At 47.8% G+C, this 57,671-nt stretch carries 45 protein-coding genes and 15 tRNA genes (1 of these 60 running past the window's edge); 20 read left to right on the top strand and 40 right to left on the bottom strand.

Annotated elements, in window-relative coordinates; translation table 11 throughout:
- The 7 genes from C161_RS23035 to C161_RS23005 form a co-directional block, all read left to right on the top strand.
- Positions 1–1,527, top strand: partial view of an AraC family transcriptional regulator gene (locus C161_RS23035; RefSeq protein WP_036673067.1) — the 3' portion only. It extends 84 nt beyond the left edge of the window; 1,527 of the gene's 1,611 nt are visible here — the last part of the coding sequence; its start codon lies off the left edge, out of view; its stop codon occupies positions 1,525–1,527.
- Positions 1,528–1,644: 117 nt separating this feature from the next.
- Entirely contained in the window at positions 1,645–2,643 is a 999-nt protein-coding gene (locus tag C161_RS23030; RefSeq protein ID WP_036673066.1) for an ABC transporter substrate-binding protein, read from the top strand.
- Between the two features lie 121 nt (positions 2,644–2,764).
- Positions 2,765–3,415: a response regulator gene (locus C161_RS23025; protein WP_017691068.1), complete on the top strand. Its 651-nt coding sequence runs from the start codon at positions 2,765–2,767 to the stop codon at positions 3,413–3,415.
- Complete coding sequence (locus tag C161_RS23020) at positions 3,408–4,523, top strand: PAS domain-containing sensor histidine kinase (protein ID WP_036673065.1); 1,116 nt, start codon at positions 3,408–3,410, stop codon at positions 4,521–4,523. The genes C161_RS23025 and C161_RS23020 overlap by 8 nt, the downstream gene beginning before the upstream one ends.
- Before the next feature lie 271 nt (positions 4,524–4,794).
- Entirely contained in the window at positions 4,795–5,289 is a 495-nt protein-coding gene (locus C161_RS23015; RefSeq protein WP_036616550.1) for an Lrp/AsnC family transcriptional regulator, read from the top strand.
- 12 nt (positions 5,290–5,301) lie between these two features.
- Positions 5,302–5,889 carry a chromate transporter gene (locus C161_RS23010; RefSeq protein WP_017691071.1) on the top strand — a complete coding sequence of 196 codons (588 nt, stop codon included), beginning with the start codon at positions 5,302–5,304 and terminating at the stop codon, positions 5,887–5,889.
- A gap of 2 nt (positions 5,890–5,891) precedes the next feature.
- Positions 5,892–6,437, top strand: coding sequence for a chromate transporter (locus C161_RS23005; RefSeq protein ID WP_017691072.1), 546 nt, complete (start codon positions 5,892–5,894; stop codon positions 6,435–6,437).
- A 404-nt stretch (positions 6,438–6,841) separates the two neighbouring features.
- Here C161_RS23005 and C161_RS23000 read toward each other — a convergent pair whose 3' ends face one another.
- Positions 6,842–9,214 carry an Ig-like domain-containing protein gene (locus C161_RS23000; protein WP_051449898.1) on the bottom strand — a complete coding sequence of 791 codons (2,373 nt, stop codon included), beginning with the start codon at positions 9,212–9,214 and terminating at the stop codon, positions 6,842–6,844.
- A 211-nt stretch (positions 9,215–9,425) separates the two neighbouring features.
- Between C161_RS23000 and C161_RS22995 the strand changes: the two genes are divergently transcribed.
- Positions 9,426–10,031, top strand: coding sequence for a methyltransferase domain-containing protein (locus tag C161_RS22995; RefSeq protein WP_036673060.1), 606 nt, complete (start codon positions 9,426–9,428; stop codon positions 10,029–10,031).
- A gap of 384 nt (positions 10,032–10,415) precedes the next feature.
- On the opposite strand, the gene C161_RS22990 is transcribed toward C161_RS22995, so the two are convergent.
- The 6 genes from C161_RS22990 to C161_RS22965 form a co-directional block, all read right to left on the bottom strand.
- Positions 10,416–11,552 carry a glycoside hydrolase family 88 protein gene (locus tag C161_RS22990; protein ID WP_036673058.1) on the bottom strand — a complete coding sequence of 379 codons (1,137 nt, stop codon included), beginning with the start codon at positions 11,550–11,552 and terminating at the stop codon, positions 10,416–10,418.
- 200 nt (positions 11,553–11,752) lie between these two features.
- The gene (locus C161_RS22985) at positions 11,753–13,705 is read right to left on the bottom strand and encodes a hypothetical protein (protein ID WP_036673056.1); all 1,953 of its coding nucleotides are present in this window, start codon (positions 13,703–13,705) and stop codon (positions 11,753–11,755) included.
- A complete protein-coding gene (locus C161_RS22980) occupies positions 13,698–15,689 on the bottom strand; it encodes a heparinase II/III domain-containing protein (RefSeq protein WP_051449897.1) in 1,992 nt (663 codons plus the stop codon). The genes C161_RS22985 and C161_RS22980 overlap by 8 nt, the downstream gene beginning before the upstream one ends.
- Positions 15,690–15,987: 298 nt before the next feature.
- A complete protein-coding gene (locus tag C161_RS22975; protein WP_051449896.1) occupies positions 15,988–16,644 on the bottom strand; it encodes an SGNH/GDSL hydrolase family protein in 657 nt (218 codons plus the stop codon).
- Between the two features lie 133 nt (positions 16,645–16,777).
- Complete coding sequence (locus C161_RS22970) at positions 16,778–17,107, bottom strand: AzlD domain-containing protein (protein ID WP_036673050.1); 330 nt, start codon at positions 17,105–17,107, stop codon at positions 16,778–16,780.
- Positions 17,098–17,802, bottom strand: coding sequence for an AzlC family ABC transporter permease (locus C161_RS22965; RefSeq protein ID WP_036673217.1), 705 nt, complete (start codon positions 17,800–17,802; stop codon positions 17,098–17,100). The genes C161_RS22970 and C161_RS22965 overlap by 10 nt, the downstream gene beginning before the upstream one ends.
- Positions 17,803–18,248: 446 nt before the next feature.
- Between C161_RS22965 and C161_RS22960 the strand changes: the two genes are divergently transcribed.
- Positions 18,249–20,249 carry a methyl-accepting chemotaxis protein gene (locus tag C161_RS22960; RefSeq protein ID WP_036673048.1) on the top strand — a complete coding sequence of 667 codons (2,001 nt, stop codon included), beginning with the start codon at positions 18,249–18,251 and terminating at the stop codon, positions 20,247–20,249.
- Between the two features lie 475 nt (positions 20,250–20,724).
- On the opposite strand, the gene C161_RS22955 is transcribed toward C161_RS22960, so the two are convergent.
- The gene (locus tag C161_RS22955) at positions 20,725–21,204 is read right to left on the bottom strand and encodes a MarR family transcriptional regulator (protein WP_235193904.1); all 480 of its coding nucleotides are present in this window, start codon (positions 21,202–21,204) and stop codon (positions 20,725–20,727) included.
- A gap of 287 nt (positions 21,205–21,491) precedes the next feature.
- Between C161_RS22955 and C161_RS22950 the strand changes: the two genes are divergently transcribed.
- Together C161_RS22950 and C161_RS22945 are read left to right on the top strand one after the other, a co-directional pair.
- Positions 21,492–21,893: a RidA family protein gene (locus C161_RS22950; protein ID WP_036673047.1), complete on the top strand. Its 402-nt coding sequence runs from the start codon at positions 21,492–21,494 to the stop codon at positions 21,891–21,893.
- Positions 21,894–21,917: 24 nt separating this feature from the next.
- Positions 21,918–23,414 (top strand): monooxygenase, encoded by a 1,497-nt coding sequence (locus C161_RS22945; protein WP_036673046.1) that lies wholly within the window; start codon positions 21,918–21,920, stop codon positions 23,412–23,414.
- A gap of 188 nt (positions 23,415–23,602) precedes the next feature.
- Here C161_RS22945 and C161_RS32445 read toward each other — a convergent pair whose 3' ends face one another.
- The 3 genes from C161_RS32445 to C161_RS22930 all read right to left on the bottom strand — a co-directional run bounded on the left by C161_RS32445 (position 23,603) and on the right by C161_RS22930 (position 27,260).
- On the bottom strand, positions 23,603–23,776 hold the full coding sequence (locus C161_RS32445) for a hypothetical protein (protein WP_176873052.1): 174 nt from the start codon (positions 23,774–23,776) through the stop codon (positions 23,603–23,605).
- Between the two features lie 98 nt (positions 23,777–23,874).
- On the bottom strand, positions 23,875–25,068 hold the full coding sequence (locus C161_RS22935) for a DUF2087 domain-containing protein (protein ID WP_036673040.1): 1,194 nt from the start codon (positions 25,066–25,068) through the stop codon (positions 23,875–23,877).
- 218 nt (positions 25,069–25,286) lie between these two features.
- Positions 25,287–27,260 (bottom strand): methyl-accepting chemotaxis protein, encoded by a 1,974-nt coding sequence (locus C161_RS22930; RefSeq protein WP_162163209.1) that lies wholly within the window; start codon positions 27,258–27,260, stop codon positions 25,287–25,289.
- A gap of 266 nt (positions 27,261–27,526) precedes the next feature.
- Here C161_RS22930 and C161_RS22925 point away from each other — a divergent pair, with 266 nt between their 5' ends.
- Positions 27,527–28,927, top strand: a complete 1,401-nt coding sequence (locus tag C161_RS22925; protein WP_036673027.1) for a serine hydrolase — start codon at positions 27,527–27,529, stop codon at positions 28,925–28,927.
- A 168-nt stretch (positions 28,928–29,095) separates the two neighbouring features.
- Here the strand turns inward: C161_RS22925 and nagZ are convergent, their stop codons facing one another.
- From nagZ to C161_RS22890, 7 genes are all read right to left on the bottom strand, one after another.
- Entirely contained in the window at positions 29,096–30,814 is a 1,719-nt protein-coding gene (gene nagZ, locus C161_RS22920; protein ID WP_051449895.1) for a beta-N-acetylhexosaminidase, read from the bottom strand.
- Between the two features lie 31 nt (positions 30,815–30,845).
- Positions 30,846–32,042, bottom strand: coding sequence for an exo-beta-N-acetylmuramidase NamZ family protein (locus C161_RS22915; RefSeq protein ID WP_036673023.1), 1,197 nt, complete (start codon positions 32,040–32,042; stop codon positions 30,846–30,848).
- Positions 32,042–32,752, bottom strand: coding sequence for a hypothetical protein (locus C161_RS22910; RefSeq protein WP_036673022.1), 711 nt, complete (start codon positions 32,750–32,752; stop codon positions 32,042–32,044). The genes C161_RS22915 and C161_RS22910 overlap by 1 nt, the downstream gene beginning before the upstream one ends.
- Before the next feature lie 48 nt (positions 32,753–32,800).
- A complete protein-coding gene (locus C161_RS22905; protein ID WP_036673014.1) occupies positions 32,801–33,910 on the bottom strand; it encodes an ABC transporter ATP-binding protein in 1,110 nt (369 codons plus the stop codon).
- A gap of 139 nt (positions 33,911–34,049) precedes the next feature.
- Positions 34,050–34,883 (bottom strand): carbohydrate ABC transporter permease, encoded by an 834-nt coding sequence (locus C161_RS22900; protein WP_036673012.1) that lies wholly within the window; start codon positions 34,881–34,883, stop codon positions 34,050–34,052.
- A 64-nt stretch (positions 34,884–34,947) separates the two neighbouring features.
- The gene (locus tag C161_RS22895; RefSeq protein ID WP_017691097.1) at positions 34,948–35,871 is read right to left on the bottom strand and encodes a carbohydrate ABC transporter permease; all 924 of its coding nucleotides are present in this window, start codon (positions 35,869–35,871) and stop codon (positions 34,948–34,950) included.
- A gap of 55 nt (positions 35,872–35,926) precedes the next feature.
- Positions 35,927–37,279, bottom strand: a complete 1,353-nt coding sequence (locus tag C161_RS22890) for an ABC transporter substrate-binding protein (RefSeq protein WP_036673010.1) — start codon at positions 37,277–37,279, stop codon at positions 35,927–35,929.
- A gap of 356 nt (positions 37,280–37,635) precedes the next feature.
- Between C161_RS22890 and C161_RS22885 the strand changes: the two genes are divergently transcribed.
- Positions 37,636–38,598: an N-acetylglucosamine kinase gene (locus tag C161_RS22885; RefSeq protein ID WP_036673007.1), complete on the top strand. Its 963-nt coding sequence runs from the start codon at positions 37,636–37,638 to the stop codon at positions 38,596–38,598.
- 22 nt (positions 38,599–38,620) lie between these two features.
- Positions 38,621–39,526: an N-acetylmuramic acid 6-phosphate etherase gene (gene murQ, locus C161_RS22880; protein WP_036673004.1), complete on the top strand. Its 906-nt coding sequence runs from the start codon at positions 38,621–38,623 to the stop codon at positions 39,524–39,526.
- A gap of 139 nt (positions 39,527–39,665) precedes the next feature.
- On the opposite strand, the gene C161_RS22875 is transcribed toward murQ, so the two are convergent.
- A complete protein-coding gene (locus tag C161_RS22875) occupies positions 39,666–40,505 on the bottom strand; it encodes a MurR/RpiR family transcriptional regulator (protein ID WP_036616797.1) in 840 nt (279 codons plus the stop codon).
- Positions 40,506–40,630: 125 nt separating this feature from the next.
- Positions 40,631–41,860 carry an anhydro-N-acetylmuramic acid kinase gene (locus C161_RS22870; RefSeq protein ID WP_051449894.1) on the bottom strand — a complete coding sequence of 410 codons (1,230 nt, stop codon included), beginning with the start codon at positions 41,858–41,860 and terminating at the stop codon, positions 40,631–40,633.
- A 282-nt stretch (positions 41,861–42,142) separates the two neighbouring features.
- Between C161_RS22870 and C161_RS22865 the strand changes: the two genes are divergently transcribed.
- Together C161_RS22865 and C161_RS22860 are read left to right on the top strand one after the other, a co-directional pair.
- Positions 42,143–43,555, top strand: a complete 1,413-nt coding sequence (locus C161_RS22865) for an N-acetylmuramoyl-L-alanine amidase family protein (RefSeq protein WP_036673003.1) — start codon at positions 42,143–42,145, stop codon at positions 43,553–43,555.
- A gap of 109 nt (positions 43,556–43,664) precedes the next feature.
- Positions 43,665–44,150 carry a GerMN domain-containing protein gene (locus C161_RS22860; protein WP_235193903.1) on the top strand — a complete coding sequence of 162 codons (486 nt, stop codon included), beginning with the start codon at positions 43,665–43,667 and terminating at the stop codon, positions 44,148–44,150.
- Positions 44,151–44,226: 76 nt separating this feature from the next.
- On the opposite strand, the gene C161_RS22855 is transcribed toward C161_RS22860, so the two are convergent.
- The 4 genes from C161_RS22855 to C161_RS22840 all read right to left on the bottom strand — a co-directional run bounded on the left by C161_RS22855 (position 44,227) and on the right by C161_RS22840 (position 49,720).
- Positions 44,227–45,804 carry an MBL fold metallo-hydrolase gene (locus C161_RS22855; protein ID WP_036673001.1) on the bottom strand — a complete coding sequence of 526 codons (1,578 nt, stop codon included), beginning with the start codon at positions 45,802–45,804 and terminating at the stop codon, positions 44,227–44,229.
- Positions 45,801–47,486, bottom strand: coding sequence for an ABC transporter permease (locus tag C161_RS22850; RefSeq protein WP_051449893.1), 1,686 nt, complete (start codon positions 47,484–47,486; stop codon positions 45,801–45,803). The genes C161_RS22855 and C161_RS22850 overlap by 4 nt, the downstream gene beginning before the upstream one ends.
- Before the next feature lie 73 nt (positions 47,487–47,559).
- Entirely contained in the window at positions 47,560–48,633 is a 1,074-nt protein-coding gene (locus C161_RS22845) for an ABC transporter substrate-binding protein (RefSeq protein WP_036673000.1), read from the bottom strand.
- Between the two features lie 70 nt (positions 48,634–48,703).
- Positions 48,704–49,720: an ABC transporter ATP-binding protein gene (locus C161_RS22840; RefSeq protein ID WP_036673209.1), complete on the bottom strand. Its 1,017-nt coding sequence runs from the start codon at positions 49,718–49,720 to the stop codon at positions 48,704–48,706.
- A gap of 407 nt (positions 49,721–50,127) precedes the next feature.
- Here C161_RS22840 and C161_RS22835 point away from each other — a divergent pair, with 407 nt between their 5' ends.
- The 4 genes from C161_RS22835 to C161_RS22820 all read left to right on the top strand — a co-directional run bounded on the left by C161_RS22835 (position 50,128) and on the right by C161_RS22820 (position 55,244).
- A complete protein-coding gene (locus C161_RS22835) occupies positions 50,128–51,036 on the top strand; it encodes a LysR family transcriptional regulator (protein WP_036672999.1) in 909 nt (302 codons plus the stop codon).
- 146 nt (positions 51,037–51,182) lie between these two features.
- Positions 51,183–52,043 carry a hypothetical protein gene (locus C161_RS22830; RefSeq protein ID WP_036672998.1) on the top strand — a complete coding sequence of 287 codons (861 nt, stop codon included), beginning with the start codon at positions 51,183–51,185 and terminating at the stop codon, positions 52,041–52,043.
- A gap of 374 nt (positions 52,044–52,417) precedes the next feature.
- Complete coding sequence (locus C161_RS22825; protein ID WP_036672996.1) at positions 52,418–54,100, top strand: helix-turn-helix domain-containing protein; 1,683 nt, start codon at positions 52,418–52,420, stop codon at positions 54,098–54,100.
- Positions 54,101–54,194: 94 nt separating this feature from the next.
- A complete protein-coding gene (locus C161_RS22820) occupies positions 54,195–55,244 on the top strand; it encodes an ABC transporter substrate-binding protein (RefSeq protein WP_084650454.1) in 1,050 nt (349 codons plus the stop codon).
- 223 nt (positions 55,245–55,467) lie between these two features.
- On the opposite strand, the gene C161_RS22815 is transcribed toward C161_RS22820, so the two are convergent.
- The 16 genes from C161_RS22815 to C161_RS22740 all read right to left on the bottom strand — a co-directional run bounded on the left by C161_RS22815 (position 55,468) and on the right by C161_RS22740 (position 57,670).
- Positions 55,468–56,073, bottom strand: a complete 606-nt coding sequence (locus C161_RS22815; protein ID WP_036672991.1) for a short chain dehydrogenase — start codon at positions 56,071–56,073, stop codon at positions 55,468–55,470.
- Positions 56,074–56,257: 184 nt separating this feature from the next.
- Positions 56,258–56,328 (bottom strand) — tRNA-Gly (locus C161_RS22810).
- Between the two features lie 12 nt (positions 56,329–56,340).
- Positions 56,341–56,414, bottom strand: a tRNA-Pro gene (locus tag C161_RS22805).
- Between the two features lie 16 nt (positions 56,415–56,430).
- Positions 56,431–56,507, bottom strand: a tRNA-Arg gene (locus C161_RS22800).
- Between the two features lie 6 nt (positions 56,508–56,513).
- Positions 56,514–56,588, bottom strand: a tRNA-Gly gene (locus tag C161_RS22795).
- Between the two features lie 8 nt (positions 56,589–56,596).
- Positions 56,597–56,683: transfer RNA gene (locus tag C161_RS22790), tRNA-Leu, on the bottom strand.
- Between the two features lie 9 nt (positions 56,684–56,692).
- Positions 56,693–56,768, bottom strand: a tRNA-Lys gene (locus C161_RS22785).
- Positions 56,769–56,777: 9 nt separating this feature from the next.
- Positions 56,778–56,852: transfer RNA gene (locus C161_RS22780), tRNA-Gln, on the bottom strand.
- 11 nt (positions 56,853–56,863) lie between these two features.
- A tRNA-His gene (locus C161_RS22775) sits at positions 56,864–56,939 on the bottom strand.
- A gap of 97 nt (positions 56,940–57,036) precedes the next feature.
- Positions 57,037–57,112: transfer RNA gene (locus C161_RS22770), tRNA-Thr, on the bottom strand.
- A 23-nt stretch (positions 57,113–57,135) separates the two neighbouring features.
- A tRNA-Asp gene (locus C161_RS22765) sits at positions 57,136–57,213 on the bottom strand.
- 27 nt (positions 57,214–57,240) lie between these two features.
- Positions 57,241–57,314: transfer RNA gene (locus C161_RS22760), tRNA-Met, on the bottom strand.
- 16 nt (positions 57,315–57,330) lie between these two features.
- A tRNA-Val gene (locus C161_RS22755) sits at positions 57,331–57,406 on the bottom strand.
- A 6-nt stretch (positions 57,407–57,412) separates the two neighbouring features.
- Positions 57,413–57,484, bottom strand: a tRNA-Glu gene (locus C161_RS22750).
- 15 nt (positions 57,485–57,499) lie between these two features.
- Positions 57,500–57,591 (bottom strand) — tRNA-Ser (locus C161_RS22745).
- A gap of 3 nt (positions 57,592–57,594) precedes the next feature.
- Positions 57,595–57,670 (bottom strand) — tRNA-Asn (locus C161_RS22740).
- Between the last annotated feature and the right edge of the window lies 1 nt (position 57,671).

Here is a 57,671-nt window from a genome sequence, read left to right as displayed (position 1 = left end):
GTTACCTGCACAGCGACGGTGGACTATAGATATGGTAATGAGCACGGTGTTTTACATAAAGGACAGTTACTTTTTCTACATCCCCAATGCTCCCTGGAGCTGATACATATCCCACCTTCTGCCTTCACCCTGTATCATATCGGTTTTCAGGATTATGCATTAACGGAAGAGAGTCCTGACAAACGTGTTTATGAGCTAACAACAGTGAACTTGCCCTCACATGGTTCGAAGACCGGAGCAAGTCCACAGGTTCTGCGAATGCTGGCAATCATCCAGGATCTTTCCGAAAAAAGGACAGGAAGTGTCCAGACCGAAGAAGCCAGGTCCCATTATCTGCTGAGTGAATTGCTTGAATTATTCAAGCTGGCGATTAAACCTTCTACAGAAATGGTAGACAGTATAATTCGTGAAGCACTTCGCTACATGAATCATCACTATGACAGTCATCTCACCCGTGAAGAACTCGCCAGATTAACCGGGTTTAATGCGAGCTACTTCTCCAGGTTCTTTCAAAAACAGGTTGGACGAAGCTTTCAAGCTCACTTGACCCGAGTTCGTATGGACAAGACAAAGCAATACCTGTTGTCCACGCATGCCACCTTAAATGAAATTGCGCTGCTTGTGGGATACTCCGATGGTTTATACTTAAGTCGAAAATTTAAGCAGTTTACTGGGATTAGTCCAAGTGAATACCGACTACAGCCCCGCGCAAGACGAATTGCTACCGTACAGTACACAGGAGATCTGTTAGCCTTAGGCGTTCAACCCATTGCCGCCTCATTCCTACCCTGGGCTATGTCACCGCTGATCCAAGACGAGTTGCATGATGTACTGGATTTGGATCAATATGGTGTGGAAGAAATCCTCCGAACTGAACCACCTGATCTGATCATCGCGCCAGATTATCTATACTATTTGCCCCATAAGCTCGAACAACTGGAACAGATTGCTCCGGTTATGGTCCTGCCATGGGACAAGTTAAATCGATTGGAGACCGTTCAACTTATCGGACGAATCATAGGTCGAGAGCAGGATGCCGAAGACTGGATAAGGCATTACACCGCACTGGTCAGCAGTGAAGCTGAACGGCTTGGGGCAGCAATCCAGCCTGATGAAACCGTTGGGTTATATGAACTCTGGGAAGATGGCACGATCTGTATCTGGAATGTAACCGCCAGAGCGGCATACAACGTCTATTATGGACTCAATCTTACACCTCCTCCCAGTATTCTGCGTGACATTCTGGAACCTAATAATCATCAGTTCATTCAGGAAGATCAATTGACGGAATATGCAGCAAACCATATGTTTCTCGTGCTTTCCTCACATGAAGGCGGTCTCTATCATGATGCAGAAGTTAAACTCAGGGAACGACCACACTGGGACAAGATTATGAATAACGGAAATAGCCGGATATATCCTCTCAAGTTGGAACAATTCTGGTGTAATGATGCGCTGGCTCTGGAAAAGCAACTTCAGCTTATGGTAGATATCCTGATTCGGGAGAATGGCGAAAAGAACAGGTAACCATTGTCCATGCTCAAGAGGTCACATTTTGAGATGGACGATACTTGTATCCAAAAGCTACGATATTAAGGAGGTTTTATTGAGAAAGATAATCATTATTGATTGGGGAGAAGCAGAATGACAGGGGTTAAATCAAAATGGTGGACTGGGCTTATGTTCCTGGTACTGGTGATTGGAATTATTGGCTGCTCAAGCCAAGTGGAAGAAACCACAGTAAATAAACCTTCCTCACCTGTTGCTACAGAAGAACAACCGGCAGACAGCGCCGCAAAAACGCAGGTCATATCCACCGTTAATGGAGACGTTGAAATACCCGCGAACCCACAGCGGATTGTGACACAGGGCTACCTCGCTGATTTTCTCGCACTTGGTATCAAACCAGTAGGCGCACCGGATTATGAGCTGGAAAGCCCTTATGTGCTTGATCTGGTTGAAGGCGTAGCAGACATTGGTCGTATCGACGGCGGTTCAGTCGAAAAAATTCTTTCGCTTGAGCCCGACCTGATCGTCACTGTAGGTGGAGATGAGAAGCTGAATGAGCAATATCGCAAAATCGCACCAACCCTCATCATCCCTTATGGTACATACGACAATGTGCATGAGGAAATCACTGCTTTTGGAGAAATCTTAAACAAACAAAAGGAAGCCGCAGACTGGTTGTCCCAATTCGAAGTAAAAGTGAAGTCAGCCAAGGACTCCATTCAAGGGTTGGTTCAGGAAGGTACGACTTTCTCCAACTTCAGTCTTTTTGGTAAGGATTGGTATATCAACGGAGATGGTGTCAACCGCGGTGGGCAAGCCATCTACCAACAACTCGGACTGAAAGCACCAGACATTGTACAAAAGGAACTGATTGATCAGGATAAAGATACTGTAACTGTATCCGAGGAGAAACTGGCGGATTATGCCGGTGATTATATTTTCCTGGATTTATCCAATGGTGGTTCGCTGGATGAAACATCACCCGTCTGGTCATCCCTGGACGCCGTGAAGAACAATCGAGTGTTCAAGCTGGATGGGGAACGGTTCTGGCCATATGATCCTCTTGCCGTGGAGGCACAAGTCCAGGAAATTGCCAATATGATTCAGGAACGTTTCGGCCAAACAGAACATTAAGGTTCAATGTTTCTATCCCACACGTTGAGTGAGAGAAGCTATTCGGAGATTAAAGCTCTGAATGGCTTCTTTTTTTGTTATGATATAGATAGAACTAAGGAAGCGGACAGGGGGAAATCATGTGATTCAACTATTAGTTGTAGACGACCATGTTGTCGTGCGTTCCGGGCTGATCGCCTTACTTGAAGGAAAGAATGATATACATATCGTTGGAGATGCCGCAGATGGCGATGAAGCCATTGCCAAGGCTCAAGAGTTGAAACCAGATGTGGTCTTAATGGATTTCAGCATGCCGCCAGGCAAAGACGGTCTGACCGCTACCGCTGAATTGAAGAAATTGATGCCAGATGTCTCCATTTTGATACTAACCATGCATGACGATGAAGAATATCTGTTCCGCGCCATCCACGCGGGAGCATCCGGATATATACTCAAAAGTGCGCCGCATGAAGAATTGCTTGCTGCGATTCGTTCCGTAGCAGAGGGTAGCGCCTATCTGTACCCCAGTGCGACCAAGCGGCTGATGAGTGAATACCTGGACAAAGCCAAACAGGAAAACGCCGGACCGTATGACACGTTATCCGAGCGGGAGAAAGAGATTTTGTCCTGGATTGCCAAAGGCTACGCCAACAAGGAAATCGCCGAACATCTGATCATCAGTGTCAAAACGGTCGAATCCCACAAAAGCAATCTGATGGAGAAGCTTGGCCTGCGTACACGACCGGAACTGGTGAAGTTCGCTATGAAAAAGGGGTTGCTGAACTTTGAGTAGTGCACGCAAGAACAGATTAAGTGGACTCGCAGACCAGCCCGTACGCCTCCTGCTGAACGAAATCGATAATCACATTACGGATAACGAATTTCGCAGCAGGCTGAAGGGTTCTCTGCATCAACTGAGTGATCTGAAATTTGCCTTGGATGAATCCTCCATTGTAGCCCTGACAGACCGCAAGGGTAAAATCCAGTATGTGAATGATAAATTCTGTGAAATCTCGCAGTATGAGCGCGAGGAACTGATCGGTAAGGATCATCGAATCATTAATTCTGGATACCATGGCAAAAGCTTTATGAAAAACCTGTGGGAGACGATATCCTCAGGTAAGGTATGGAACGGGGAAATTCTCAATCGTGCCAGAGATGGCAGTCATTATTGGGTCAACACCACCATCGTGCCTTTCCTTGATAACGACGGGGAGCCATATCAATACCTGGCTGTACGCAGTGAGGTCACCAAGCTGAAATCCGTCGAAGCCGAATTGCAAAAGATGATGTCCCAAGTGATGAACATTCAGGAAGAGGAACGACGCCGGATCTCGCGTGAACTGCATGACGGGATTGGACAGAGTCTCTTCTCTCTGGTGATTCAGATGGATCGCCTGCTGGCAGACCAGCCTCAACCGGGGGTTGAAGCACTTCGTAAACAGGTCACGGGTATCATGGAAGATGTACGCGGTATGGCATGGGAGCTGAGACCATCCGTTTTGGATGACCTGGGTGTTGTTCCGGCGATTCGTACGTATATCGAGAATTACACCCGTCACTACGGGATCGAAGTTGATCTGGAATGTAATTTGCGCAAACGACTGGAGATGAACCGGGAGATAGCCATCTACCGAATTATTCAGGAAGCATTAACCAATGTCGCAAAGTATGCCGATGTTGCCGAAGCACGTGTTACTATAGAAGACGCTGAGAACATGACGATGGTTATTATTGAAGACCAGGGTGCCGGATTTAGCGAAGCAACCGCTGGCAATGGCGTTGGATTGTTTAGTATGGAAGAGCGTGCCCGTGGTGCAGGAGGAACGTTGAGAGTTTCTTCCGAGCCTGGCGAAGGGACTACCGTTACCCTTTTACTGCCCAAGACAGCACAGGGATAACCCTACATGCTTCGTATCACACTTTGCGCTTCACTCCAGCTTATCTATTATTTAACGGCTGCTCGCTATTAGACTGTGCGAGTGGTCTTTTTATTTTCCGATTGGTCGAAATGACAAAATGAAGGCTCAAAATCGGTTAAATTCAATAATCATGATAAATAGATTGACTCCAGTTACGATTCGTCATTAAACTATGAATACCACATACACATTGTATGTTTAGTAAAATTTCATTGTTCATTTCATATAGCGAGAGAAAAGGATGGTCAACATGTCAGAGAAACGCTCCTCCAAAGGAGGAGAAATTCCACAAATGTACAATCTGGACGAGATGGATCGCAAAATCATCGCCGCGCTTCACCACAACAGCCGGATATCCTATACGGATCTGGGTACACAGATCGGGTTGTCACGTGTGGCTGTTCAGGCCCGCATTAATGCGTTATCCGAAAAAGGAATCATCGAACGCTTCACCGTTGTAATCAACCCTGGCAAGGTTGGGCTTCAGGTCTCGGCCTTTTTCAATGTCGATGTCGAACCGCCCTTCCTGGATGAAGTCGCTGAGAAACTGGATGAAGAGCCAGCCGTCACCAGCCTTTATCATATGACAGGCCCGAGTACCCTGCACATGCACGGTATTTTTGCGGATATGGAAGAGATGGAGCAGTTTTTGCTGGAGAAGCTCTATAAGATGCCGGGTATCGTCAAAGTGGAATCACAGCTATTGTTGAAACGTTATAAAAGCCGGATGGGCATGAGACTCTAGGAGGAAATCAGCATGGGTTGGAAAGATTACAACGGTCTCGTCATCGGAATGGTACGAACCGGAATTCTCGGATATGGCGGCGGCCCTTCGGTGATCCCGTTAATCCGTTACGAAGCCGTTACGCGTTACAAATGGGTCAGTGATGAGGAGTTCGGCGAGATTTTGGCTATCGCCAATGCCCTTCCGGGTCCCATCGCGACCAAAATGGCCGCATATCTCGGTTATAAAACCAAAGGTGTGCTGGGCGCGATCGTGTCTGTACTCGCTCATATTTTGCCGACAAGTATTGCCATTATTGCTCTGCTCGGTTCCATGTACGCGCTACGCGAGTCGAAAGTGGTAGCAGGCATGGTAGCCGCCGTAAGGCCAGTCATTTTTGTCATGCTGGGCATGATGGCTTATGAATTTGCCATGAAAGCCTGGAAGGGACTTGGTAAAGTTTTTGCCGCCCTATTCGGCGTAATTGCCTTTGTACTATTGCAGCTGCTGGATATCCATCCGGGGATTGTGATCGCGGTTTTCCTGGGATATGGTGTCTTCCATCTGGATCTGGTTCAGCGCTTCAAGTCCAAAGGCGAGTCCGATAAGGGGGTGTCCTAAGGATGCTCCAGACCTGGTGGGAATTATTTTGGGGATTTTTCGTAGCAAACATCTTGGGATATGGGGGCGGTCCGGCATCCATTCCGCTTATGCAGGAAGAGATTGTGAACCACTACCAATGGATGACCACCGAGCAATTCGGTGATGTACTAGCGATTGGTAACGCCCTTCCCGGCCCGATTGCAACCAAAATTGCTGCTTTTGTCGGGTACCACGTAGCAGGATGGTTTGGGGCATTTATCGCAAGTTTTGCCACAATCGTGCCTTCCGCAACCGCACTAATTATATTACTTCGTCTGTTGAACAAACATCGCACGTCACCAAAAGTCAAAGGTATGACTCTACTCGTACAGCCTGTTATCGCTGTACTCATGATTCTGCTCACATGGGAATTCGGGCAGCTGTCCACTGATTCCATCGGCATCTGGCAGACGTTGATCATTGCAGGCATCTCGCTCTGGGTCATGACCAAAACCAAGCTGCATCCGGCCATCCTGATCGTGATCGCTTTTGCCTATGGTGCGCTGGTACTGTCTCACACGATGTAGTTATAGAACATACAGGGAGCGTCACAGAATCTCTTGATACATCTGCAATGGGTGTATCAAGTGGTTCTGGGCGTTGGCGAATGGCTAGACTATTTTCATTTTCTAAGGAACTCAGGACGTCTTATTTGGTCTTTAGGTCCTCTTTATAAATTGTAAGGAATCTCAGACACGTTATATACCAAAATAACCTGACAAAAGCACTATAAAAGACTGTACTTTCCGATATAACGTGTCTCAGATTCCTTAGATTTCTGCAAACGCTCCAGACCCCTGAATAAGACGTTTCAGATTCGTTAGCGCTTGAAGACATGCCTAGTTTATAAACAAAAAACGGTGATACCAGCTATTAGCTGGCATCACCGTTTTTATTTCCACGTTTCACACTCACAGTTGAAAAATATCGTTTACTTTGCTTCAACCACTACCGTTACTTTGGTTTTCACACCTGCAAATGTCACCGTAATTGTTGCTTTACCTTTGCCGTTCGCCTGAATAATTCCATCTTTCACCGATGCTGTTGCAATACGGGAAGATTTCCAGAGAGCCGGTTTGGATACATTCGCTTCACTGCCATCAGCATACGTTGCAGTAGCCGCCACAGTTACCTTTTCACCAGGTTTCATGGTCAACGTTACTTTATCCGTCTGCAAATATTTCAGTGTATCCACATCTAGAGCAATCGTTACAGACTTGCTGCCGTATTTTGCTGTGATTTTGGCTTTACCTGAACCTGTAGCTTTGACTTTACCTTTGGTCACTTGAGCTACTTTGTAGCTGTTCGTTTTCCATTCAGCTTTGTCCGTAACATCACGCTCGCTACCGTCGCTCAAGAAGGCAGTTACCGTCAGATCAGCTGTATCGCCTGATTTCAGGGAAAGAACCGGCTCGGAAGCTTCAATACGTGTGATGACATCCACTTCAACTTGGATCGTCACTTTTTTGGAGCCGTATTCTGCTGTGATATTGGCTTTACCACTGCTGTTACCCGTAATCACGCCTTTTTTCACATCCGCTACACGTGCATTGCTGGATTTCCAGGTTGCTTCGGATGTAACATCCAACGTGTTGCCGTCCTCATCCGTACCTGTTAGAAGGATCGTCTGAGTTTCTTTGGCAGACAGAACAACGAAGTTCACATCTGCTTCCAGTCCACTAGCCATACCTACTTCAACAGGCAGAGTCAGTGTTTTGCCTTCAATCTTCGCGGTAATGGTTACTTTACCTGTAGCAACACCTGTGATAACCCCTTTGCTATCTACCTCAGCGATTTTGTCGCTGCTGCTGCTCCAAGTTGCATCTTCAGATACATCTTTGGATGTTTCACCATACAACGCCAGTACTTTGGCAGAAGTCGTTCCACCAACGGCTACCGATGCTTTCTTCTTGTCCATCTCATACTTGTCTGCTACGTCTACATTCACTGTGAATTTAACCGTTTTACCGCCATAAGCTACAGTGATCGTAGCCGTACCGGATTTGTATGCAATCAGATCGCCGTTTGATACATATACGACATCTGGATTGCTTGAAGTCCATGTTGCTTTGGAAGTTACATTTTCTGTACTGGCATCAATATATTCGGCATTGGCTATCAATGTCTTAGACTTGTTATCACCGGTAACACTCATGGCGAGCTTGTCATTTACATCTTTGATATCCAGATATCTTGCCGTATCTACATCTACAGCAATTTCTACAGTTTTTCCACTATAGGTTGCTTTGATCGTTGTTGAACCTGCGCTAATTGCTGTAATCTGCCCCTTGAATACCGTTGCAACTTTCTCGTTGCTGGATGTCCATGTCGCCTGATCCGTTACATTCACATCGCTGCTGGTTGGATAAGAAGCCGTTAATACGATATTGGCTGTATTCTTGTCCCCACCCAAACGGAAGAAAATACTTTGTTTCTCCACACTCAGCTTGCTGGTCAGATCCACATCCACGTCAACGGATACAGATTTCGTACCGTATTTGGCTGTGATCTTGGCAGAACCTGCCGAGTATCCTGTAATTTCGCCTTTGAGAACATCTGCGACCTTCTCATTGCTGGATGTCCACTCCGCCAGATCGGTTACATCTTTGGTTGTACCATCTGGATACGTAGCCGTCACTTTCACACTTTCACTTTTGTTCAACAGCAAGTTAACTTGCTGTTTATCTACATCTACACGTTTAACCACTTCAACGTTAACATCCACCGTCACGCTTTGGCTGCCAACTTTGGCTGTGATCACAGCTGTACCCGCGCTTTGTCCAGTTACTTTACCATTCACCACGGTAGCAACCTTCTCATCACTGGTAGACCATTCTGCAGTACTTGCTGCTTCATTATTTGTTTCATTGTCACTATACGTTGCTGTCAAAATAATTTCTTTTGTATCTCCCGTGCGTAAATCCAGACTTTGCACGTTTTTCGAAAGAGCTTTGACCTTCTTCGTTACTTTCACTTGAACAGTCTGACTCTGTCCCTGGTAAGCTGCCGTAATCGTCGCTTTACCTTCTTTTTTGGCCGTGATTGCACCATTATATACAGTTGCTATCGAAGTATCTTCGCTACTCCAGGTTGTACTAATCGTTACATTAGCCGAGGTATTGTCTGAATATACCCCTGTCACCGTAACAGACCCAGAATCACCAACTTCGAGCGACATCTCATTCTTGGAAACCACAATTTTGGACAGTTCTTTATCTGCCGCAGCGGCCAAGCCTACGTTGGAAATACTCAGCATCAACACCAGCATCATCACCATGTACTTGGTCAATCTTGGCTTTAACATCATTTCCCCCCGATTATCATCATTTTTTTCCTTATGTTTTATGTCGGCAAGTTCTTTGCAGATGTTTAGACTTTCAGGAAATTTTCAGGGAATTCTATGGAAATTAATTTATCTTCTATTCCTGTTTCAACCGATCATACCTGCGAATATTGCGCATACCTATGTATATTGGCAGTCTTGAACTTCTTTTAACAGGATTGGAGGAAACATAATGCATCAGCCTTTTGATTACATCGGGTATTGGGAGGAAACATATCGTTCGGGTGAAACTTCCGGGAGGGGTTCATACGGGGTTTTGGCTGAATTCAAGGCCGAGGTCGTGAACGGACTGATTCAACGTGAAGGGATTCATCGTGTCATTGAGTTTGGATGTGGGGATGGCAACCAGTTGCAATACATGAATTATGAGGACTACCTGGGCGTGGATGTAGCGGCTTCTTCCGTAAAGCGTTGTGCTTCCCAATTTGCCAAGGATTCGTCCAAGAGTTTCATGCTGTATACACCAGGCCTATGGATTAACCATGGTTTCCTGCAAGCCGATCTGACGGTCTGTCTCGATGTGTTATATCACATCACGGATGAAACGGATTTTCGTAATACCCTCTATGATATTCTGCACTCCTCAACAGCATGGGTGGTGCTTTACACCCGTTTGAAAGAAAACGGCAACCCGGGGATTGATACAATCCAGGATCGTAATCTGTTTGAATATCTCTTCGACTACCCTGATTTCAAAGTTCATGAGATTATTCCGCAGCGCTATCCAGATCAATCATCAGCCGACTTTGTCATCCTGAGACGTACACCTTCGAAGTGAAAATCGATTCTTTCAGTAGAGCTTAGCTAAGTCTGCACCCCAACTGGACCCGTAAGAATGAGTATTCATAGACCAGACATTCTTTTGTCTTCCTTCGATTACGTACACCATCCGCCTGTCCGCTCACCTTGATTTGTCTATTCAAAGCTCAAGCTTAGGTATACTCCTTCTCCAGTAGAGGGAATATCGTTCCTAATCCTGGAGACAGCCTTATGCGGACAGGTGATGATGGTTTGCTAATGATGCTACTGACAACTAAATACTGAATATATAACTGGTTAACTAGTTGAATCTAATGAAATAATTCGAAGGCTCACAACACTAATACCTTACTAATCCGTTCTCCCCTTCAGTTCTTCCAGCCCGTAGTTCTCAATTCTTCTTTTAAAATAACCCCGCATGTCCACGCAGCTTCGCCAGCGCTTCCATATAGAAATAATCGCCGTATATAATCGGCACATTCAGCCCTCGCCCTTCCGGGTAATGTACCGTTCCCTGCATGATCAGACCTTCTTCCGCTGCCGAGTCGCCAGAGCTATAGTGCTCATGCAACCCGCGGACGATACGTTCTCCCGCGGCAGCATAGGTCTCCCCGCGTGGCGACAGCTTCGCCAGCTCAATCAAGCCGCTCGCGGCAATCGCCGCAGCGGACGAGTCCCACGCCACCTGATGCTCCGCAGGTGCGCGGAAATCCCACATCGGCACGATCTCTTCGCCAAGCATGGCGAGGAAGAAATCGGCCGCACGCTCCGCTGTCTCCAGATATCGGGCTTCGCCCGTATACCGGAAAGACAGCGCAAACCCGTGCAACGCCCAGGCGGTGCCCCGCGCCCAAGCGGAACCTGGAGCATGGCCCTGTCCGCCATGCTCTCGCAGCTTCTGCCCCGTGTGTGGATCGAACTCCACCACGTGGCAGATGGACCCGTCCGCGCGGATGAATTCGCGCGCCACGGTGTCCGCGTGCGCTTCAGCCAGCCAACGGAAGCGCGGGTCGCCGCTCTGCTCGGATGCCCAGTAGAGCAGCGGCAGGTTCATCATGCTGTCAATGATGGCTACGCCGCGCGTATCCATTGCTGACGAGCTGAAGTTCCAGGCGCGGATGAACTCACCGCGCACGTGGAACCGGGCAGCGAGCAGGTTGGCGGCAAGCATGCCACGCCGCCGTCCATCCATGCTGCCCGTCTGGCGGTAGTTGGCTACGCCACTAAGCAGCCAGATGAACCCCAGATCGTGATCCACCGATTCGGGATCACGCAGACAACCCTCCAGTTGCCGCTCACAGCTTTCGGCAATGCGATGTAGCGAAGCCGCCGCTTCACTTTCAGGAGCATCCCCATAGACCAGCCATAACAATCCAGGCCAGAAACCTGCTGTCCACCATTCCGGATCATTCCGATCATACGTCCCTTGCGGGGCAATGTGCGGAAATGTATCCTTAATCCGCTTTGCATTCCGAATCGTCTTGGCAGCTCCCTGTTGCCACGCTTCCTCGAGCCATTTTACCGACGTTGATGTGTTCATGAACATATCCCTCCTCGATTCAATACCAGACATCTAAGCTTGATGCTCCAGCTCATCCTCAACTTATCTATAGCGTCGTATGCCGTAACTGCAATAGCTATCCGATAAATATCACTAATCATCCACGAATAACACTTTCAACTATGCTTCGAGCTGTTTTGAGATGTTTGAAGATCTAATGATCCTCAACCTGAACACCTTCAGTTAACCCCGCCCAATCGGATCGCAAATGACAACCTACGTGCTCCGTTCACTTCAATCCGGGCTTCCTTCAGTAAACCATTACGGGAGGCCACAGCCTGTTCCTCCAGATGAATTATGGCTCCCTGATCCAGCGCAGTGGATTCTACATACGCCCCTCGATACTCCGTTCGTACGCTATGATCCGTATGGGTAATCACCGCCTGTTCACGACCATCATGGAACATCAACGGAATGAGTGCCCCTGCTGCAGCGATCTCTCCTTCGAATTCATACGTTATAGTCAGCACATCCGCCTGTTGTACATAATGGGTAAGCAATGTTTTAATTCCGGGTAATGGACCGACCCATGTCACGGCAAAAGCATTCTCCAAGGCGTTCACGCCATCTTCTGCCGCTCTTTCCTCCAGATGCTGCTCCACTTGGTTCCGTGTATCATGGTCCACCTTCTCATACACAATGGAACCACCTCCCTGAGCAGGGTCTAATCCAACATCCCGATCATATGCACCACCGGATGGAATCCCCTCTGCAAGACTGTGCCATACCCCATCTGGTGTCTTCCAGGTAGGACAGTAACTGAGCGGACGAACCGCCCCTTCGGCAAATTCCGTAAACCCGGCCTGCACATGGCTGGCAGCGGACGGACCAATCAGACCAGGTAACCCCATCTGTTGAATCCGTACCAAACCAGGAATCGTATACGGATCATTCATCGCCGTGTGTAATACCAGTTGCTGACCAGGTATGGAAGCAATCACAGTTTCAAACCACCCATCGGTCTGCAAAACCCTGCTGCCTAACTCGGAAGGAAGGTATACTTCGCTCACATCGTCTCCCGGATCACTGAGACAAGCGTGAGCAAGCGCTGCTGCCGTCCACAGGTTGTAACAGGTGTGGTTGGTATAGATTTCATACCCGTGCCGATCTTCTGGCGCGTATTCATTGCGCACGATTTTCAAGCGTCCATCATCCATCTTCCAGCGCTCCACAGCAGCAAAACACCGATTGGCCGCACGTGCAAAAGCACCCGCCATCACCGGATCTCCCGCATCCAGAGCCTGCGTTCCATGTGTAGAACATACATAAGCTGCGGCAGCTTCATTCCACTGATGCTGGGAGCTGCGACCACGGGGTGGAATCTCACCTAGCGGCGAGAGCGAAAGTAACGAGCTGAAGGCACCATGGCGCAGCTGCTCACGTAACGTATCGGCAGTGGTTCCCTCGTAACCTGCTTCGAGCATCACCCCAAGGTGATAACGGGTGGCAATATCATAGGAAAATGGACAATTCGGGCGGTCCAGCGGTCCATCCTGATACAACCCAAGGGCTGTAAACCGGGGTAGATGATAGGCTTCCAGATATCGATCCATCCACGCAGTACCCTCATTCGCCAGCTGTTCATGCCACCGCAGATATTCGCCAGAGATCATAATGGCGTTCCAGTTAATCATGCGATTGGGATTGTTCATCTTGCTCATCGTAAATACATAATCTTGTTCAGGACTGATCGTCTTGAGTGCCTCAGCCCAGATCTGTGCTTGTTCAGGCAGGTGTGGTTTCAACAACATATAAGCTCTCATCATGAGCACCGGAAAAAAATCAGGGTGATTGTCTGGTGCGCTACCATTGACTACGGCATCAATGCTCTGTGACAGGGCTATTGCTGCCGATTGGAGCAAATCTGTACGCCCTGCATCAACCAGAACTGCCGCAGCCATCGCATAGGCCGGTGTAGAATAATATCTCTCCACACCCGAGAACGGGTCGATAATTGCACCCTGGCTGTCCTGATATGGTGTGTAAGCGCGAACAACACTTTCAACAAGTGCCAACTTGCGCTCCCTATTCCAGCCGTCTGCCGGAGGGCGGCCCGCTTGTTCTGCCAATGTACGGTAATGTTCGAGTTCATCTTTCCATGGATATGTGGACGCAGATGTATATTTACTCACGCATGCTCACCTCGGTTTCTTCCATTTTCGGTTCAATGATGAAGCGTACCTCACATACCGTTTCAAGCGAATTAGGGCGTTCTGTCCGAACATCTGTCTCATCAATTGCACCTGTCCATGATAGTGACGTCCGATAGAATGTGACTGGAACATTTCCATGATCAACTGTGTTCATAACCTCCGTAAAAACCTGCCACTGGTTCGCATCATACGTCATATGGACCGTTCCATGTATGCCTTGCCAGCGAAGGTTACCGCTCTTCACCACCTCAGGTTGTACTCTGCTCATCCAGCGCTCCACTACGCTCGAACATCCTGCATCTGAATCATCCACCGAAGAGAATCGTTCTGCCGAAGACACCACCCTGCTCTTCCATTGAAAACGGTCAATCAGACGCAATTCTGCTCGATCTCTACTACCGTCAGGAGAAATTTTCCAATGAAATTGGCGCGTATACCGAGCCAGTGAAGCAGCCCCAGGGTATGCGGATGTCAGATCTAAAGTAGTATCCAGCTCACCGCCACCCTCTGCCAGCTTTGCCTCTAACACATGGGCTTGCGCTTGCCGACCGGAGCATTGCTCCTGGCCTTCAATGAGCGGAACGTTATGACCGGATGACGAGATGTGGAACAGCTGCTCTCTGCCTGGCGCAAAATACGCTTGGGTATACAACCCTGCTCCTGGATCACACAGAATATTCTCACCACCGCAATGGATAATGAACTGCCCCAGATCATTATGGTTGTGAGGTTCATCGTTATGCCCGCCTTTAATGGAAATAGCCACATGAAGGGGTGCGCCGTTCGCATGTTTTGTATCCGGAGAATCGAACGATCCTTTTGCAATCATCCAGCACAGATTTTGAAAAATAAATCCCCGTTCAGCCTGCGCAGAGGCACCTTCATCACCATACACTGCCGGATCGCTCCACATCACGTTCCGCAACAGATGAGCCCAGCGATGACAGGGATCATCGGTAAGCAGTGGGATATGAAGCGGCAAATCCACCTGCAACCCAAATCGGGATGCGAGCAGGGAAAGCAATCCGGAAGGGATCTCTTCCTGCTCGGCACTGTCCGAATAATTTACGAATGTTCCACCTGACAAATGAACTCGCAGCGGGAAGGCTGAGATAGCTGTTATTTTGGAACCCGTCAGCAGATCTAGTTCGCCCTCACTGTACTCACGAAGCATCTCGGCATAATAGGTGAAATAACCAAATCCATATACCCAATATCCAATGCCTTCGGCACAGCCGCCATCCTCGCCATATCCGCTCAAGAATGCGTTCATACAGCTGACCGTATGGGAGATCGATTCCTGTAGTGTGGACTCATCCTCGAGCAGCAACAATGCGGCCATGCCACAGCACCCACCACAGACCGCCGACCAGTTGTGATCCGCTGTCTGCCAGTGCAACTTCCGTTGCTCCCGGTAAAGCGGAGTGAAGATTCGCCGTTCTGCTTCAGACCTGATCCGTTCTATGACAAGGCGATCCAGCCGCTCGGCGTAAATGTTCACAATCTCGGCCAGCATATGTACTGTCTCTGCGGCGAACAGATCGATGTTCCCATTCACCTGGTTGACCTCTCCCATACCCAGATGCGCGGGCAAACACCACGTATACTCACCACACACGTCCCACAATATTTCTTCCAGCGCCTGCAGTGCATCCGGCCTAGCTGTGTCTAATGCGAGCATCGCCACAGCAGCAAGTCTGCCCCTTCGATCGAAATAAGCCTCTTCATAGGCTTTTCGCTCACCCCTATCGCTGAACTGTCGATATAGACGGAACGACAAGGAAGGCATGGGTTCTTTCAAGGCACGTTCACCGTAAGCCTTCAAGTCTGTGTATAACGTAGCCAATTCAGGCCGGGATAACTTCTCCAAGAGTCTGTCGGCACTTAAGGAACTCAATGCTCTGCTCTCAGTACCACGTTGGTTTATATTTTCATTTTCGACTTCGTGAATGGAATCTTCCATTGGATTCACCACTCTTCGTTAATGGATTGTCATGCCCATATTATAATGTAATCGATTTCATTTTACCGGATATGATAGCATTTTTGAAGAATTATCCATTAGAACCCTTTCCACGACGTTACTTCCTTCTCCTTCCTAACCAAAAAAAACGAAGAACCTTCGTCAGGTTCTCCGTTGCATTCTGCCTGTCACCACAGGCTTTTTATGGTTATCTCATATTCTTAACTATCTTATATCCTCAACTGATCTTGAATACCTATAATGCCGCTGCCCATATCGCAACTGTCCGCTGTTGTTATTACACAATCGCAAGCGAAGAATTCTGTACAACAGACAACCATTGGCGTGCAATCAGCTCATGACCTGCTGCGGTTGGGTGTACGCCATCCCATAACCAGTACGCTGCATCCGCCTGTTTCAGAGCATCATTAAACGTCTGCTGCAATGGCACCCACACAGCTCCAAATTCTTCAGCAAGACCTTGAGCCAGTTTCTGATATTGACCGATATACTCTTCCCAGGCTTCCCATTTCTCCGCAGTTGCTCCGGTTCTCAGAATAAACGGCTCTATCAAAATCAGCCCCGTATCCGGCATCACTTCCCGAGTTTCTTCAAGCAAATGGCGATACGCCCGTCCGAAACGATCCGTTACCCCGCTAGGTTCACCATTCATCGTGCGCCAGGCATCATTAACCCCAATCAGGATGCTGATCAGATCCGGTTTTAGACTAATGGTATCCTCATTCCAGCGTGCGTACAGATCGGATGCCCGATCCCCGCTGATGCCTCTGTTATAGAAGGTCTTTTGCTTGCCCGCCAGTTCCATACCCAGTTTGCTGGAGATCAGATACGCATATCCGTGTCCGAGAAAATGATTTGGATCATCATTACGTGATCTTCCCCCATCTGTAATCGAGTCTCCCTGAAACAATATAACGGATGGACTTGTACTCATGATTGAAATCGTTCCTTCCTCTTGTGCAAAATGGAAACACTGAACACCTCAGTCTCCATTTTATCCCTTTCGGTCACAATAGAAAATAGCGTTTTCATCACTGAGGGTCGCCATCTTATGACTCTCCTAGCAATTATCCGATCCAATATCGCAAAATCATCATAGCCACAATACCGACCAATACGGTTCCAAGTAGACTGCGTGTCCAGATGGCTACTGCAATCGTAGGCAGGGAGGCCCACAGAGCTGCATTGTGCCTAATCGGCACTAACTGGTTGCCCGACATGAACAGTTCCTGACCAATCAGTGCTGCCATGACTGCTACGGGTACATACTCCAGCCAGCGTAATAACCACATTGGAATCTGTATCTTGCTGAACAGCATCAGTGGCAGTACACGCGGGATAAATGTTAATAGCGCCGAACCCATAATAATCCAGAATACATCCCATCTTACTTCCATCGTTCCATGAACACTCCCATCGTTGCCGCAATGACCGCAGCCACAATGACACTCATGCTGCCAAGTGAAGCCATGCTGGCGAAGATTACACAGACAACGGCGATAATAGCCACATTAATGTGTATTTTTTTGTTTTTGCGATGCACCAACTGGAGTACAACCAGTCCAATAAACATCGCTGGCAGGGCATAATCCAGACCCAGTCGTTCAGGATTGGTGATCCAGCGTCCAAAGTACGCTCCCGCCATATTAGCCACGAACCAGTTCAGATATGCGGTAATATTCAGACCATGCATCCAGCGTTCACTAAGCCTTTCCCTGCCAATCGCACGTGTCATCGCCACGCCGAAAGACTCATCGGTAAGCAGTGAACCAATCCACATATTTTTAAGCGGGGTCAGATGCCGAAAATACGGTGATACAGCTGCACTGAGCAGCAAATGACGAAGATTCACAAAAAATATGGTAAACATGATGGCTATTGCTGATCCATTCGATGCGAGCATGCCTGCTGCAATGAACTGAGCCGATCCTGCATATAAAATCAGGCTGAGCAGTGCCGTTTCCGCCAGACTCAGACCCGCGGTCATTTCAATAACACCCGCCGCAAAGCCAATACTCAAATAACCAAGCAGGGTTGGGATACAATCTTTGACCCCCTGCATGAATGTAGCTTGATCCTGGACCTCTTCCATGTTCTCCTGTCCAGATATCTGTAGTGTACTTTGGTCCAACTGCCTTACAACCCCTCTCCAATTTCAGTCCCCATAAACCGATATATATGGATGTAGATCCATCAAGGTCCACTCTTCATGAAAACAACTTCTTTGTGTATTCAACATGACCAGTTACATGTCTTATGGATTTCACATTTTGCAGAATTCACTTCACATTAATTCAGAAATATACCACAAGATGTGCACTAAGGGAGAGACAGATTACTTTTTATAGAACAGATGTAATCCTAAATACCTACAAAACCGAAAAATATTTTCGCGAAACTCATAAATTATGTTGAATAAACGCGAAATTTGTCATACGATAGCACCAGAAACTTCTGGAAAGGATGGAATGAAATATCTTTTACCAGATGGGCTTGTCCACTAGACATGGGGATGGGTTACACAGAGGGGGAATGTGTATGAAAAAAATTCGTAAACAAGGGGTCAAAAGAACAATGCAGATGAGAGAGAAACTGATTTTGTCATTTGCCATTGTATTGCTCATTCCAACCATTAGTCTGGGCATTATCTCGTTCCAAACAGCTGATGCCAAGGTTGAAGAGAAAATGTATGAGAACGCGATCAGCAGTGTTACTGTGCTCAACCAAACTATTGACCAGATCATTGGTGCAACACGCAAAAATGTTGATTTCCTGGCAAGTCAGCTGGATGCAGGCAATGTCGGACCCAATCAGGGTGACGAAACAGATACCATCCGTACCTTGCTCGACGCGTACAAGGAAACGCATGATGACGTAGAACTTGCCTCCATCGGTACCGATCAGGGCGTGTATATTAACTCCCCTGTAACTGCGGTGAACAAAGAAGGATATGACCCGCGCGAACGCCCGTGGTATCAGGCTGCTACGCAGAACAAAGATGTCCCTACCGTAATCACCCCCTACTTATCAAGCAATACCGGCAATGTTGTTGCTTCAGTAGCTCAGACCTCAGCGGATGGCCATGGTGTCGTCTCTGTCAGCCTGTCGCTTGAAGCCCTCTCGAAGACGGTTAACTCCACGAAGATTGGCGAGAAGGGTTATATCTATATCATTGATAATGCCAATAAAATCATTGTACATCCTACCGAAAAACCGGGGACCGAAGGAACCATGGCACCCTATAAAGATATTTTTGCACAGAAAAACGGAAGTCTGACCTATACACTAAATGGAAACCAGGAACACGCCTTTTTCTCCACCAATGAAACGACGGGCTGGACCGTGGTTGGTGTCATTGACAGTGGGGAAGTGACGGCTTCTGTCCGTCCGATCCTATATACCACACTTATTGTTGTCGCGATTGCAATTGCGGTAAGCTCCATCATTATTTTCTGGATTGTGCAATCAATCACCAAACCACTGAACCGCTTGGTGAAGGCATCTGACGAAATTAGTAATGGTAATCTGACCATCGAGGTTGCTGTATTGGGACAGGATGAATTCGGCAAGCTGAGCACCAGCTTCAATAAGATGAGCGAATCCTTGCGAACCGTTATCCAGGACGTGCGACACACAGCTGACGAGTTAACCGCCTCATCCACACAATTGGCAGTCAACTCATCGGAGACAACCAAAGCAACAGAGCAAGTCGCCCTGATCACGGAAGAATCCGCAGCTGGACTTGAGAAACAAACAAGCAACCTGAAACATACGGCACTGCAGATGAATGAACTTGCTGGAGGTGTGGGACAGGTAACGAACAGCACACAGCAAGTATCCGAAGCTGCCATGCAAGCAAGTGAGCTCGCGGATAAAGGGAATGCAACCATGCAGACGGCCGTATCCGAGATGAGTTCCGTCAGTCGCTTTGTGCAAGGTATGGCAGATACTGCTGGACGACTTGGACAGCATTCCACATCCATTGGTGAGATGGTATCTGTCATTACAGATATCGCTACACAAACCAATTTGCTTGCTCTCAATGCTTCTATTGAAGCAGCACGTGCAGGTGAGCATGGACGCGGCTTCTCCGTTGTTGCCAGCGAAGTCCGCAAGCTGGCGGAACAATCGAGCCTGTCCGGCCAGAAGATTGTAGAGATGGTCGGAGCGATTCAACAGGAGATTTCAATGGCCAATCACAATGTACAGATCGGGCAACAGGATGTAAGCAACGGCATTCGTGCCGTTCAGTTTGCAGATGAAGCTTTTGCCCAGATTAGTGAGGCTGTTGGGGTCGTCAATCATCAGCTCGAGAACATTGCAGCCGCCTCACAACAGATGTCTGCAAGTACAGCCGAAGTGGTGCAATCCATTGATCAGATCCACGCCATATCGGAAACCAATGCCGATGGAACGGAGAACATCTCTGCTGCTACGGAGGAGCAAGTGGCTTCCATGCAGGAGATATCATCTTCTGCTGATTCCCTTGCCCATCTGGCTCATAAGCTGCAGAAGCTGGTTGAACAATTCAAGCTGTAGTCGTTGAACTAAAGATTGTTTACACTAACACTACGATGACAGAATAACCTTCCAATCGCTGTTATCGTACAGAAGATTAGTCCAACTTATTTAATAAATAGTCTGTAACATCAAAATCCCCTTTGCCATCACGTTGGCAGAGGGGATTTTGGTAATGATAGGACGTGAAATATGGCTGGATCGAAGGCGAAGGACTCTTCTTCTTCCTGATGAGCATCATCGATGTGTTCACCAACGTGTTTCAACTTGAGATCAATACTTGGCTAAAATATTGCATTTTGCGGACGAGGTTAAGCGCGTAATATTCTTGCCCTCGGTTCCTTTGTTTTCTGCATACTTTGTGCATGTCTTGTTTTCTGTCAGTTCTTCACTTTAATAGACCGCCCGATGAATTAATTATAAGCAGCCTCCCACTTGAACTGTATCCCCAATTGTTATTGATGTCTAACCTATGTACAACAATTTATTGGGTACGTTACCGATAGAAGTCCACCATATCTCCAAACAGCCGTTTAATAAATTCGAGCTCGCTTTCGTTATATCTTTCCAAAAATTCGTACATTCTTTGCTTTTCCTTCGTATGAAGCTCATCATGAGCAGCAAATAGCTTTTTGCCGATAGGCGTTAGCCGAAAATACACTTCCTTTTTGTTGTCGTTGAACTGGGATTTTCGCACCCAACCTGCCTTTAGTAATTTATTTGCGATCTTGGAGGTATTTCCTTTACTTAAATTGATTCTCTCCGCGATGGAAGTGAGATTGATCGGCTCCTGCTCTCCGATGCACGCAATGGTGTGCAGTTCCGTCATATTCAAGCTGAATTCTGATTCAATATGCTTCCGGATATCCTCCAGGTATGAGGCAGTTATTCGGGTTTCATATTGCTCTTTTTGCTCAAGAAACTGAACGAAAAATTCATGAATGGCCGTTTTGTTTTTACTGGCAGTATCCATCATTATGCTGGCTCCTCGACTTATTTGTTTTATTATATCATAGATTGTTCTCTGAGAAACATATGGGCATACCCATATTGGGATTAGGGTTGACATGGTAAATAGAAACCAAGTAAAGTTATATTGTTTCGTATGAAACTAAAATTATATATAATTTTAGTTTCACTTGTTTTAACAGGCAATAAAAAAGGTTCTAACGAAACAATAATTAATGAAGGAGGTTTGACGGAAATACTTGTCCACTTTTCAAGAGGAAATTTATAAAATATGGAAATGGAGCATACCTGCCTATGGAAGTCGTAAATCCGAAGACCTTGACGGATAAGGTTAAATCTGTAATTTCTCATGTCGTGGTGACTACTGCCTCCAAATTGGCTTTCATCTCAGGTCAGGTTTCTGTAGATGAAACAGGATTATTGGTCGGTTCAGGGGACTATTACGCGCAAGCGATTCAAGTGTTCACCAACCTTAAGTATGCATTGGAAGCCGTGCGAGCGGATCCCTTGTACATTGTAAAAATGAATATTTTTGTTGTAAACCACAACCCGGAATTGATTTCGATTATTTTTGAGGCAGGATTTCATGTGTTTGGCCCTAACTGGCCGAAGACAGCAAGTACGTATATAGGCGTTCAAGCACTAGCCGATCCTGAATGGCTTATCGAAATAGACGCTATCGTGATTTTCCCATAATGTATAAGAAAAGAGGGTTTTGATATGAAATATGAAGTCATCCTGATTGGTGGCGGACCTGTCGGCATGATGCTGGCTGGGGAAATGGCATTAGCCGGTGTAAAGGTCTGCGTCATTGAGCGATTAAAAGAGACAACCCCTTATTCACGCGCGCTTACCGTACATCCTCGAACTCTTGAAATATTAGATATGCGTGGAGTGAAATCACAATTAATCAGTCAAGGCCGCTTACTTTCGAGAGGACATTTCGCCGGATTAGAAACTCCTTTGGATTTCACCGTTTTGGATTCTTCTTCCAATCACACTCTATTTTTACCGCAGAGTGAGACGGAGAAGGTGTTGGAGGAATGGGCGCTTAGCCTTGGCGCAGAGGTCTGGAGAGAGGTTGAGGCTCTATCTGTACACCAGGATGAGGATGGGGTTGACGTTAAGATCGCAGGACCTCATGGAGAAACAACGTTAAGATCAGCTTATGTGGTAGGTACAGACGGAGCCAGAAGTTTGGTTCGCAAGCATGCAAATATATCATTTGAAGGTACAGATGCGACCTTCACGGCAATTCTGGGGGATGCCATTCTATCTGATTTGGCTCCTATGAGTGTCATATCCCGGATTACAGAAAAAGGATTGGTCAGCATCATGCCGATCAATGATCATATGTATCGGGTCTTGATGATCGATATGGAGAGAAGTAACATCTCTAAGGATGAGCCCGTTACATTGGAAGAGTTTCGTTCATCGCTCATCCGTACGACCGGAAGCGACCTGGGATTGAACGATGTGAAATGGATGTCCCGTTTCGGAAATGCGACGCGGCAAGCGGGACGATATCGGAATGGTCGATTGTTCTTGGCGGGAGATTCGGCGCACATTCATTTTCCCGCTGGTGGACAGGGAATGAACGTTGGCTTACAAGAAGCGATGAACTTAGGCTGGAAGCTTGCAGGAGCAATCAAAGGCTGGGCTCCGGACTGGCTATTGAACAGTTATCATGCCGAACGCTTTCCATGGAATACGGCCTTGCTCCGGAATACCGAGGTCCAAACCTTGCTTCTGGACGTGACTCCCCCTATCACGGAACTTCGAAGCATGTTAGCTAAACTGATTCAAATACCGGAGGCAAATTATCAAATCGCCGCACAAGTTTCCGCAATGGATGTACATTATGCTCCAGACGCCGAAGCACCTCCCCATCCTTTAAATGGGAAACGTTTTAAGGATCTAAGCTTAAAGCTGAAAGACGGGCAATTGATCAACGCCTATCCGTTACTACACAAAGGTACTTTTCTTCTGCTGCATTTCCATTCTAATGAACAGAATAGCGGTCAATGGGAATCGTATAACAACCTTCAAGTTGTACATGCCTCTTTGGCTGAGGCTGACGCGGATTGGAACGACGTCCACACGGCGCTTATTCGGCCGGATGGGCATATTGCCTGGGCGATTCTTCTATCCGATCCAAATCCAATGCAAACCATAAATGAAGGAATCACTCGCTGGTGCGGAGACATTACCGTGTAGTCATTCGTTCGAGGTGCACAACTGACTTCCCATAGGGTGAACTTGTATTTGGGGCGTCTGAATGAACTATCACGGTATGCTGCACTTAAAAAAACGCAATGCAATGTTCTCCATGAGTATGAAAATACCGCTCAAGCGTTATTCAACAACGCTCAGGCGGTATTTTCATTTCTGAGAAAGAAGGTACTTTACGCTCCATTTCGTTCCGCAGCTGCAGATCGGCGACGCAGGGACAATGAAATAATAGCCGGGATCAGTCCAATGGCAACCAAAGCTCCACCAAGCAAACCAACGGATGCTAGCGAGATGCTTTCTACAACAATACCTCCGATTACAGCCTCTACAGCTGCCCAACTGCACAATAGAATTATTCGAACTCATGATGATCCCTGAAGCCTGAGAAAATTAAGCAATTCTATGCATTCGCTTGAATAAGAGGGGTTTGGTCCGGAATAACGGGTTAAACCGATGGCTTTTTATCTCCGTGATATCCTTGATCTCCGTAGGGCTCTAACTGTTCAAACCAGCGATTCAGACATTTGGCGAGTGCATCTTTGGGATCGTAATACGGGTTATCGTCTTGCTTCAATGTCTCCAGCACCTCGATCACAAACGCATTCTCTCCATATTCATTCCATTCAGCCTGCAATCTTCGATTCAGATGGCTACCCATCTGTAACATAAACCGTTGTCCGTTAATGGTTTTCAGGTTAAGTGTGCTGTCGATATAAACTTTGCCGTTACGTTCATTCCGAATCTGGTAGACGCCCGCTTCCGTTTTAACTTCTTTGGCCTGTTCCTGCAATTCTTTGCGACGATTCATCTTCTCCTGCTCCCCCTTTTCTTTGCGCTCCGGTTTTCCAACTTCGGCGCTCTGTTGATCTGCGTGGCTTCCCAGCCAATACTGACTGCCGTCTGGCTCACGTTCCAGCAAACCATAGTCGACGAGATACCTCCGTATTTCCACGTAATCATCATGAACTTCCTTCAGCAGCTCATTGACCTGTTTCTCGGAATATTTGCGCTCTGTCTCGAATCGTTTGGCAATTTCGTTGAGCACGATATATTTATGCTTTTGCTGCATTTGAAACGTCGTCAGCGGACCGCCGGTACCCTCTGGAAAATACTTGTTCAGCACCTTCTCCCGATCCTGTTCTGTAATATCAAATGAGTCCGGATGGATCGTATGCCCATGTCTTGTTACCGGCGACACCCATTCAGCCGGGGCTTGGGTATCTTTACTCTTGAGAAGCTCCATTAATGCCAGAAATATCTTGGCCTGCCGTTCCTTCTCCTTTAATACAAACCGATGATTCCGGATCGTGGAAGCACTCCCGATGCCAAGGGTCTTCTGTACTTCAGCATCCTTCTTGCCTTCATAGAATTGTGACAACAAGCCCCGCTGGACATCAGACAATCCGGTTACGCTTTTATCCAGCTCCAGCAAATATTCAAATACCGATCCATGAACCTTCTCAATGTGCACTCGCATATAACGGGCTGCCTCATAGAGCACTCCATCTTCAGGATAGATAATCCCCGCTTCCGTCCTGTATCCGCAGCAGACACATATATAGGAGGAACCGTCCTCCATATAACCACGCTTGATCTCTTCCAATGAAGCTGTTTGCAACCAGGATTCCGATGATTTCATGTAAAAGCTCCTTTTTATCATTGTTATGGTCATTCCAACCGTATATTAATCAAATATTTTATAATTATGTTTGTTTATTTATAGATATAATATATTTTTGTTTGTTATATGTCAATATAACGGAAAAGAATGCTGTGTTTAAAGACATAACGGATGCCCCTTGTTCAACAGAAAAAAGACTGCAGGGTCGCAACCCTGCAGTCTCATTTCAATCTCTGTTACAACTTAAACCGTTCAATCATGCTTTGCAGATCTTCAGCCATACGTGACAATGCTGCCGAAGAAGCTGCAACCTCTTCCATTGTAGCCAACTGCTCTTGAGCCGCCGCTGATCCATCTTCCGTTCCAGAGGCAATTCTGTCCGACAGAACCATTGTATCACTTACTGCCTTGTTGATATGACTCATGCCCCCATCAATTTGACGGGAAGCCGTGGATACTTCTCCAGCTTGTGCAGCCACCAACTGTACCGCAGTACGAATGTTATTGAATGCTTCGCCTGCTTCTGTAACCATCTGCGAACTCTTCACCATACCTTCTCCCGTACGGGCAAAAGTGGATTGCACCGCATTGGTTTTCTCCTGCATCTCATGCATAAGCTCATTAATCCGCTCGGCTGAAGCGCCTGAACTGTGAGCCAGTGTCTTCACTTCGTTGGCTACAACCGCGAATCCGCGCCCTTGCTCGCCAGCTCTTGAAGCTTCAATGGATGCATTCAATGCAAGAATGTTCGTCTGCTTGGCAATGGCCGTAATCTCGGCCACAATCACAAGGATCTCTTCATTTTTCGCGCGCAGATCCTCAATGACCACAGACATGGCTTTGCTCTCATCATTCACCTGCTGAATATGGGTAACCGCTTCTTCTACTGTAACCATACCTGCTTCCGACTTAGTGGATGCATCCAGAGCGATACGAGCGGTGTCTTCAGCACTTGATGAGATCTCTTTGACTCCAATGGACATTTCGCCCACGAGTTGACCTGTAGCAGCAAGACTATTGTTCTGCAAAGTCGTTCCCGCAGCTGCATCCTGCATCAGTTCAGCCACTTGTTCTGTGGCTTTGGATGTCTGCTCGGAACTTGCCATTAGCTCTTCAGAAGATGCTGCCAACTGGCTGGACGTATCATGCACCTCTCCAAGCACACTACGCAGGGAAGTCGTCATCGTATCAAAGCTATCTCCAAGCTGTCCGAACTCATCCTTGCGCTGCAAACCAACCCGAACGGTGAGATCCCCGGCGCTTACTTTGGATGCTGCCTGCGTTAATTGCAGCAATGGCCGGTGAATACTGCGGATAATGAATATAAGCAGAATCAACCCGATAACCAATGCAGATGCCACAATTGTAATTGCACGGATCAAAATAGGCATTACGGCTTCACTTGCTTCGGAAGGAACCATCTCGCCAACAATTTTCCAACCTGTCACCGGATTGGTGAAATACACAGCTTCCACTTCGTGACCATCATATGTATACTTCACCGTTCCACTTTCCTTCGTATACATCTCATTAATGTAGCTTTCATCCGACTGTGTACCGGATTCAATATTGTAGTGGAACAGGAATTTACCCCCGTTATCCAGCATGTACAGTTTGCCTTCTTTACCAATACGTATCTGATCAACGGATTCTTTCAGATGATTGAGACTGACATTGGCCCCGAATACCCCTTTGCCATCGGCCAGCTTGGCGGCAACCGCTACAACCCATTCACCTGTCGTGGAAGACTGGAATGTATCCGAGATTACAGGTTCGTCCTGAGACATGCCCATCGTATACCATGAACGTTCACGCGGATCATAATTCTGTTCCCCGGAATCAGGAGATTTCATCCAGCTGCCATCTTCCGCACCTGCGGTGAGTACACCCAGTTCCTTATGATTCTGAGACATCCGATCCAGCTGCCTTTGAAGTGCAGGGGATTTATTAATAATATCGTTTGAAGTAATACCCGCAGCCATCTGCGCTGCGTTATCCTTCTCCATATCCAGCATTTGATTTATCTGCAGACTAAGCATTTCTGTTTTGGCTTGTGCGGAACGAATAATTTCCAGCTTAACCTGGTCAGCAGCTTTTTGATAAGACAACCAACCAACAGTAATGCTCGGTACAATCAGGAACAGGAGCAATGCAGCGATCAGGCGTTTTTTTACGGTTAAAGTAAACCAATTTCGAATCCTTTTCTTCATATAACTATCCCCCATCATAATCTTCACCCATCCTTTTATCGGACAATCGCTGTAAAAATATTATGTATAGATACTAAATTAGAATAAATTTAATCTTTTCGGTCAGTTTAGATGGATTCACCTAATCCTTCTATTCGTTTTGACCCCCTTAGCGAGATCGTTTACAATGCTCATAAGCTGGCTATTCATGAAACGATTGGAAGGAGAGGATTCAAATCTTACGCAAGTCACATGAAAGGCAACGTATTTCCACGGTCTATTCATCCATGTTCCGCATTCTGTTAGCGCTCATCCTGTGCGCAGGCCCGATTCTGGGACAGGCTGGTATTACGGCATCCGCAGCGCAGGCGACGCAAGCAGTTCACATTGAAGTGAATGGTGAGCAACAATCCTGGAAGAACGCACCACTTATCATCAAAGGTTCAACGTTTGTTCCACTGCGGGATGTGGTCACATCGGTTAAAGGCACGTTGAAATGGGATAATCGCACCAAGACGGCTACCATTACCGTTGGCAGAGACAAGCTGATCCATCAGGCTGGCAGCAATTCCATTAAAGTAAACAAGGTCGATCTAGCTACAGGTGTGAATTCACGTACCGTTAACGGTACGTTGATGGTACCTGTCCGGGCCATGGCTAATGCAATCAAAGCAGACATCAAGGTCCAACGCACAGCCACGGGGCAGATGAGTGTAAGTATGGTCACTGATCAAGTCAGCCTGCTGAACAGCGAGGTTGCCAGCGTTGATACGTATCTGCGCGAGATCAACTATCCAGGTATGGCTCTGATCGCCCGCGATGGCGAAGTACTTCTAAAGCAAGGCTACGGACTTGCCGATGAACAGACGCTGAACCGCCCGGATCAGAAGACTCGAATCGCATCGCTGAGCAAATCCTTCACGGCCGCGTCCATTCTGAGTCTGGTTGAGGATGGTAAGATTAATGTGCAAGATCCAATCTCCAAGTATATCTCCGGTATACCAAAGGGAGATCAGATCACGCTGCATATGCTGTTATCCCAGACTTCAGGTCTGCCATCTGCATTTGGTCGGGGTGAAGGAACTTCTATGGAAGAGACTGTAGAGGAGATTCGCCACAAAACGCTGAAGTTTGAACCAGGAAGTGCCTATCTGTACAGCAACAGCGGGTATGTTTTACTTGCATACGTCGTTGAACAGGTATCTGGCATGAGTTATGCCGATTACGTGCAGCAGACGATACTGAAACCACTTGGTATGAAGAATTCGGGAGAGGCCTCCCGTAAAGTGCACACGATTAGTGGTTTTGTTCAAGAAGATAACGCATGGGTAACTGCACCTTACTATGTGTCTCAATCCGGATCAGGAACCATCTATTCCACGGTGGACGATATGCTGAAATGGGATCGTGCGCTGTATACGGACAAGATTCTAAGCCAGGATACGATTGAACAGATGTATGAGCCTTATTCTGATAAAAACTATGGCTACGCCTGGATTCTCAAAGAGAATGGCGCAAACCGTACCGTCTTCCACAACGGTAGTGGTGGCGGGTTTGCCACAGCCTTTTCACGTAATCTGTCCGATGATATCACCATTATCCTGCTTGGCAACCACGCAGGTATGGACATGACTTCACTTTTGGATGAAGTTGAGGCACAGACAGCCAAAGCACTGCAATTGCAATAATCTATAATTAATAGCTTATAATGAGCAAAGAGACGGTCCTTTAAAGGATCGTCTCTTTGTGTTGTATATGTTCTCATTTTAACGACTCACACTTCCGTTTCGCTCAACCCACAATCCATCTCTTCTCCATCCTGCAAAAGGTAGATTTACTCATATTCTTATTACTGCCTAGGAGACATCCGCTCTTTCATCATCTGTCTGCTTTAATGTTACAGGAAGTTTCCCCGCAAAAGGAATACATCCCATCAGCGCCTGAGCGACGCTATCCACGGCAAGTGGCCGGCTCTCGTAAGCCGCTACATAGACCTGGGCATCCGGAAGCGCCAGCAGATCATAGGGGCTTCGCAATGCCACAACAGCCAGTGGTTTGCCCAATTGCTGTATCCAACCAATCAGCCTGCACTGTGGATCGCCGGAGGGACTTCCCGCATTGTAGGTTCCCACCACAATCTGCCGAATATCATCTGCTTCCGCTGCCTGAAGCAGACGTGCGGAACGAATGGCGACTTCCTCGGGCGTGACGGTCAGATCGACAACATCCAGACCATACATGGATAAGGCTGAGCCCAAGGTGAACGTCTGAGTCAGCTGTTCGTCGGCAATTGTCGTCACGGACGTGGCAACCGTTATGACCAGCGTGCGTTCCGGCTTCAAAGGCAGCATATTCAGCTGATCGCGCACCAATGTGATACTGTTCTCGCTAATACGGCGGGCAACCTCTTGGTGTAATGAACTGTTGCGCTCCGACCCACTGGATAGAGCAGGAGCGTTTGATGCCTTTAGCAATGATGCATTCGATACTACACCATACACTTCATCATCATCTGCACCGCCCATTCCACTCTCCAACAAACCACGCTTCGTCTTGTACATTAGCAAGCGATTCACCGACTCATCAATACGTCTCTCGCTAATCCGCCCACTCCTCACAGCTGCTAACAATGCTTCAAATGCCTCTGCCTGAAGCTTAGCCGTATGGCTAATTAACACAAGATCTGCCCCGGCCTCTACCGCCATTACGGCTGCATCGACAGTGCCATAGTTCACGGCAATAGCATCCATCTCCATGCAATCTGTCACGATCATGCCCTCATAACCCAGTTCCTGGCGAAGCAGACCGCTTAATACGGTTTTCGATAGCGTTACGGGCAGACGCTCTGGTTCCAGTGCAGGGAAATAAATATGCGCCGACATCATGGCATCGACACCTTCGGCGATAGCGGCTCGGAATGGAATCAACTCCAGGCGCTCTACCCGTTCACGATCATGAGTGATGATCGTGAGGTCCAGATGGGAATCGGTATCCGTATCCCCATGCCCCGGGAAGTGCTTGGCTGTCGCTGCAATTCCAGCGTCCTGTATTCCCGCAATGGTTCTGGCCCCATATTCTGCAACCGATTGTGGAGATTCGCCGAATGATCGCACTCCGATGACCGGATTGGCCGCGTTATTGTTCACATCCAATACCGGAGCAAAGTTCATGTTAATGCCCATGGCCTTCAGCTCCAACCCACTGATATATGCCGCCTGATATGCATCGTCAATGGAACCGGCAGCGGCAATGGCCATTGGTCCAGGCATCAAGGCGATTCCTTCGGTAATTCGTGCAACCATGCCGCCCTCCTGATCAATGGATATCCAGAGCGGCACATTACCGCTGCTTTTGGCAATCTGTTGTAGCCCTAACGATAACCGCTCTACCTGCTCTGGCGACTCAACGTTGCGCGCAAAATAGATCACGCCACCGATGGGATACTTTCGGAGAAAGGGTTCCACATCGCCAGCAGCTTCGGTTCCATGAAAGCCACAAAGCAGCATTTGCCCGACTTTCTCACGCAAGGTCATCTGTTTCAGCCTCGAATGGTATAACTCTTTTGGCCCACTCATTTCATGCCTCCCCCCGATAACAAACATCCATTCATTCATATAACAAAAACGGCTTTCGCCGCTCCTTCCATTCCGCTGCTTGTACATTCCACTCTTCGATTAAACGAACGAAGCCCGCCCGGTCATAGATCGTTTCCCTGACTTCCTTCCCCCCTGCCAGCAGGTCGATAAAGTACCTTGAACCCGGCTCTGGTGGCTCCAGCCAGCAGAATTGCTCCGGATAGAGTGACACCAGTTCATGCAAAAGCACTAGCCCTGTCTCTACCGCTCGGAATTTCCTGCTGTCCGTTACAAAAATCCTTACACCACCACACAGCTCACCTGCATGTTTGGAGAATGTTGGGGACATGTACACTGGATGCACATGCACACCTTCCAGCTTGTATTCCCGAAATCGTTCCGCCAAACGTTCACCCTCAACCCAGGGTGCCCCAATCCACTCGAATGGGCGGGTCGTGCCCCTGCCCTCCGATACATTAGTGCCTTCGAGCAGGCATGTACCCGCATATACCCGCACACTATCCAGCGTGGGCATATTGGGAGAGGGTAACATCCAGGGAAGCCCACAATCCGCAAACTCCATGGAGCGCTGCCATCCTTCCATGGCAACCACGTCCAATTCGCAAGGTACATCCATCTCGCTGTTGACCATCAGGGCGAGTTCACCTACCGTCAATCCGGTACGTACAGGTACACGCCAAGCGCCAACGAGTGATTCATACCCCGCGTTCAGCACACCGCCTTCCACAACGTTTCCACCCAGCGGATTGGGACGGTCCAGAATCAGCATACGTTTGCCTGCTCCAGCACAGGCATCCATCATATGGAACAAGGTTGAGGCATATGTGTAATAACGGATACCCACATCCTGAATGTCGAACAGCACCGTATCCACTCCAGCCAGCATTGCAGGCGTAGCTTTCTTGTAATCTCCATACAGGCTGAACACCGGAATGTCCAGACGCGGATGAAGCATGTCTCCGAATCTGACACCCGCCTGAAGCTCTCCATACAGTCCGTGCTCACAGGCATAGAGCGCTGTAAGCTCGGTATTAGCCAGTCCGGCGCACACATCTATTGTCGATACAAAATCCGCTGTAATACCAGTCGGGTTTGTAATTAGACCGATTCGGTTACCCGTTATCCATGGATGCGATAACCCTCTGGACAGAAGATCAACTCCCGTTTTTACAACCGGGATCTGCTCGGTCCCATTCAACTGGCCCATCACACATTCCCCTGGCTGATCCAGCCTGTATGCTGGTGATCATTACCGCCTGTTACGACAGGCTCTTCTTCAGGCTCCAGTACATTAAGAGCTACCTTATGCTGATAAATGGCAAACATACCTCCAAACAGCGCTCCGAAACCAACGACAGTCAGCATCAGCAGAGCCGTCAGGCACATGGCCTGAAAACAAGCGCCCATCGTGTACCCCGGGTGACGGAAGAACAGCTTTACACTTTCCCCCATCGCCTGAACGTTGCCCATGTTTTTTTGTAAAACAAGCTGCCAGGTATAGAACTGTGACATCAGCGCCATGAGAACAAAGAACGTCTGGGATACACCCACCGCTGTACCTGTAATTCCACCCTGTCCACCGTAATACCACCAAGTTGACCATAGAATGAAGCCAAGCACTGCAAAAAGCACACCCACCGATCCTCCCGGGATTATTCCCTTCAATGTTCCGACCCAGATATCCTTAAGTCCATTGCGCCGTTCCTTACGTTCCAATCTGTGATGCACGGCATAACAGACCCCGAACAGGATGGGCATATACATCAAGGCCAGAAGCAGCACCGCGATCGGCAACGGAGCAAACATCAGAATGGGAACCAATACAATGGAACTAACGACACTGTACAAGGTCACCGGAATAATATCCCGATAGATTTCCGCACCCGACTTGATCAATACTTCACTCAGCTTACGCATTTTTATTCTCCCCTTTCTCACCGTTCCTTCTTCACCAGGCATCGTCTCTTACTCACGTCCAATCGCAAGCTCCGTCTCTGGATCAAAAAAGTGCGCCTTACGTAGGTCCAGCACAAAATTTTTGTCCATACCTACATAAGCATGTGTTTCTGGGTGAACCTTGGCCGTAACAGTACGGGTACCGGAATGGAAATACACCAAATTCTCGGAGCCCAGATGTTCTACAACCTGAACTCGTGCCTGCAGCATATGGTCTGTTGGGATATTCGGAGCGACATCATCACCAAAAATATGCTCTGGACGCAGACCCATAATCACCGGCTTGCCTTGATGACTCTGAAGACGAGCGAGTAGATCTTCTGGCAAGGTGAATGATGCACCGTCCACGACAACCTGCGTGCCTTCAATCCGGGCATCGATGAAGTTCATCGCCGGGGAACCGATAAATCCGGCAACAAACATATTCCGCGGACTCGCATACAATTCTTTCGGTGAAGCCACCTGCTGAATATCTCCATGATTCATGACCACGATGCGTTCCCCAAGTGTCATGGCTTCTACCTGATCATGCGTCACGTACACAATCGTGGCACCGAGACGTTTATGCAGCTCACCCAACTCCACCCGCATCTGTACCCGCAACTTGGCATCCAGATTGGACAGTGGTTCGTCGAATAAAAACACCTGCGGATCACGGACGATCGCCCGTCCCACCGCAACACGCTGGCGCTGACCACCAGACAGCTCGCGTGGTTTGCGCTCCAGCATAGCTTCCAGTCCCAGAATGGAGGCCGCATTCTGCACCTGTTCATCAATGTAGGACTTTGGCTTTTTCAGGTTTTTCAGGCCAAAGGAAAGATTCTCACGGATGGTCATATGCGGATAGAGTGCATAATCCTGAAACACCATCGCGATATCGCGATCCTTCGGATGCAGATCGTTAACAAGCCGGTCACCGATCACAATATCACCGCTTGTTTGCTTTTCAAGTCCGGCAATCATCCGCAGTGACGTTGTCTTGCCACAGCCCGAAGGACCCACAAACACTACGAATTCCTTATCTTCTATAACAAAGTCCGAGCCGGCCACAGCCGTGAACGTTCCTTTATGATCGTCTTTGAATTCTTTGCGCACTTGGCGAAACTCCACGCGTGCCATAGGTAGATCCCCCTTTACGTTGTCGCTTGTCCTGAACTATATAAGTTCAACTAACGAATCCTTACACTGGCACTCCGATGACAGAACAACCTTCCGATCGCTGTTATGGTGTAAATGTTTAGTTGAACATATATTGGAATTAACCTTTTACTGCACCGATCGTAATGCCTTGTAGGAAATAACGTTGCAGTGAGAAGAACAAAATAATCATGGGCAGCGCACCTATTGTTGCCCCTGCCATCATTGCGCCGAAGTCCGTTGATTCGGCAAATACGAATGAAGCCAGCCCCACCTGAATGGTACGCATCTCGTTGGAATTGGTAATGAGGAACGGCCAGAAGAATTCGTTCCACGAAGCCACAAACGTGAATATCGCCAGCACCGCGATTCCCGGCTTTGCCATCGGCAGAATGACTTTCCAGAAGATGCCGAACTCACTACATGCATCGATACGTGCTGCATGTATCAGCGATGTGGGCAGCGTAGACATGAACTGTTTCATCAAGAAAATGTTGCCCACACTAACGGCAGCAGGCAGAATAATGGCCGTATACGTATCCCCTAGATCAAACACGTTGACCATCAGAATGTACAAAGGAATTAGTGTCACCTGCGCCGGGATCATCATTGTCCCAAGCAACGTCCAGAATACCGCCTGACTACCCGGAAACTTCAGTTTGGCGAACGCATATCCCGCCAGGGAGGCGAAGAATACATTTGTTACGGTCAGAATGATCGAGATGAGCAGCGAATTGTACAGCCAGCGCCAGGCATCGGTTTTGGCAAAAAAGCGCTCATATGGTGATAACGACAACTGCTCCGGAATCATCTGTGGTTTAAACGAAGCCGACATCGCGCTATCCTGCACCGAACCAACGAACATCCAATACATCGGAATGACCGTCACCAGCGCCCAGACTACCAGCAGAATGGATGCAACAACGAGCAGAATCTTTTTCTGTGTTGATTTCATGGATTTCATTCACCCCCGGATGCTTAATGCAACGTGCTCTAATCGTACGTGTTTTGAACTACCTCTAATACTCAATATCGCTGGAGAAATATTTGAACTGTATGACGGAGATGACAATGATGATAATCGCCAATACAAACGACTGGGCCGAAGCCAATCCAAATTCATAGAACTTGAATGCCGTCTCATAGATCAGATAAGCGATTGTAGTTGTCGCAAAGTTTGGTCCACCCTGTGTCATCAGATATACCGAGATAAACACCTGGAAGGATGTAATGACACCCGTGACGAGCAGATACAGCGTCGTTGGTTTGAGCAGCGGCCATGTAATCTTGCTGAACTGGGTCCAGCCGCTGGCATGATCAATATCCGCCGCCTCGTACAGCGATTTCGGAATACCACCCATGGCTGCCAGATACAGAATAATGCCCGCTCCGTGCGATCCAAGCCAGTTCATCAGAATAAGGGAAAAGAGTGCCGTTCCCGACTGGCCCAGCCAGATCACCGGATCCAGGCCGAACAGACCGAGGAAACGGTTAAGCAGTCCTGAATCCGTCGGGTCAAAGATCGCCAGCCATACAATGGAGATGGTCACCCCGGAGGCTACCGCAGGCAGATACATGGTAGCTTTGAAAAATGTCTGCCATTTGCTTTTCATTTGATAGATGAAATAGGACAGTACAAATGTAATGAGAATATTGACCGGGACTGTGCCTACGGTGAAGATGACTGTATTTTTAATCGACTTCCAGAATGTCTCATCCTTCACCAAACGCTCGTAGTTATCCAATCCAACCCACGTTGAGTTCATAATATTGTATTTCTGGAAGCTCATCACAAGAGCCGTCAGAACGGGATACAGTGTGAAAATGAGAAACAACAGGACAGGCGCCAAAATAAACAAATACGCCCACCCGTAGTCTCGCCAAAACCGGGCAACCCGGGAAGTCCGGGGCACGGACGGTTTTGGCGCAAGGGCGGTCTGCATGGCGAATCCTCCTCTCCTAATCAGTGTGGTTTTACGTTATGTTTGATTGTCCGAGTTATTGTCCAAACATCTGCTGGCCTTTGCTCTTGAAGTCTTCTGCGATCTGCTCCGGTGATTTTTCTCCCGAGAACAGCGCCTGAATATTAGGCTTCACAACCTGTTCCTTGAATTGTTTTTGCTGAGATGCTTTGTCGATATCCAGTTCAAGTACAACCGGCATCGCGATATTCTCTGCCATGACTTTTGCAGCAGCCAGATTATCCGGTTGACCAAGCTCTTTTCCTTTAAACAGATCCACCTGGGACTGTCTTACGAATGGAAGCGCCAGTTCATTGGCCGAGTTCCCTGCTTTGGCACCACTAAGCGCCTCCATCACCAGGAACGTATTTTTGGCATGCTGTTCGCCCTTGTCCTTTTTCTGTTTGAAGGCTACATACCCTTCGCCGCCCATCGTTGTGGCCGCAGGTTGATCATCATTATGTGGTACAGGCAACAGGACAAAATCAATCTTCTCTCCCTGCACCTTGCCATCATCGATGTCCTTGTTGCGATTCTGAATCATCACATCATAATAAGGAATCGCTTTGGAGATGATCGCCGTTTCCCCCGCGTAGAACATATCCGTCCGTTTCGCTGGAGCGAGAGCCGCCGTTTCCTTCGGCATATACCCTTGATCCATCAGGTTTTTGATAAAAGAGAGGGTATCCAGAATGCGACCATCATTCCATTGGAACGTGCCGTCTTTATCAAGAACATCGATCATCCCGTTGTTACGAGACAGCATTTCAATGAAGTCAAGCGAGGTTCCGTCGGTAACCAGTGCATATTGCTTGGCCCCGCCATCCAGCGTTTTGGTCAGCTTGGCAGCAGCATCGTTGAATTCGGACCAGGTCCAGCCATTTTGTTGAATGGACTTCCAATCAATGCCCGCTTCCTCCAGAATGCGTTTGTTACCACCCCAAGCCCATTGGAATTGATACAACGGCAGTCCATACTGTTTCCCCTGAATCTGGCCTAAATCAAGCGTACCTGGCAGGTAGTCGTCCTTGATCTCAGGTGTCAGGTAGCTGTCCAGCTCAAGTGCCAATCCCGTATTCACATATGTGCCGTCTACGCTATGAAAGTAAAGATCCGGCGGGTTACCCGCGTTCAAAGCGACATCGAATTTTTTGGGCCCTTCCGCCCAGGAAAGCATTTCCGTCTTCACGGTAATGTTCGGGTGTTCTTTATTGAAATCAGAGATTAGATCCTTCAGTTCATCTTCATATGTGCCATGTACAGGATAGGTCCATACCGTTACCGTATCATCGGCATTCGGGTCATCCGAAGCAGCACCTCCGCTATTCCCACAGGCTGTAACCCAGACCATCATCAACAACATTGCCCATACCAGACCCTTCTTTTTCATCCCTTCATCTCCTTTGCATGTCATCATCCGATTCTTTCATTGCCTAACCATGCTACCCCTTTGTGATCGTTCGGCCTTCAAACGCAATCCACCTATACACGCGGCAGTAAGGAAAAGCACCTCCCCTGTAGATTGGGCCTGCCAGTCGCAGACTAAATCTCTTAAATGCAATATTAACGTCAACTTAATTGACATTAACAGTATTAATTCCTTCCAAAATTGTAGATTGAATTCATTATATGAGTTGTAAAATAAAAATTCAACATTATTTTTTATTATAAAATTTAATTTTACTTTTTCTTTTCATGCAACTATACTATGTAAAAAGAAAACCCAAGCAAGCGAGGTGAGCCACTTTGCGAGTATATGTAGGCATAGATGGAGGCGGTACCAATACTGATGCAGCAATCATTTCTGAATCTGGTGAAATTCTCGCCCGACTCAGCGGCGGTCCCACGAATCCTCACAGCGTATCCACTGAACAGGCCATTTCCGAACTGCAACGAGTGCTGGAACAGCTATTTAATCTAATAAGTGATTTATCGACAAATTGTGAGGGTATATGCCTCGGTATGTCAGGTGTAGATACGATCCAAGAACGGCAACTTATAGCCGAAGCAGTAAATAACTATATGAAGAGTCTTAATCGACAGGCATCAGAAGGTTGTCAAGTCTGGGTTATATCCGAAGGAGAGATTGCTCTGATGGCCTCTCTCGGACATACGCACGGTGTATTGTGTATCTCTGGAACAGGTTCCATCGTGTACGGATTTACGCGGGAAGGCGAGCGATACCGTGCAGGAGGCTGGGGTCATCTGCTCGGAGATGAGGGGAGCGGCTATCGTATTGGGCAGCGTGCACTCCAAGTGGTTATGCAGAGTTATGACGGTGTTCTTCCTCCAACCTGTTTAACCCCGCTTCTTCTAAAGAATCTGAGCCTTCGGGATATATCGGAGCTAAAGACGCGAGTGTATCAGACGGATTGGGGCAAAACCGAGACCGCATCCATCGCCCGCCTAGCAATAGAAGCTGCTGAACTCGGAGATGAGGCCGCCTGCGCACTGATCATTGACGAAGCCTCACAATTGGCGGATACTGCCAAGGCGCTGATTGCACGTCATCCCGAATTTGCATCCACTCCGGTTGTCCTGTCCGGATCAATGTTTCGATACGCTACACTTTTCCGAAATACATTTATCCTGAAGTTATCGGGATATTATGGAGAGTTGGACTTTGTATATCGTGAAGATGCCCCCGCTCCAGCGGTTGGCGCAGCACAACTGGCAAGACAACGCCGTTCCCTGAATGAATCATTTTAAAAGAGAGAAGGAGGCCATACGGATGAATCACATGCTGAATTCACTACTAACAGAACAACCCAATCCACTAACGGATCATATAGATGAATTGCCTTCGGCAGAAATTATGGAGCTCATTAATAAGGAAGATCAACGGATTGCGGAGCTCATTCAGCCCCTCATTCCGGTCATTGCTCAAGCTGCGGATCGGATCTTGGAAGCATTTCAGTCTGGCGGCAGGCTTTTTTATGTAGGCGCAGGTACCAGTGGACGATTAGGAATACTTGACGCTTCGGAATGCCCGCCTACCTACGGAACCCCGCCATCCATGGTGCAGGGTATTATTGCAGGGGGATTCCGGGCAGTGAAGGACCCGGTTGAAGGTGCTGAAGATAATGAGGAGTTGGGAGCTGCCGACCTTGATGAACATGGCTTAGACAAAAACGATGTAGTGGTTGGCATTGCAGCCAGTGGACGAACGCCGTATGTGCTGGGTGCGATGAGGCACGCCAAGGAGATCGGGGCTACGGTGATCAGCCTGAGCAATAATGCAGGCACGCCGATGACCCTGTTGGCTGATGTGAGCATTGAGGCTGTTGTCGGCCCAGAGGTTGTCATGGGTTCAACACGTATGAAGGCAGGCAGCGCCCAGAAAATGATTCTGAATATGCTCACCACTACCGCCATGATTCGTCTGGGCAAGGTTTACCGTAATTTCATGGTTGATCTGAACCCTTCGAACGAAAAGCTTGTCCATCGGGCCAAACGCATGATACATCTGGCAACCGGAGCGAATGAAGCGGATATTGAAGAGGCTTTTACCGGTGCAGACGGTCATGTAAAAACGGCCATCGTCATGCTGATGGCAGGCGTGGACGTAACAGAAGCTCAGCACAGGCTTGATCTGGCTGACGGTTTTGTCCGTAGCGCCATTGCGGGGCCTTCCTGAGCCGTACAAGGGGTATTATTAGAGGTTGAAAGAGAGGAGCCCGACATTAGTCTGGGCTCTTTTTTTATTCTAAAAGCGGATATAATCCGTCAAAAAATCCCCTCCTGCATAAACAGAAAGGGATTCATATGGTTCTACTTCACTTGTGCTCCAGAATAGCCTGTCGGCTCTTCTCCAAATATTCCACCGACTGGTTATAATCCCGACTGGCAATCGCCAGATACAAAATATCGATCACGTTCAACTGTGCAATCCGTGACGAAGTTGCTCCGCTCCGAATATCACTTTCGGTAGAAGTAATCATCAGGGGCACATCCGCCATACTACTGAGTGTATTGCTGCCCCACTTGGTAATGCTGATTGTCGCTGCACCACCATCATGAGCATGCTTGAGACAGGAGATTACGTTCGACGTCTCCCCTGAATACGAGATACATACAACCGCATCATCCTCACGAAGCGTCGTTGCGGACGAAATCTGCATATGCGGATCGGCGAACGAAAAGCTTGTGCGATTGATTCGCATGAACTTGTAATGTGCATCCAGCGCAATCAGGTTGGAGGCCCCTACTCCATAGAAAAAGATCCGGTTTGCCTGATGAAGCACGTCCACAGCTTTTTCCACCAGACGTGGGTCCAGAATATGAACCGTATCCTTCACCGACTGAATATTGTTTGCGGACACATGCTGAATAATGCTCTCCATGGAGTCCTGGGGACGAATCTCCGTATATTGATATGGCTCACTCGTCTGCAAATCTCCGGCGATCTTCAGCTTCAGCTCCTGAAAACCCGTTACACCTAGTGATTTGCAGAGACGGATAATGGCAGCTGGGCTTCCTCCACTCCGTTCAGACAACTGGGCCACCGAGGATTGAACAGTTTCTTGCGGGTGATCGAGAATATAAGCTCCGATCTTCCGTTCGGACGGGGTCAAGTCATCCATTAATGCGCGTAAACGTACAAGTCCACCTTTCATGCCTTCCATTCGCTCCTCCTTTCCGTACTGCATTCATGTACAAGCATTTTATCTTATAATTCCACTCGCGTCTAATCGAATTCCTCGCCCTTCCATAACTGAACTCATATTAAATTCAGGTCTCACTAAAGTGTGAGATTGCCCGAGATTACGGCGTGTTTTGCGCCGGTTACTGCCGGAAGTGTATTGGTTCTTCCCATAAGTGCCTCATGGCCAAGTAAAGCAAATCCAATGGCTTCCCGAGCATCATCGGGTATACCATAATCTGCCGTTCGCTCCAAACGGATATCCTTCGGTAGTCTCTGACGGATCATCTCCATTAACGTGGCATTGGAAGTGCCACCACCGCACGCGAGCATGGCCGATATTTGCACCTTGGGCAGGATAAAATCCTTCACTGCACGCACGATGGTTTCCGCGGTCAGACAGGTGGCAGTAGCCAGCGTATCTTCAAGAGATAAGGAACGCTTTGTGGCCATCTCCATCAGTCTCACTGCATACGCGGCTCCATATACTTCTCGCCCGGTACTTTTCGGTGGAAGTCTTTTGAAATACTCATCCTCCAAACACAAGTCTACCAGACCCTGATCGACCTTCCCCTGTGCGGCAATACTTCCATTCGGATCATAATGCTGCCGCCCATCCGTTGCCTGCCGCACAATGGCGTCCATCACCATATTCCCTGGTCCCGTATCAAATGCCGAAATACCTTCGGTGGATGACTCGGAGGGAAGCACCGTCACATTGCCAATGCCACCGATATTCTGCACCAGCCGCCCTTCCGTCGGGCTGCGGAACATCAGAGCATCCGCATAAGGCGTAAGCGGGGCACCTTCCCCACCAGCGGCCATATCCCTTGCCCGCAGGTTGCCAATCACTGGCAGTCCTGTCCGTTCTCGAACGACAGCACATTCACCGATCTGCAATGTCGATACCACATCAATACTTGCTCCCGTTGGCCCTGGAAATGCAGATGCTACAGGAGCATGCCATACCGTCTGCCCATGCATGCTAATCATATCCAACTGCTGCGTTGAGATACCGGCAGACTGCATCAGTTCCGTAACGCTATGCGCATACCACTCTGATACACCAAAATGCGCGGCTGTCAGCTCGTCGACACGCGCCGTCTCCGGTGAACATAACCGGATCAGTACGTCTCTCAATCCATTCGAATACGGCACACAGACAAAATCAACCAGCTCGATCTGCTGTAATGCCCCGCTCATATCGGTTTGAATACGCACCAGTGCCGCATCTGTTCCATCAAGTGACGTTCCTGACATTAGTCCGATGACCAGATGCTCCTGCTTCAAACGATACTTCTCCCACATCGGATAGCTGCCTGTATCCATCCACTCCCAACCTCCTGCAAGACCCGATGAACACGTCATCCTGCCATAATTTCACCCAGTATATGATATTAAATTTCACAAGTCAAACATTATATGAAATTTAATTACATCATTGAAAATAAAAAGAGAGAGATTCACCCCATTTGCGATCACACATCATGTTTTCATCCATCAATTGATAATTAGATATCAGAAGAGAAACATTTTTACATTTTTACCGTTTATAATGTGTAGGGATATTTTGGAATTAAGAAAATGATCTAATATTAGTCGAGGTGCATAATGAAGAAAACCATTTTACTACTGTTTTTGAGTCTGTTCTTACTCGTTTTGCTCCCTAATCAGGGAAATGCCGCTGCAAGCACGTCGAAAATCTTTATGGATGGAGAGGAATTAGTCCTCCCAAGTGATGTACAGGTAACGATTATCAATAAAAACGTGATGATCCCGATTCGTGTCGTTGCCGAAAATTTGAAATTCAAAGTCGATTGGAACCAACAAGCACGCACTGTAAAAATTCAGCAAGATCAACAGACGATTTCCCTAACCGTCGATCAAAAGCAAGCCATGGTTGCTGACAAACAAGTCAATTTGAACACAGCACCGCAGATTTTGAATAAAACGCTGGTGGTGCCCATTCGATTTGTCAGTGAACAAATGGGGCTTAAGGTAAGATGGAACAATCAAGATAAGATCGTATACTTAACAAACACCAGTAAGGAACCTGCTATTGAACCAGGAAATAGTCCTGGAAAAGGGGATTCAAGCTCTACCGCTCAGGTTACCGATATCCAATTTGCCAATAATCAGCTCGTTTTATCCACCGATGGGGCCGTTCAGCCAATAGTAACGACCCTCAAGTACCCTGATCGTCTGGTTGTGGACTTGCCCGGAGCCACCTTTGGTGATATCTCCCAGCCGCTGGATCAAGGACTCAATGGCAAGTTGGATGTGAGCGGTTATCCCAATGTGACGGAAGTGAGATATTCACTGTTCAAACGAGAACCGGCACAAGTTCGCATTGTCGTAGAATTGAATAATGTGAAGAATGTCCAGTACAGCCACAATGTGATTGCCGACAAACTGATTATTGATCTGAATGTTGCGGGTGACAATGTCACACCTGCTCCAGTCACTCCAGTAGGCGACTCAGGACGCAAGGTTGTGGTCATCGATCCAGGACACGGTGGCAGTGATCCAGGGACGATCAGCATCACGAACAAACCCGAAAAGGAATACAATTTGGCATTAGCTCACAAAGTACAAGCCCTGCTGCTCAATGAACCTAATATCGAATTGGTGATGACTCGTGAAGGTGATACCTATCCGACCCGCCCTGAGCGTGTTCAACTCGCCAATCAATTAAATGCGGATGTATTTGTATCTATCCATGGCAATAGCGTGAAGTCCGCCCCCCAAGCCACAGGTACAGAGACATATTATTATCAACGCAGTAATAGTAAGGAATTAGCCACTATCATTCATCAACGTTTGTTGAAAGCCATGGGGCTTAGAGATCGTGGTGTGAAAAATGGCAACTTGGAAGTGATCCGAGACACGACCATGCCTGCAGTGCTTTTGGAAGTGGGATTCTTGAGTAATGTGCTCGATGAAGAACTGATGTCGTCCGATGACGTTCAGATGAGAGCCGCTCAAGCGATAGCCGATGGAATCAAGGAGTATTTGGGCCTATAAATCATCAAATAAATCAGATAAAGGAAGTGATTCTTTGAATAAGAAGCTAGGTTGTGCACTTATATTATCATGCTTGATCCTTATCGGAGTTGGATGTGCCCAGAAGCCAGTGAGCCAATCCGGTTCGAATGAACCTGCTGTTCAGGGAGGACAGGTGCAGGCACCAAACCCATCCGAAACGGAGGTGGATCTGGGCACAATGAATACACAAGTCGTCGATGTATATTTGGCAGACTCTCAGGTACTTGAGCTAGAGAAAACAGAGCAGGAAATTGAGTACAAGGATGACTCCGAAAAATATGAAAAAACATTTGCAGCGTTGCAAACGAACACCGATTCAGAGCTTGTTTCCCTCTGGGAGCAGGTGGAATTGCTCTCTGTCCAATATGCTGAGGGTACGGTGACTTTGAATGTTCATATCCCCGCTGAAGCGAACCTCGGTACCAGTGGAGAATTGCTCGCATTGGAAGCTTTAACAACAACGATGTTTCAATTTGATGAAGTGAAGAGTCTGGATATACTGGTGGATGGTGAAGCCGTTGATAGTTTGATGGGCCATGCCGAACTGGAACACCCCATTCATCGCAAACCCTAACTGATCAGACAACAATGGAAAAAGAACGTCCCCAGGGACGTTCCAATCTGACGCATCAATTCGATTCATGCACAATTCACACATATAGCTCGTCACCAGCAGACAGTGAATGTATCACTGTTCCCGGTGACGGGCTATTTCTGAGCAATCCTTCTTTTAATCGGTCCGTCTCTGCCCGGTCAGCATGCACAAGGACCGTATGCCTTGCTGGAACCTGATGCAGCATCCGTTCAACATCCTTCCAGCCCTGATGCACTTTATAACGTATTTTCCGCACATCACACACGCCATACTTGTCAGGAACCCGTAGCAGTTTATCAGCAAATGTGCCATGAGCAACATGCCCGGTGAGCAGAATCAGATTCTCCTCCCTGTCCGATAATTGACTATAGTACCAACGGGCAAGCGAGGACTGCATCATACCGTCCGGAATGAACCATAGCGAAGCAGCATGATGTTCCAACAGTTGTTCCCGCTCTTGGGTGGTTGTAGGCAGATCCCATCCTCGTCCGGTCAGAAAGCCATCAATTTTGTCTTTCAACGAACTTCCGATGACATGCTCTCCCTTCTCCCTCAACCAATACGGAACATGCATAAGTTGCTTCATACCGTCCACCAGCCCTTGTTCCACTACGATTGGAATAGCCGGGAATTGTTGCTGTGCCCACAGTATGATCTCCTGTCCACGCCCTACGACAGGCATAGGTAAGAGCACCTTTCCACCTTGAGCAATCGTCTGGCGAATGGCTCGTTCCAGCTGTTCCAGTTTTTCGGCCTGTGTATCCTGGTCCGTACCGTAGGCCGCATCAACGATCGCCAGATCCACCACGACGGAAGATATTGGCGCAGCGTCTGCTACGTTTGCTCTGCCTGCTCTGACTGCTCCATTGGATGTGAAATTTCTCTCCTTCATGGGTATCTCCATGGATACAAGTGTTCTTGACGACGCTTCTGATGCAACAGATGTCTGATCTGGTGACGTTATGAGTTCTCCAGCCTTTTGCCCACTGTTTATAGCGATTAGTTCCTCCGTAATCCACTGTTCGCTGCTCGGAGCATCGAACAACGTATCTTCACGAATCATGTTTTCCCGTAAGAACGCCTCCGCTGGATAATCCTCCTGTAAAAGCATCGATTCGGACGTGTAGTCCCCGGAATAAAAAATCCGCTTACCTTCCATTTCAACCCCAAACCACACCGATCCAGCCAGATGTCCACTCCGTCCCCACATCACTTTTACTTCGGGAATCGGTTGGAACCAGGTTTGGGATACGACCTCATCTTCCAAATACCGATAACGAATAGCCTGCTCATCTGCTTCATCGTAAGGGAGCTTCTCTCCGACACGTTCTGCAAACCTTCGCCAGTTGGCAAAATACGTACGCAGCTGCGCCCTCGTCTCTCTCGTCGTCCACACTTCACCCTGGTAGCCCATCTTGTACAGCAAAGGGATGGCGACCGAATGATCCTCATGGGCGTGGGACAACAGGACCGCATCCAGTTGCGGGACAATCTCCGGGTCAATCATCGGATAATCGCCCGTGCCTTCTTTTTTCACACCACAATCCAGCAAAAGGTGGAACTGGCTCCCGCTCAGGAGATAGGCGGAACGTCCGTGTTCCCCTGCACCGCCCCATACGTTCAGTTTGATCATGATGCATTCCACTTTCTCTTTGAATTCAGCAGTTCGATTCCCAGCAGCATCAGCACCGTCAGACCTACAGTCACCACGGCCATCGCCATTCCCAGTGATACCTGACCTTGTTCAAACTGGGCAAAAATATACGTAGCCGACGTCTGCATCGACGGTGGAAGAATCAATAACGATCCAACCAGTTCTCTTGTTGCAATCGTGAAGGTCATCATCCAGCCGGCCAACATGCCGGGCAGGATCAGCGGGATCAGGATTCGCCGCAGAATATACAGCGGCTTCCCGCCAAACACTTGCCCAGCTTGGAACAATGTTCCGTCAATCTGGGTAAAGCTCGATTTTACATACTGCACGGTGTAAGGCAAGAAGAGCACAACGTACGTGAGCACGACCATGCCGTAGGTGTTATACAATGTAACTGGCATCCAGGGTGAGTTCCAGAACAGAATCAGACCCACGACCATCACGATACCCGGCACCGTATTAGGCAACAGACTGAACAAGTCAATCACACGCTGCATGAATGAAGATGATCTGCCGATCGCTAGTGCAAATCCGGTTCCGATAATAACAGCGACCGTTGAAGCCGCAAGGGATAGACCGAGACTGTTCCCGATGGCCTTCATACTCACTGATCCCCAAGATAACAGCTCCTTGTAATGATCCAAGGTCAGATTATCAAAAGCAATTCCTGATCCCCGTAACTTCATGGTCGAAGCGGCGATGATCGAGAAATAAGGGATACCTATCGACAGGATCAACAGGATTGCAAGATACACCCCGCACAACCATCCTGCTCCGCCACGAAGAGAATATCGCTTCGAACGTTGCCCTTTGCCACCGACCAGACGATACGTGAACTTTCGACTCATGGCAGACTGCATATACCACATCACCAGACAGACGGACAACAGCACCGATGCCAGCGAAGTCGCCTTGCCGAAGTCAATCGGCCAACTGGAGATGTACTTATGGATCTCGGAGGTCATGACATAATAGCCAATCTTGCGCCCGAAGGTTGCCGGTGTTCCGAATTCCGCAATCGTTTTGACAAAGACCAGCATGATCCCCATGCCGTAGGACGACAACAATAAGGGTAAAATAATACGTCTGAAACGGTATCCTGCACGTGCACCGTGCACGGCTCCCGCTTCTTCGAGATTGCCACCGATGCGGATCAACGCATCTCGAAGCAGCAGATACAGGAACGGGAACAGGTGCAAGCTCATGATGAGCACCATGCCCCAGAAGCTGAAGAACAGCTCACTCCAACCCGCAGATGAGGGCACCCATTGCTGCAGATATCCCCCTTTTTGCATAAACAGAATCCAGCCCATCGATCCGATATACGGCGGAGTCATGAACGGAATCATCAGGATTACATCGACCCAGCGATGCTCACCCATCCGAGTCTTCGCCATCATCCAGGCCAGCGGCAGCGCCAGCAGCGTGGTTACCGCTACAACGCAGATGCCAAGCCAGACGGAATTCAGCAATACACCTGATAGATGATGACCTGTAATCGTACGAATCGGAGCCATCCAATCCCACTGCCCGTCCGGATACACACTTTGCCAGAAGATCAGCAAGAGCGGTACGCCAATGCTTATGGTCAGCAGAAAGAGGGCCAGAATCACGCCCACTCTCCGAAAAATTCGGTTGTTGTCTATTCCAACAGGTTTCACTACGTTCACCTCACATGACTTTCCACAGACAGCAGGTATTCCTTTTGCCTAGTTGTCTCTATCCTTGTTCTTCTTATTTAAAAGTCTCGGAAAAACGCGCCGCTGTCTCTTCGCCATGTTCGCTCATCCAGTTCCAATCCACTTTAAGTTGTGGAATATCCTTCACATTGGCACGGTTAGTCGCTTCAATGTCTTCGCGGCCCGGGATCAGATAAGCATCTGCAACAAGCTTCTGTGCTTCATCGGACAACAGGTAGTCAATGAACGCTTTGGCATTTTCTACATTTGGACTGGATTTCAGAATCGCTGCCGGTCTTGGGCTGATGACCGTGCCTTCCTCAGGATATACGATATCCAGTGGTTCGCCTTTTGCCTTGGAGGAATACGCCATGTAGTCCACACCTGCTGCTACGATGCTTTTGGCACCCGTAATGACTGGATCAAGTGCTTCCTGATTGGCACCTGCCATCGCTACACCATTGGCTTTATAGGCACTCAGCAGATCCCATCCTTTTTCACCATTCGCACTCAGGTATCCTGTGATGAAGTCGAGTGCTGAACCTGATAATGTAGGGTCCGGAATGTTCACTGCATCTTTCCACGCAGGCGTAGCCAGTTCTGCCCAACTTGTTGGTGGTGTAGATACCAGTTTGGTGTTATACACAATGCCCAGTGCGGAAGCACTGCTGCTAAAATAGTTGCCCTCTGCATCCGACCAGTCCTTGTTCAACTTGTCTGCATTGGCTGCTTCAGGGTATGGCATAGTCAGTCCATCGGCTTTCAGAGCCTGTGCTGAAGGTAAAGAGGCCAGGATCACAACGTCTGCAACCGGATTGGATTTCTCAGCTTCCATACGAGCCAGAATTTTTCCTGTCGTTCCCTGAAACATCTCAACTTCGATCCCTGTTTTGTCTGTAAATCCGCTCACGATGTTATCTGCCAGCTTCTGTGGGCCAGCACTGTACAAGACCAACTTGCCGCCAGCCGGTTTCGTTGTTTCCGCCGCCGCTGCTGTGTTTCCTTCACCCGCGGGTTGTGCCGCGTTGCCTGTGGTCGAGTTCCCTGTACTACATCCGAACAAACTGATACTCATTACCGCTGTTAATAACAGCATTGCGCTCTTTTTCCGTGTTTTCATACCCAACATATTCGTCCATCTCCCCTGGTTTCTTATAAAATGTGTACTTCTGCTTCCAACTGCGTGCTCGTTCAACAATTTAATATGCCACTGCGATCGCTTCGTTTTGCTTCACACTCGGGTGGTCATAACCGTCCATTCGGCATATCCGTTCAGGGGTTACATAGAGCTGCACCCGCTCCCTTACACGCACTCTTTGATTCATATAGGCTGTCCATACACCCAGCCCTTCCATCTGCACTCGCACTTCGTAACGCTCACCTACATAGCTAACGCTGAGTACCGTCCCCGGATAACACAGATCATCATGACCTGTTTTGTTCCAGGTGACATGCTCCGGACGAACCATGGATTGATTAGGAGTGAGCCAGTTGGACTTTCCGATAAACGAAGCAACATACGGATCACTTGGCGCCGAGTAGATCGTTTCCGGGCTTCCCTTTTGCAATATTCGCCCCTTCTGCATCACCACAATCTCATCTGACATCGACATCGCTTCAATCTGATCATGTGTGACGTACAGCGCAGTCAATCCCATGTCCCGAACCAGTGACATCATCTCAATCCGCATCTCTTCCCGGAGTACAGCATCCAGTGCGCTCAGTGGTTCATCGAACAGGATCACACCAGGTCTGACCGCTACGGCTCTGGCAAAAGCAACCCGTTGCTGCTGTCCACCAGACAGCTGATGAGGATAACGATCTTCCATGCCTTGCAGGCGAACCATGCCAAGGGCTTCATTCACCTTTTGTCGCAGATCAGATTTCTGTTTTCCGGCCTTCAGGCCAAACGCTACATTTTCGTATACGGTCATATGCGGCCATAATGCAAAATCTTGAAACACCATGCCCAGATTACGCTTGTGTGTTGGTATATCAATCCGCTTCGCCGCAGAGTAGATACACTGACCATCTGCACGAATCTCCCCCGCGTCCGGCTGTTCCAGCCCGGCCAACATGCGGAGCAGTGTTGTTTTGCCACAGCCCGATGGGCCGAGCAGGGTCGTGAACTTTCCATGTTCAAGCGTTAGATCCGTTGGCAGCAGCGCGGGTGTTTGATTAAATGATTTTTGAATTCCTGTCATCTCTAATTTCATAAGCATCCCTGCCTGTCTTCTGTTACTTGATCTCTTGCACTGTTCTCAGTCTAACGTCCGCTTTCGCGAGTTGTATGTCTTGTATGTAAAATTGGAATTAACTTTTTAGATGAATTCTGTTGATGTTCATAGATTAAATCTATAGTAGGTGAACTAAATTAATTTTCATGTTGTCGCTTCGATTACAGCACCATCTTCCGATCGCTGTTATCCCCAGATTTCTTATATTCCCTTTATGAAGGGAGAAATCCGGGGATAAAGGCGAAGCTTATGCTTCCGAAGCAGCTTTCTTCCAGAAAGCTTTTGGCTTCGCTTCTTCAGATTGGTTCTGTACTCTCCGTCTTTATGAAAAACATTAGATCATCTTATATATTGGGGCTAGTAGAAGTGAGAGGAGTGTCGGGACATTGAATCTGATCAAATTGCAAATTGTTGAACTGATCGACAAGCATCATCACATGACAAGCGTGGCCGAGTTACTGGGGATCAAACAACCGACCGTTACCTTTCATATGAAGTCATTGGAGGAAGAGATGGGCGTGCGATTATTCGAATCACGCAGTGGGAAGACTTTTTTAACCGAGGCCGGACAAGCCTTGCTCCACTATTCTGTCAAAATCAATGCTCTGACCCAAGAGGCAAGACGGGTCGTAAAGGAATATGACAGTCTCTATCGGGGCACCCTGCACATTGGAGCAAGCTATGTACCGGCTACATATTTGCTGCCTACCATACTCAACACCTTTTCTCAGGAATTCCCGGGCATTCGTATTGTCTTATCCGTCAAACCATCACCTGTTATTCGCGAGATGCTGATTCGGCATCAGATTGATCTGGGGGTGATCTCTTCCGAGCCATTTGTTGGCCCTGCCCTGCAAGCAGAGACGTTATGTGAAGACGACCTGGTTTTAATCTGTTCCCCGCAACATGGGTTGGCCCAGAAGGATACATTAACACCTGATCATATCGCGCAGATTCCTTTTGCCTTACATGGCAATGAATCCAGTACACGGCGGCTAACCAATCAATGGCTTGCGCAACATGATATTCGTTTGCGGAGTACCGTGGAGATGGATTCCCTGGAAGCGATCAAACAGCTCGTGTTAATCGGGGGGCATGTCTCATTCATGTCTCGGATGGCGGTACAGTGGGAGGAACAGCACGGGCTCATTCAAGTTCTTCCAATTCCGGGAGAGCAGGCACCGCGCCATATCTATACTGTACATAACAAGGATCGCCACCCTTCCGTTCAGGTAAACCGCTTCAAAGAAGTGCTGCGAGAGGTGAGTCACGGCTTCCCCATTTTCCATGGCTGATTGCCCTGATCCGCTATAAACTATCGTTTGCCATTCATCAAATCTATACAGGGTTAACGCAATGTGCGCTTCCCTTTAATCGCTTTCATATATTCAGGCGATAAAGTGAGTCTGTACGTTAATCCAGATTAGGAGAGTGATTGGTTTTGAAAAAGTGGAAAAAGGTAACCGCCTCATTGATGTTGAGCATCGTAACATTGGGAAGTGGAATGACATTTCTGGGAGCACCCCAGGCTTCAGCTGCTGCCAATGCCGTTCCTGCTTATGAAGTAAAGTTTCTGGCCAAGCCAGAACTTGTATTGAATACAGATGGGACACCACGCAGTGAAGTGATCCAGACACTCGGCCTAAATTCCACGCCAAGAAATATTAACGTAGAGTACTTCGAGACCAATGCTCTCGGATTGGATCAACAAGGATGGAACGTTCGTTTTCGCAAAAAGGATGACAAGAATAACTACGAATTGACTTATAAAAAACGCTACCCTGTAATCAATGGCGACATCAACGCAGCGCTGACTCTGGCTAACCAAGAGGGATTTGATAAATCGGATGATAACTACGAGGCTGAGATTGATTGGGGATACGGCAAACAGACGCTGAGCTTCTCCAACACCAAAAAAGTCGATACCAAAGCGACAGGAGTCCAACTTCCTTCGCAGCAAGAAGCCTTGAACATGTTACTGGACAAGCTTCCGGGCAAATTGAAAAACTGGTCTGCCTCCAACTGGGGCAAGCAGCAATTGACTCAATCCCGTGCATATGGTCCAATCACATTCCAACGATATGAAGGTACATGGAGTGGTCAAGAGCTTACACTCGAAGTATGGCCGATCCGTGACGCAGCAGGTACAGGTATTGAGAATATCGTAGAGGTTTCTTTCAAAACCGATGATACTGAAGCCGTATCCGGACTGCGTACCCAACTGTTGCAGTTGCTGGAGAACAACAACTGGCTGATTCCGGCTGATGGCTTGAAGACACAGACGATTCTGGAAAGATACTAATCGCAAGCTCTAATTAAAAAGACAAGTTCCTCTTCCTGCGGACATCTTAGGAGAGGGGCTTGTCTTTTTTTGCGTAGTGAATTAAATGATCTGTTATTTAAGTAATTCTACGATTAACATCAGTTAAGATTTTCAATAATTATTCGCTCAACGGTTTAGATGATGGGAACTATGTATTGGCTATTTTCCAACTCGGTAACCTATTTCAATTCAAGTTATAGTGGAGAGTTACGCGGTTCAATGATTAGAATTCGCTATTTCATTTTCATATTATCATATGGACTTCTTATTTGAATGACAATATGCGATAATTGATAATTATTCTCAAATACATCATATGTAATGTTACTATTGCAAGTTAAGGAGGGATTCTGGTGACTTTGCAAGTCTTTCCACTGATATCTAACGGTGACCATACCCGTGACCTATATGCAAGATTCAAGACATCCGAAGTTCTCGATCAAGCGTCTTTTCTTGCCCCATTCGTATTAGCGGACTCACATCTTCTGCTCATCTGTACTGGCGGTGAAGCCGATATCCGTATTGGGCATAGGCTGAATCATGCCACACTCGGCAAGATGTATCTGATCCTGCCAGGAACAGCGATAGAATATACAACGGATGAGGTTCATCCTTTACAGGGCATCGCGATATATTTTGATATGTTGAAGCCTCTCTCCGACATCAATAAAGCTACTTCCGGATCTACTGTAATGGAGGTATACCAAAAAGGGTTACTTCGTTCGGCTTATGCCGATGAGTTACCGCATGAACTTTTTCAGGAATGTACCAGAATTGCCTCACAGCTCCATGAATGCATCTCTGTACCTCAAGAAAATCGTCCATTTCGTATTCAGACTTTGATGCATGAATTGTTAACCCATGTGTATGCTCCTCCCAAAGAAAGTGCAATAGGAGATTCCGAACACACCTCTGCTTTGGATCAAACGCTTGAACTTATTGAGCTTGGATATGCTGAGCATCTTTCTCGTGAAGTTCTTGCCGGAGTGGCAGGCATGAGTGTGTGGCACTATTCGCGGGTATTCAAAAACAGCACTGGCATCAGTCCCATGGAATACGTGAATAGCATCCGCATGGACCGGGCCAAAGAGATGCTGCTCGTCCCCGGCCAAACCATCAAACATATCGCCTCACAGGTTGGTTTTCAGGACGAGTTTTACTTTAGTCGCAAATTCAAAAAATATGTTGGCGTGTCTCCCTCTACCTATCAACGACAGAAACGCAGTAAAATTGCCGCTCTCTCCTTCGGAACCACTGGCCATCTGCTGGCATTACAGATCATCCCCCATGCGGCATTGATCGATAACCGACGGGATCAACACAGGAATCTGTTTTTCTCGAATATCCCTTATCATCTGGGACGTAGCAAACGCATGAATCCTCGTATCTGGCAAACCAACGTTGAGTTGTTGATGCAAGCGAGCCCTGACCTCATACTCTGTAATGAGTACGAAGCCAATACGTTAAAAAGAACGCTACAGCGAATTGCGCCTACCATCGTTATCCCATGGAAAGGATTGAGCTGGCGGGAACACTTCATACAAGTTGCCTCCATTGTGGGACAGCAACAAGATGCTCAGCAATGGTTGGAGCAGTACGATGACAAGGTAATCCAAGCCAAAGAGCAGCTTACTCATTTAATCGGTAAGGATACGGTCTCCATTATTCATATCATGATGGGTCATCTGTTAATCTACGGGCGACGCAATGGGGGCGCTGTTCTATATAACGACCTGGGCGTGGCGCCTTCACATGATCTGCTTCCAGGGCAAGTCTATCGTGCATTGGATGAACAGGAGTTGCCTCAAATGGTTGGAGATCGCATGTTACTGATTGTGGACCAGGACTCAGAATCCCAGCAACGTTGGCATAAACTACAACATACTCAGCAATGGCAAGATTTGATGCCTGTGCAGAACCAACATGTATATCTGCTAGATGAAATGCCGTGGTTGGATTATTCACCATATGCTCATGATCAGATCATCGATGAAACCCTGAAACTTTTTGGTGGAACTCAGCACATTAATCCATGACCGGATAGCACAGAAGGCTATGTCTCCCCCAACATGAGACCGCTACAATATAAAGTGTACTGAGAATCAATATCATTAGAAACACAGGGGGATTATGATGTACAAACAGCAATATGTCAAAATAACGGGGATCCTGTTCATACTCGCGATGTTACTTGTTGCGTGTGGACAGACACCTGCAAGCACTTCGCAGCCATCTGCAGATGGCGTAAAATCAGCTGCGGGGACAGATGGGGACTCATCCACTGAATCAGCTACTAAGACCGTGGAGAGCGCCAGTGGCAGCAAAGAAATCCCGGCACATCCCGAACGGATTGTGTCCATTAATATGGAGGACATTCTCCTCTCCTTGGAGGTACCACTGGTACTTGCTACACCTATTGGTCGGCAAGATTACCTGAATGAGCAACTTGAAGCTCAAGGCGTGGATGTCGAACCCATCAATGAAAGTGTCAATTTTGAAGCTGTAGTCAGCGCCAATCCGGACCTCATTATTGCCAATGCCAGTTTGGATGCCAAAATTCTCGAACAACTCGAGAAGATCGCGCCTACGATCACTTATGATCGCCGTAATTGGCAGGAATCTATCGTGCAGGTAGCTACTGCGCTAGATATTGAAGAGCGGGCTGAACAGCTTTTACAAAAAAATAAAGACCAAGTAACTGAATCTCAGAAGGTTGCAGCCGATATCACCAAGACCAAACCTACAGCTGCATTCCTGCGCCTGGAAGAGAAGGATATGCGCTTGTTCTTCTCTTCCATTCCATCCACGCCATTCCCAGCTTCCAGTTATGTAGGAGCGGGTTATGAGGTTGGATTCACTCCCGATGCTCTCGTTACCAAACTCGAGGCAGAGAACCCGGATCGGATGAATGCCAGTATCTCGGTAGAACTTTTGCCTGAAATCAAAGCAGACTATCTGTTTATTGTGTCCATTAGCTCAGATGGGTCAGCTGAAGCGTTGCAAAAAACAAAAGATGAACTCAATGAAATCCAGCAACTCCAAGTATGGAAAAGCCTACCCGCTGTCCAAAATGGTCATGTCTATGTCCTCAATGCTAAGAAATGGCTCATTGACGGCCCCATTGCCGAATCGCTCAAACGTAATGAAATGCTCGAAGTTCTTGGGCTACCTGCTCCATAATAGTCAATATACCTCTGTTTCATCCACAACAAACAAAAGGAGATTCACCGGATTTTCGGTGGATCTCCTTTTGTTTTAATATTTCAAATGGCCTCATTCAGTTCTGTTTCATGAAAAATCATTCTACATGCTTAACAGCTAAATGTATTTCATGTACACCTTTCTCATCCTGCAATTAATTAGGGATAGGTAATCATCAAAATCATATATAACTTTCCGGCTTTTAATATATTTTGAAATTTTGGGCTGTTTCAATCCCAAGTGCACTCTGGATAAACGTATTAGCCACTTTCTCTACAGGTACAGGATTAAATCCAATAAAGAAATCCTTATATTTTTCCGCAGACTCTACAAACAGATTAGGACTAACCGAATTCAAACGAATGCCTCTTGGTAACTCAAACGCTGCCGCTTTGGCAAACGAATCAATAGCCCCATTGACCATAGCACTTGATGCACCTTGCTCAATAGGGTGGTCTTGTATAATGCCACTGACCAGCGTGAAACTCCCCTTGTCGTTAATATAGTGCTGTCCAATCAATACGATATTGACCTGTCCAAGCAGTTTACCCTGCACACTAATCATATTGTTCTCAGGTGTCAGTTCTTCGAGTTTCGCATAATGGGTCTGGCCCGCCGCCACAATGACGTAATCAATATTTCTCACCGTTTCGAAGAGGGTAGTAATACTCTCTGTCGACGTCATATCCACCTGAACATCCCCGGATTGTCTACCTGCTGTAATAACCTCAACGGAATAATCTTTCAGTTTCGCAACAACGGCTTTACCTAATGTTCCGTTTCCACCAATGACCAGAGCTCTTTTCATTACTGTTTGTCCTCCTTTATAAACAAATACGGTTAATCAGATACGAATTGTTCTATTTATTTAAACAAAGATTCCATCCTTAATCAAATGACAATTGACCCTATTTTAAATAAATTACACTTATTCTTTTTAACACAAAAAAAGCCTTTGCTATAAGCAAAGGCTCTTCTATATGTTACTAGGAAGCGGGTGATGGGAATCGAACCCACGCTATTAGCTTGGAAGGCTAAAGTTCTACCATTGAACTACACCCGCAAATAAAAAAAATCGGGATGACACGATTTGAACATGCGACCCCCTGGTCCCAAACCAGGTGCTCTACCAAGCTGAGCTACATCCCGATACTTATGAGAATAATGGCGCGCCCTGAGAGATTCGAACTCCCGGCCTTTTGATTCGTAGTCAAACGCTCTATCCAGCTGAGCTAAGGGCGCAAATATTGGAGCGGAAGACGGGAATCGAACCCGCGACCCTCGCCTTGGCAAGGCGATGCTCTACCGCTGAGCCACTTCCGCAAAACATATGGTGCGGTCGAGAGGACTCGAACCTCCACGGGGGTTAGCCCACACGGACCTGAACCGTGCGCGTCTGCCAATTCCGCCACGACCGCAAAATATAATGGTGAGTCATGAAGGGCTCGAACCTTCGACACCCTGATTAAAAGTCAGGTGCTCTACCAACTGAGCTAATGACTCGTAATGAAATGGCTGGGGATATAGGATTTGAACCTATGCATGACGGAGTCAAAGTCCGTTGCCTTACCGCTTGGCTAATCCCCATTAAAAAATCATGGGGCGATCGAGGGGAATTGAACCCCCGAATGCCGGATCCACAAACCGGTGCGTTAACCACTTCGCCACGACCGCCATAGAGTAAGCCATTCATCCACTAAGAGAATCTTAGTATTAACAATTTTACTTGTAATATACATTCTATCACAAATTCAGATGTAAATACTAAAAATGGTGCCGGCGAGAGGACTTGAACCCCCAACCTACTGATTACAAGTCAGTTGCTCTACCAGTTGAGCTACACCGGCACGGTGTATATTTAATTAAAAAATGGCGGAACCGACGGGATTCGAACCCGCGATCTCCTGCGTGACAGGCAGGCATGTTAGGCCAACTACACCACGGTTCCAGATCACTTTCTCAAAGGAAAGTATAATTGCGGGGGCAGGATTTGAACCTGCGGCCTTCGGGTTATGAGCCCGACGAGCTACCGGGCTGCTCCACCCCGCGTCGTTATAAAGTTATATGGTGGAGGCTGAGGGGATCGAACCCCCGACCCTCTGCTTGTAAGGCAGATGCTCTCCCAGCTGAGCTAAGCCTCCATAATATGACCCGTAGGGGATTCGAACCCCTGTTACCTCCGTGAAAGGGAGGTGTCTTAACCCCTTGACCAACGGGCCTTGCTAAAAAATATCTGGCGGAGAGAGAGGGATTCGAACCCTCGAGACGCTTGTGACGCCTACACGATTTCCAATCGTGCTCCTTCGGCCAGCTCGGACACCTCTCCATATGGCTCCCCGAACAGGGCTCGAACCTGTGACAACTCGATTAACAGTCGAGTGCTCTACCAACTGAGCTATCAGGGAA

Source organism: Paenibacillus sp. FSL R5-192 (assembly GCF_000517845.1).
Classification (GTDB): domain Bacteria; phylum Bacillota; class Bacilli; order Paenibacillales; family Paenibacillaceae; genus Paenibacillus; species Paenibacillus amylolyticus.
This window is presented reverse-complemented; position numbering and strand designations above follow the sequence as displayed.

Excerpts from the sequence above, each read along its gene's own strand:
- C161_RS23030 (WP_036673066.1), top strand. The coding sequence starts at position 1,645 with ATGACAGGGGTTAAATCAAAATGGTGGACTGGGCTTATGTTCCTGGTA.
- C161_RS23015 (WP_036616550.1), top strand. The coding sequence starts at position 4,795 with ATGTCAGAGAAACGCTCCTCCAAAGGAGGAGAAATTCCACAAATGTAC.
- C161_RS23010 (WP_017691071.1), top strand. The coding sequence starts at position 5,302 with ATGGGTTGGAAAGATTACAACGGTCTCGTCATCGGAATGGTACGAACC.
- C161_RS23005 (WP_017691072.1), top strand. The coding sequence starts at position 5,892 with ATGCTCCAGACCTGGTGGGAATTATTTTGGGGATTTTTCGTAGCAAAC.
- C161_RS23000 (WP_051449898.1), bottom strand. The coding sequence starts at position 9,214 with ATGTTAAAGCCAAGATTGACCAAGTACATGGTGATGATGCTGGTGTTG.
- C161_RS22995 (WP_036673060.1), top strand. The coding sequence starts at position 9,426 with ATGCATCAGCCTTTTGATTACATCGGGTATTGGGAGGAAACATATCGT.
- C161_RS22990 (WP_036673058.1), bottom strand. The coding sequence starts at position 11,552 with ATGAACACATCAACGTCGGTAAAATGGCTCGAGGAAGCGTGGCAACAG.
- C161_RS22980 (WP_051449897.1), bottom strand. The coding sequence starts at position 15,689 with ATGGAAGATTCCATTCACGAAGTCGAAAATGAAAATATAAACCAACGT.
- C161_RS22975 (WP_051449896.1), bottom strand. The coding sequence starts at position 16,644 with ATGAGTACAAGTCCATCCGTTATATTGTTTCAGGGAGACTCGATTACA.
- C161_RS22970 (WP_036673050.1), bottom strand. The coding sequence starts at position 17,107 with ATGGAAGTAAGATGGGATGTATTCTGGATTATTATGGGTTCGGCGCTA.
- C161_RS22965 (WP_036673217.1), bottom strand. The coding sequence starts at position 17,802 with ATGGAAGAGGTCCAGGATCAAGCTACATTCATGCAGGGGGTCAAAGAT.
- C161_RS22960 (WP_036673048.1), top strand. The coding sequence starts at position 18,249 with ATGAAAAAAATTCGTAAACAAGGGGTCAAAAGAACAATGCAGATGAGA.
- C161_RS22955 (WP_235193904.1), bottom strand. The coding sequence starts at position 21,204 with ATGATGGATACTGCCAGTAAAAACAAAACGGCCATTCATGAATTTTTC.
- C161_RS22950 (WP_036673047.1), top strand. The coding sequence starts at position 21,492 with ATGGAAGTCGTAAATCCGAAGACCTTGACGGATAAGGTTAAATCTGTA.
- C161_RS22945 (WP_036673046.1), top strand. The coding sequence starts at position 21,918 with ATGAAATATGAAGTCATCCTGATTGGTGGCGGACCTGTCGGCATGATG.
- C161_RS22935 (WP_036673040.1), bottom strand. The coding sequence starts at position 25,068 with ATGAAATCATCGGAATCCTGGTTGCAAACAGCTTCATTGGAAGAGATC.
- C161_RS22930 (WP_162163209.1), bottom strand. The coding sequence starts at position 27,260 with ATGAAGAAAAGGATTCGAAATTGGTTTACTTTAACCGTAAAAAAACGC.
- C161_RS22925 (WP_036673027.1), top strand. The coding sequence starts at position 27,527 with ATGTTCCGCATTCTGTTAGCGCTCATCCTGTGCGCAGGCCCGATTCTG.
- nagZ (WP_051449895.1), bottom strand. The coding sequence starts at position 30,814 with ATGAGTGGGCCAAAAGAGTTATACCATTCGAGGCTGAAACAGATGACC.
- C161_RS22915 (WP_036673023.1), bottom strand. The coding sequence starts at position 32,042 with ATGGGCCAGTTGAATGGGACCGAGCAGATCCCGGTTGTAAAAACGGGA.
- C161_RS22910 (WP_036673022.1), bottom strand. The coding sequence starts at position 32,752 with ATGCGTAAGCTGAGTGAAGTATTGATCAAGTCGGGTGCGGAAATCTAT.
- C161_RS22905 (WP_036673014.1), bottom strand. The coding sequence starts at position 33,910 with ATGGCACGCGTGGAGTTTCGCCAAGTGCGCAAAGAATTCAAAGACGAT.
- C161_RS22900 (WP_036673012.1), bottom strand. The coding sequence starts at position 34,883 with ATGAAATCAACACAGAAAAAGATTCTGCTCGTTGTTGCATCCATTCTG.
- C161_RS22895 (WP_017691097.1), bottom strand. The coding sequence starts at position 35,871 with ATGCAGACCGCCCTTGCGCCAAAACCGTCCGTGCCCCGGACTTCCCGG.
- C161_RS22890 (WP_036673010.1), bottom strand. The coding sequence starts at position 37,279 with ATGAAAAAGAAGGGTCTGGTATGGGCAATGTTGTTGATGATGGTCTGG.
- murQ (WP_036673004.1), top strand. The coding sequence starts at position 38,621 with ATGAATCACATGCTGAATTCACTACTAACAGAACAACCCAATCCACTA.
- C161_RS22875 (WP_036616797.1), bottom strand. The coding sequence starts at position 40,505 with ATGAAAGGTGGACTTGTACGTTTACGCGCATTAATGGATGACTTGACC.
- C161_RS22870 (WP_051449894.1), bottom strand. The coding sequence starts at position 41,860 with ATGGATACAGGCAGCTATCCGATGTGGGAGAAGTATCGTTTGAAGCAG.
- C161_RS22865 (WP_036673003.1), top strand. The coding sequence starts at position 42,143 with ATGAAGAAAACCATTTTACTACTGTTTTTGAGTCTGTTCTTACTCGTT.
- C161_RS22855 (WP_036673001.1), bottom strand. The coding sequence starts at position 45,804 with ATGATCAAACTGAACGTATGGGGCGGTGCAGGGGAACACGGACGTTCC.
- C161_RS22845 (WP_036673000.1), bottom strand. The coding sequence starts at position 48,633 with ATGTTGGGTATGAAAACACGGAAAAAGAGCGCAATGCTGTTATTAACA.
- C161_RS22840 (WP_036673209.1), bottom strand. The coding sequence starts at position 49,720 with ATGAAATTAGAGATGACAGGAATTCAAAAATCATTTAATCAAACACCC.
- C161_RS22820 (WP_084650454.1), top strand. The coding sequence starts at position 54,195 with ATGATGTACAAACAGCAATATGTCAAAATAACGGGGATCCTGTTCATA.
- C161_RS22815 (WP_036672991.1), bottom strand. The coding sequence starts at position 56,073 with ATGAAAAGAGCTCTGGTCATTGGTGGAAACGGAACATTAGGTAAAGCC.